The sequence below is a fragment of the Microbacterium sp. 18062 genome (genome assembly GCF_902706225.1).
GTDB lineage: Bacteria > Actinomycetota > Actinomycetes > Actinomycetales > Microbacteriaceae > Microbacterium.
On record NZ_CACSKB010000039.1, the window covers coordinates 1 to 41,191 of the forward strand.

The 41,191-nt window shown below is 70.7% G+C and carries 35 protein-coding genes, 1 tRNA gene and 1 pseudogene; 22 read left to right on the plus strand and 15 right to left on the minus strand.

Annotated elements, in window-relative coordinates; genetic code table 11:
• The first annotated feature begins 50 nt into the window (after nt 1–50).
• The 5 genes from GVL03_RS13840 (at nt 51) to GVL03_RS13860 (ending at nt 5,837) form a co-directional block, all read left to right on the plus strand.
• Complete coding sequence (locus GVL03_RS13840) at nt 51–1,166, plus strand: GuaB3 family IMP dehydrogenase-related protein (RefSeq protein WP_159501625.1); 1,116 nt, start codon at nt 51–53, stop codon at nt 1,164–1,166.
• Between the two features lie 37 nt (nt 1,167–1,203).
• Entirely contained in the window at nt 1,204–2,028 is an 825-nt protein-coding gene (locus GVL03_RS13845; RefSeq protein WP_373683844.1) for an SURF1 family protein, read from the plus strand.
• Nucleotides 2,029–2,214: 186 nt separating this feature from the next.
• Nucleotides 2,215–2,763: a DUF3817 domain-containing protein gene (locus GVL03_RS13850; RefSeq protein ID WP_159501595.1), complete on the plus strand. Its 549-nt coding sequence runs from the start codon at nt 2,215–2,217 to the stop codon at nt 2,761–2,763.
• On the plus strand, nt 2,760–4,340 hold the full coding sequence (gene guaA, locus GVL03_RS13855; RefSeq protein ID WP_159501596.1) for a glutamine-hydrolyzing GMP synthase: 1,581 nt from the start codon (nt 2,760–2,762) through the stop codon (nt 4,338–4,340). The genes GVL03_RS13850 and guaA overlap by 4 nt, the downstream gene beginning before the upstream one ends.
• A gap of 81 nt (nt 4,341–4,421) precedes the next feature.
• Nucleotides 4,422–5,837, plus strand: coding sequence for a glycosyltransferase (locus tag GVL03_RS13860; RefSeq protein WP_159501597.1), 1,416 nt, complete (start codon nt 4,422–4,424; stop codon nt 5,835–5,837).
• A gap of 121 nt (nt 5,838–5,958) precedes the next feature.
• Here the strand turns inward: GVL03_RS13860 and GVL03_RS13865 are convergent, their stop codons facing one another.
• The 8 genes and pseudogenes from GVL03_RS13865 to GVL03_RS13895 form a co-directional block, all read right to left on the minus strand.
• Nucleotides 5,959–8,988, minus strand: coding sequence for a glycoside hydrolase family 38 C-terminal domain-containing protein (locus tag GVL03_RS13865; protein WP_159501598.1), 3,030 nt, complete (start codon nt 8,986–8,988; stop codon nt 5,959–5,961).
• Between the two features lie 63 nt (nt 8,989–9,051).
• A complete protein-coding gene (locus GVL03_RS13870) occupies nt 9,052–9,927 on the minus strand; it encodes a carbohydrate ABC transporter permease (protein WP_159501599.1) in 876 nt (291 codons plus the stop codon).
• A pseudogene (locus GVL03_RS13875) lies at nt 9,924–10,855 on the minus strand (carbohydrate ABC transporter permease). The gene GVL03_RS13870 and the pseudogene GVL03_RS13875 overlap by 4 nt, the downstream one beginning before the upstream one ends.
• A gap of 4 nt (nt 10,856–10,859) precedes the next feature.
• Nucleotides 10,860–12,221 carry an extracellular solute-binding protein gene (locus GVL03_RS13880; RefSeq protein WP_159501600.1) on the minus strand — a complete coding sequence of 454 codons (1,362 nt, stop codon included), beginning with the start codon at nt 12,219–12,221 and terminating at the stop codon, nt 10,860–10,862.
• Between the two features lie 115 nt (nt 12,222–12,336).
• On the minus strand, nt 12,337–13,560 hold the full coding sequence (locus tag GVL03_RS13885) for an ROK family transcriptional regulator (RefSeq protein ID WP_159501601.1): 1,224 nt from the start codon (nt 13,558–13,560) through the stop codon (nt 12,337–12,339).
• A 109-nt stretch (nt 13,561–13,669) separates the two neighbouring features.
• Nucleotides 13,670–14,005 carry an ROK family protein gene (locus tag GVL03_RS22360; protein ID WP_235038174.1) on the minus strand — a complete coding sequence of 112 codons (336 nt, stop codon included), beginning with the start codon at nt 14,003–14,005 and terminating at the stop codon, nt 13,670–13,672.
• Nucleotides 13,938–14,549 (minus strand): ROK family protein, encoded by a 612-nt coding sequence (locus GVL03_RS13890; RefSeq protein ID WP_235038175.1) that lies wholly within the window; start codon nt 14,547–14,549, stop codon nt 13,938–13,940. Before GVL03_RS13890 ends, GVL03_RS22360 begins: the two co-directional genes overlap by 68 nt.
• A 115-nt stretch (nt 14,550–14,664) precedes the next feature.
• Nucleotides 14,665–15,576 (minus strand): Bax inhibitor-1/YccA family protein, encoded by a 912-nt coding sequence (locus GVL03_RS13895; protein WP_159501602.1) that lies wholly within the window; start codon nt 15,574–15,576, stop codon nt 14,665–14,667.
• Between the two features lie 166 nt (nt 15,577–15,742).
• On the opposite strand from GVL03_RS13895, the gene GVL03_RS13900 reads away from it, so the two are divergent.
• The 4 genes from GVL03_RS13900 to GVL03_RS13915 all read left to right on the plus strand — a co-directional run bounded on the left by GVL03_RS13900 (nt 15,743) and on the right by GVL03_RS13915 (nt 19,725).
• The gene (locus GVL03_RS13900; protein ID WP_159501603.1) at nt 15,743–16,729 is read left to right on the plus strand and encodes a glycerophosphodiester phosphodiesterase family protein; all 987 of its coding nucleotides are present in this window, start codon (nt 15,743–15,745) and stop codon (nt 16,727–16,729) included.
• A 69-nt stretch (nt 16,730–16,798) separates the two neighbouring features.
• On the plus strand, nt 16,799–17,854 hold the full coding sequence (locus GVL03_RS13905; RefSeq protein WP_159501604.1) for an ABC transporter ATP-binding protein: 1,056 nt from the start codon (nt 16,799–16,801) through the stop codon (nt 17,852–17,854).
• Complete coding sequence (locus GVL03_RS13910; RefSeq protein ID WP_159501605.1) at nt 17,851–18,891, plus strand: ABC transporter permease; 1,041 nt, start codon at nt 17,851–17,853, stop codon at nt 18,889–18,891. Before GVL03_RS13905 ends, GVL03_RS13910 begins: the two co-directional genes overlap by 4 nt.
• 102 nt (nt 18,892–18,993) lie before the next feature.
• Nucleotides 18,994–19,725, plus strand: a complete 732-nt coding sequence (locus tag GVL03_RS13915; RefSeq protein WP_159501606.1) for a DUF1345 domain-containing protein — start codon at nt 18,994–18,996, stop codon at nt 19,723–19,725.
• Between the two features lie 48 nt (nt 19,726–19,773).
• Here GVL03_RS13915 and GVL03_RS13920 read toward each other — a convergent pair whose 3' ends face one another.
• From GVL03_RS13920 to GVL03_RS13935, 4 genes are read right to left on the minus strand one after another with little or no spacing between them, the layout of a single operon-like run.
• Entirely contained in the window at nt 19,774–20,961 is a 1,188-nt protein-coding gene (locus tag GVL03_RS13920; RefSeq protein WP_159501607.1) for an acyl-CoA dehydrogenase family protein, read from the minus strand.
• Nucleotides 20,958–21,854: an amidohydrolase family protein gene (locus tag GVL03_RS13925; RefSeq protein WP_159501608.1), complete on the minus strand. Its 897-nt coding sequence runs from the start codon at nt 21,852–21,854 to the stop codon at nt 20,958–20,960. Before GVL03_RS13925 ends, GVL03_RS13920 begins: the two co-directional genes overlap by 4 nt.
• On the minus strand, nt 21,851–23,464 hold the full coding sequence (locus GVL03_RS13930) for an AMP-binding protein (RefSeq protein ID WP_159501609.1): 1,614 nt from the start codon (nt 23,462–23,464) through the stop codon (nt 21,851–21,853). The genes GVL03_RS13925 and GVL03_RS13930 overlap by 4 nt, the downstream gene beginning before the upstream one ends.
• Nucleotides 23,461–23,925, minus strand: coding sequence for a MaoC family dehydratase (locus tag GVL03_RS13935; protein ID WP_159501610.1), 465 nt, complete (start codon nt 23,923–23,925; stop codon nt 23,461–23,463). Before GVL03_RS13935 ends, GVL03_RS13930 begins: the two co-directional genes overlap by 4 nt.
• A gap of 168 nt (nt 23,926–24,093) precedes the next feature.
• Here GVL03_RS13935 and GVL03_RS13940 point away from each other — a divergent pair, with 168 nt between their 5' ends.
• The 10 genes from GVL03_RS13940 (at nt 24,094) to GVL03_RS13985 (ending at nt 34,198) form a co-directional block, all read left to right on the plus strand.
• Entirely contained in the window at nt 24,094–25,080 is a 987-nt protein-coding gene (locus GVL03_RS13940) for an ABC transporter substrate-binding protein (RefSeq protein WP_235038176.1), read from the plus strand.
• A 77-nt stretch (nt 25,081–25,157) separates the two neighbouring features.
• A complete protein-coding gene (locus GVL03_RS13945; RefSeq protein ID WP_200847183.1) occupies nt 25,158–25,982 on the plus strand; it encodes an ABC transporter permease in 825 nt (274 codons plus the stop codon).
• Entirely contained in the window at nt 25,982–26,797 is an 816-nt protein-coding gene (locus tag GVL03_RS13950; protein ID WP_159501612.1) for an ABC transporter permease, read from the plus strand. Before GVL03_RS13945 ends, GVL03_RS13950 begins: the two co-directional genes overlap by 1 nt.
• 5 nt (nt 26,798–26,802) lie before the next feature.
• Complete coding sequence (locus GVL03_RS13955) at nt 26,803–27,642, plus strand: ABC transporter ATP-binding protein (protein WP_159501613.1); 840 nt, start codon at nt 26,803–26,805, stop codon at nt 27,640–27,642.
• A complete protein-coding gene (locus GVL03_RS13960) occupies nt 27,639–28,382 on the plus strand; it encodes an alpha/beta fold hydrolase (RefSeq protein ID WP_159501614.1) in 744 nt (247 codons plus the stop codon). Before GVL03_RS13955 ends, GVL03_RS13960 begins: the two co-directional genes overlap by 4 nt.
• Nucleotides 28,383–28,496: 114 nt before the next feature.
• Entirely contained in the window at nt 28,497–30,236 is a 1,740-nt protein-coding gene (locus GVL03_RS13965; protein WP_159501615.1) for a dihydroxy-acid dehydratase, read from the plus strand.
• A complete protein-coding gene (locus tag GVL03_RS13970) occupies nt 30,233–31,624 on the plus strand; it encodes an FAD-dependent oxidoreductase (RefSeq protein WP_159501616.1) in 1,392 nt (463 codons plus the stop codon). The genes GVL03_RS13965 and GVL03_RS13970 overlap by 4 nt, the downstream gene beginning before the upstream one ends.
• A gap of 5 nt (nt 31,625–31,629) precedes the next feature.
• Complete coding sequence (locus GVL03_RS13975; protein WP_159501617.1) at nt 31,630–32,979, plus strand: aconitase X catalytic domain-containing protein; 1,350 nt, start codon at nt 31,630–31,632, stop codon at nt 32,977–32,979.
• Nucleotides 32,976–33,377 (plus strand): aconitase X swivel domain-containing protein, encoded by a 402-nt coding sequence (locus GVL03_RS13980; protein WP_159501618.1) that lies wholly within the window; start codon nt 32,976–32,978, stop codon nt 33,375–33,377. Before GVL03_RS13975 ends, GVL03_RS13980 begins: the two co-directional genes overlap by 4 nt.
• Before the next feature lie 11 nt (nt 33,378–33,388).
• Complete coding sequence (locus tag GVL03_RS13985; RefSeq protein ID WP_159501619.1) at nt 33,389–34,198, plus strand: SDR family NAD(P)-dependent oxidoreductase; 810 nt, start codon at nt 33,389–33,391, stop codon at nt 34,196–34,198.
• Here GVL03_RS13985 and GVL03_RS13990 read toward each other — a convergent pair.
• The 3 genes from GVL03_RS13990 to GVL03_RS14000 all read right to left on the minus strand — a co-directional run bounded on the left by GVL03_RS13990 (nt 34,161) and on the right by GVL03_RS14000 (nt 36,346).
• Nucleotides 34,161–35,036 (minus strand): IclR family transcriptional regulator C-terminal domain-containing protein, encoded by an 876-nt coding sequence (locus tag GVL03_RS13990; RefSeq protein WP_159501620.1) that lies wholly within the window; start codon nt 35,034–35,036, stop codon nt 34,161–34,163. The genes GVL03_RS13985 and GVL03_RS13990 overlap by 38 nt on opposite strands.
• Before the next feature lie 245 nt (nt 35,037–35,281).
• A tRNA-Met gene (locus tag GVL03_RS13995) sits at nt 35,282–35,357 on the minus strand.
• 278 nt (nt 35,358–35,635) lie between these two features.
• On the minus strand, nt 35,636–36,346 hold the full coding sequence (locus GVL03_RS14000; protein WP_159501621.1) for a GNAT family N-acetyltransferase: 711 nt from the start codon (nt 36,344–36,346) through the stop codon (nt 35,636–35,638).
• Nucleotides 36,347–36,500: 154 nt separating this feature from the next.
• On the opposite strand from GVL03_RS14000, the gene GVL03_RS14005 reads away from it, so the two are divergent.
• From GVL03_RS14005 to ligD, 3 genes are all read left to right on the plus strand, one after another.
• Nucleotides 36,501–38,939 (plus strand): ATP-dependent helicase, encoded by a 2,439-nt coding sequence (locus GVL03_RS14005; RefSeq protein WP_159501622.1) that lies wholly within the window; start codon nt 36,501–36,503, stop codon nt 38,937–38,939.
• A 20-nt stretch (nt 38,940–38,959) separates the two neighbouring features.
• Complete coding sequence (locus GVL03_RS14010; protein WP_159501623.1) at nt 38,960–40,135, plus strand: SseB family protein; 1,176 nt, start codon at nt 38,960–38,962, stop codon at nt 40,133–40,135.
• 54 nt (nt 40,136–40,189) lie between these two features.
• Nucleotides 40,190–41,191 (plus strand): non-homologous end-joining DNA ligase (ligD, locus tag GVL03_RS14015; protein WP_159501624.1); only part of this gene is annotated, 1,002 nt, incomplete at its 3' end.

Below are 41,191 nucleotides of genomic sequence, written 5' to 3' on the forward strand. Positions count from 1 at the left end.
GGCGGGGAGACGGCGCGCCGGGGCGTCCCGGCTAGGCTGGGAGGGTGAGCATGGAGATCGAGATCGGCCGCGCCAAGCGTGCCCGCCGCGCGTACACGTTCGACGACATCGCCGTCGTGCCGTCGCGGCGCACGCGCAATCCCGAGGATGTCTCGACCTCATGGTCGATCGACGCCTTCGGCTTCGACATCCCGGTGCTCGGCGCGCCGATGGACTCGGTCGTGAGCCCGCGCACCGCGATCATGCTCGGTCAGCTCGGCGGGCTCGGCGTGCTCGACCTCGAGGGGCTCTGGACCCGCTACGACGACCCCGAGCCGCTGCTGGCCGAGATCGCGGGTCTTCCCGACGTCGACGCCACTCGCCGGATGCAGGAGCTCTACGCCGAGCCGATCAAGCCCGAACTCGTCCGGGACCGCCTGGCCGAGGTCCGCGCCGCCGGCGTCACCGTGGCGGGCTCGCTGACGCCGCAGCGCACGCAGGACCTGTACGAGACGGTGGTCGCCGCCGGCGTCGACCTGTTCGTCATCCGTGGCACCACGGTGTCGGCCGAGCACGTCTCGTCGGTCACCGCCCCGCTGAACCTCAAGAAGTTCATCTACGACCTCGACGTGCCGGTGATCGTCGGGGGAGCGGCCACCTACACGGCGGCGCTCCACCTCATGCGCACGGGCGCCGCCGGCGTGCTGGTCGGCTTCGGCGGCGGCGCGGCGTCCACGACGCGCGCGACCCTGGGCCTGCACGCCCCGATGGCGACCGCGGTCGCCGACGTCGCGGGGGCGCGTCGCGACTACCTCGACGAGTCGGGCGGCCGGTACGTGCACGTCATCGCAGACGGCGGCGTCGGCACCTCGGGCGACATCGTCAAGGCGCTCGCGATGGGCGCCGACGCGGTCATGCTCGGCGTCGCCCTCGCGCGCGCGACCGACGCGCCCGGCCGCGGCTTCCACTGGGGGCCGGAGGCGCACCACACGAAGCTCCCGCGCGGTCGCCGCGTGCGGGTCGACCAGGTCGCCTCGCTCGAGGAGGTCCTGTACGGCCCGGCGCCGGTGGCAGACGGCACCGCGAACCTCATCGGGGCGCTCCGCAAGTCGATGGCCACGACCGGCTACTCGGACCTCAAGGAGTTCCAGCGCGTCGAGGTGGTCGTGGCGCCCTACGGCCGCTGATGCCCATCGTCGTCCGGTGGCACGGGAGGTGACCTCTGTGAGCGAGCAGGATGCCGCGGCATCCGTGCCGGAGCACTTCCCGCCGACGCTGCGAGAGGTCATGGTGCGGCCGCGCTGGATCGCGATGCTGCTGCTGTGCCTCGTGGTGGCGGGTATCTTCGCGTGGCTCGGGCAATGGCAGCTCGCGCGATCGATCGACACCGATCCCCGCGAAGAGGGCGCGACGGAGCAGGTGCTGCCGCTGAGCGATGTGGTCGAGCCCGGCTCGTATCTCACCGACCCGCTCATCGGTCAGAGGATCGCGGTCACCGGTGCGTTCGTGCCGGGCGACTTCATCGTCGTGTCGTCCCGCTTCAACGACCGCGCGGAGGGCTACTGGGTGACCGGTCAGCTCCGGATCGAGGGGGCGACGCCCGCCTCGATCGCGGTGGCGGTCGGCTGGGCCGAGACCCGCGAGGAGGCGGATGCCGCGGCGGCCGAGCTGTCGGCCCGGGCGGACGGCACCGTCCAGGAGATGACCGGGCGGATCATCGCCGACGAGGGCCCGGTCCCGCCGCTGGACGCCGACCCGTGGGATCTCACCCGCATGTCACCCGCCGCCCTCTTGAGCCGCTGGCACGACATCGACGGGCTCGACGTCTACCGCCAGTTCGTCGTCGCCGACGACCCCTCCGGCGGCCTGGTCGACATCCACTCGCCGGCACCCGACGCCGGCTCCGCCGTCAACTGGCTCAACCTCTTCTATGCGGCCGAGTGGGCGATCTTCGCGGGCTTCGCGTTCTACCTCTGGTACCGGCTCGCGAAGGACGCGTGGGAGAGGGAGGTCGAGGAGCTCGAGGAGCTCGCCGACACCGCATCCTGACGCGTCCCGCCGCCCGGCCGCGCCTCGTGGCCCGGCAGGCCTCGGCACCTCGGACCGCGGGACTGCACGTGGGCGCCGAGACAGCGGGGTTGCCCCACGGTCTCGGCGCTCCGGTGCAGTCTCGCGGTCCTTCCGGAGCGGGGGCGGGCGCGGCAGCTGCGGGGACCCGCGGGTAGGATGGAGGGCATGCCCCAGCCGAAGCTCGCCTCGTTCCCGGCGATCCGCGGGGCGCTGCGGTTCTATCAGATCTGCTCGATCATCACCGGCATCGGCCTTCTGCTGCTCGTCACGGAGATGGTCCTGAAGTACACCCCGCTGCACGTCGAGCTGTTCGCGGGCGGATCCGGCGGGTTCCTCTGGTTCGCCCAGGTGATCGCGGGGCCGGAGTGCCAGTGGCACTCGCTGTTCCTCCCCGGCAGCGACGGCTGCGAGATGGTCTCCACAGCGCTCGACGGCTTCAACATCTCCCTCTTCATCCTCGTCGCGCACGGCTGGTTCTACGTCGTGTACCTCTTCGCATGCTTCCGCGTCTGGAGCCTCATGCGCTGGCCGCTCCGGCGCTTCCTGCTGCTGGCCCTCGGCGGCGTCGTGCCGCTGCTGTCGTTCTTCATGGAGGCCCGTGTCGGCCGCGACGTGAATGGCTACCTCGTCCGCCGTGAGGCGGAGGCGGAGACATCCGCAGCACCCCCATCCGTGCCATCCGCCCCCGCCCCCACGACCGAGAGCCCCCGGTGACCGAGCAGACCGAAACCTCCCAGCGCCCCGTCCTGGTCGTCGACTTCGGCGCCCAGTACGCGCAGTTGATCGCCCGCCGCGTCCGTGAGGCGGGGGTGTACAGCGAGATCGTCCCGCACACCGCGACCGCCGAGGAGATCGCGGCCAAGAGCCCGGTCGGCATCATCCTGTCCGGCGGACCCTCCTCGGTCTACGAGCCCGGCGCCCCGCGCCTCGACGAGGGCGTCTTCGACCTCGGCGTGCCGACCCTCGGCATCTGCTACGGCTTCCAGGTGATGGCCAAGAGCCTCGGCGGCGAGGTCGCCAACACGGGGCTGCGCGAGTACGGCGCCACCGACGCGACCATCGTCACCGAGGGGACGCTCCTGCAGGGCCAGCCGCCCGAGCAGAACGTGTGGATGAGCCACGGCGACCAGGTGTCCCGCGCCCCCGAGGGCTTCGACGTGCTCGCCCGCACCGCGGCGACGCCCGTTGCCGCCTTCGCGAACGACGCCCGCGGCCTCTACGGCGTGCAGTGGCACCCGGAGGTCAAGCACTCCGACTACGGCCAGGCCGTGCTCGAGAATTTCCTGCACAAGGCCGCCGGGCTCCCCGCCGACTGGAACAGCGGCAACGTCATCGCCGAGCAGGTCGAGAAGATCCGCGCCCAGGTGGGCAGCGCCCGCGTCATCTCGGCGCTCTCCGGCGGCGTCGACTCCGCCGTCTCCACCGCGCTCGTGCACAAGGCCGTCGGCGACCAGCTGACCGCGATCTTCGTCGACCACGGGCTCCTGCGCAAGGGCGAGCGCGAGCAGGTCGAGAACGACTACGTCGCCTCCACGGGCGTGCGCCTGGTCACGATCGACGCCCGCGAGCAGTTCCTGAACGCGCTCGCGGGCGTCAGCGACCCCGAGCAGAAGCGCAAGATCATCGGCCGGGAGTTCATCCGCTCGTTCGAGGCCGCCGAGCGCGAGCTCGTCGCCGAGGCGGCGGCGGATGGCGAGCCGATCCGCTTCCTCGTGCAGGGCACGCTGTACCCCGACGTCGTCGAGTCCGGCGGCGGCGCCGGCACGGCCAACATCAAGAGCCACCACAACGTCGGCGGCCTCCCGGAGGACCTCCAGTTCGAGCTCGTCGAGCCGCTGCGCACCCTCTTCAAGGACGAGGTGCGCGCGATCGGCCGCGAGCTGGGGCTGCCCGAGGCCATCGTCGCCCGCCAGCCGTTTCCGGGCCCCGGCCTCGGCATCCGGATCGTCGGCGAGGTCACCGCTGACCGCCTCGAGATTCTGCGTGACGCCGACGCCATCGCCCGCGCCGAGCTGACCAGGGCGGGGCTCGACAGCGAGATCTGGCAGTGCCCGGTCGTGCTCCTCGCCGACGTCCGATCGGTCGGCGTGCAGGGCGACGGCCGCACGTACGGGCACCCGATCGTGCTGCGCCCGGTGTCGTCCGAGGACGCCATGACCGCGGACTGGACGCGACTGCCGTACGACGTGCTCTCGAGGATCTCGAACCGCATCACCAACGAGGTGCGCGATGTCAACAGGGTCGTGCTCGATGTCACGTCGAAGCCCCCGGGGACGATCGAGTGGGAGTGAGCCCGGTGGCCTGAGCGCTCCGTGCGGGCGCGGACCTCGGGCGAGCCGGCCCGTGCCTGTGGCGTGGGGGAGGATGGTCGGGTGACCGATGAGCTTCCCGACGCCGACTACCTCCTGCTGGCGAGTCGGCTGGTCCCCGATCGAGACGGCGGGTTCACGATCTCGGTGCTGCGGCGCGCGCGCGACATGGCGGCATCCGGCGCCCGGGTGCGACTGCTGACGGTCGACCCCGGCGAGACGGCCGACCACGACGCAGCTCGGCACGAGTGGGTGGGACGGGGCCTGATCGCCCGTGGGGACGACCTGCGCAACCTGTTCGACGACGTGCGGGCGGATGCGGACTGGCTGCGTGCGGCAGCGCTGCCGCTGCCGGCACCGGCTGCGACCGCTCCGACCCGCGCGATCGCGGCCGCCGACGGTCGAACGGTCCTGGAGCTCCCCGTCATCGCGGGAGACCCGGCATGGCACCTCAGTATCGAGCCCGTCGTCGTATGGGACGTCGACGGCGAGCGGCCGGCGGGCTGGGTGCCGGGCTTCGGCGGGCTGTACCGCGCGTGGATCGACGCCCTCGCGGCGGAGGGTGCGCGGCCGGTCGTCGTGCTGTGCGAGGCGCGCCAGCTGGGCGAGCTCCTGGTCGCCGAGGGGAAGCCGCTGCTGGATCCCTCGGTGCGGGTTCTGCACACGACCCATGCCTGCCACGTCCTGCCGCCCTACAGATGGGACTCGCCGATGGACGACGCGTGGAGCCGATGGCTCGCCGTCGCCGATCGGTTCGACGGAGTGCTCTGGCTCACGCCGAGCCAGAGGGCGGATGTCGAGCGACGGGTGGGCGGGGGCATCCGCTCGTTCGTGGTGCCGCATCCCGCGCCGTCGCTCGCCTCGAACCGTCCCGCACCCGGACGGATCATCGTCATGAGCTCGCTCATCGCGCGCAAACGCGTGGACCATGTGCTCGCCGTGCTCGCGAGCGTGCTCGGGCAGCTGCCGCACGCGAGGCTGCACGTGCACGGGGACGGCCCCGAGCGCGCGCGGCTCGAGGCGCGCGCGGCCGAGCTCGGCGTGGCCGACGCGGTGACATGGCACGGGCACACCGCGGATCCCTCCGACGCGTGGGCAGATGCCGACGTGTTCGTGCTGGCGAGCACGAACGAGGGCCAGGGTCTCGTGCTGGGCGAGGCGCTCGCGCACGGAGTCCCGGCGGTCGCGTACGACGTGCCCTACGGCCCGCGCGACATACTCGCCGGAGGCGGCGGCATCCTGGTTCCCGACGGAGACGTCGATGCGCTCACCGGCGCCGTGACCCGGCTGCTCGGCGACCGTGCGACGCGCGACGCGATGGCGGTCGATGCTCGCGCCGCCGCGGCGGCGATGGACTCCGCGGCGTCGATGCGTGCGCTGGGGCACGCCGTGCGCGTCGCTCTCGACGAGCCCCGGCCGCGTCCCGGCCGCCGGACGGCCTCGGGGGGTTCGGGCACGGGTCGGGAGCCGCGCCGCTGAGTCTTCCGGAGGCGGCGCCGCGGCTCTGGATCCGGAGGCGGCTGCGGTACGTCGTGACGCCGACCGCCTCGAGAGGGCGGAAGGGGTCGCCCGGATGGACGACCCCGACGTTTCCGAACGGTCAGGCCCGCGCGATCCGTACCGTCGCGAGCTGGAACGGGCGCAGCGTGAGCTCGGCGCCGGAGGCATCCGATGTCCCGAGTGCGGCCGGTTCCGTCGCGCGCTCGAGCAGGTCGGTCTCCACGGATCCGGATGCGGCGAAGCCGGGCACGATACGCGTCTCGGTGCGGCGCCCCAATGACTCGTACAGGCGCACGACGACGTCGCCGCTGCCGTCCTCGGCGAGCTTGACCGCCTCGATCACGACGCCGGGGTCCTCGACCGACACGAGGGGAGCGACCTCGGTCGCGGCGGCCTCCTCGACGATCCGGTCGGGGATGTTCGCGCGGTACCCCTCGACGACGGCCCGGTGGACGTCGGCGCCGACGACGATGCCGACCTCGATGTGGTGCTCTCCCCGATCCTGCTGCGGGTCGGGGAAGAGCGCGGCGCGGATGACCGACAGCCGCACGATCGAGAACGTCCCGCCCTCGGCCCGCGCGTGCCGGGTGATGTCGTGGCCGTAGGTCGAGTCGTTCGTCACCGCGACGCCGAAGCCGGGCTCGGCGACGCGCACCCACCGGTGCGCCACGGTCTCGAAGCGGGCCGCATCCCATGACGTGTTGGTGTGCGTCGGGCGTTCGATGTGACCGAACTGGATCTCGGATGCGGCGCGATCGGTGTGCACGTCGACCGGCACCGCGAGCTTCAAGAGCTTCTGGCGCTCGTGCCAGTCGATGTCGATCGCGAGGCGGAGGGTGCGCGAGCCCTCGTCGAGCGTGACCCTCTCGACGAGCTGCGACGAGCCGAACCGGCGGACGACGACGAGCGCCGAGCCGTCGACGGCGATGCTGTCGAGCTCGACGAGGTCGGTCACGTGCCGGTGATAGTGCTCGTCGATGTCCCACGCATCCCACTGGGTCGGGGTGTCGCGGTGCAGCTGGAAGAGGCCGGCCGTCTGCCCGGTGGGCACCGTCTCGCGGCCGGTCCCGAGGTCGATGAGCGACACGATCAGGCCGCGGTCGTCGATCTCCGCACGCACGATGCCGTTGTCGAGCACGAACGATCCGTCCTCGTGCCGCACGGGAGCGGCGACGGGATCCGGCGCCGCGGCGATCGCGAGCGCCGGCACGCCCGACCGGGTGTGCGGCGTCGCGTTGGCGCGCAGGGTCCGCGACCCCGTCCCGGCCAGCGTCCGCAGACTCGTCTCGATGATCCGCGTCAGCTCCTCGGCGATGCGGGCGTAGTTGCGCTCGGCGTCGCGGTGCACCCAGGCGATCGAGGTGCCCGGGAGGATGTCGTGGAACTGCTGCAGCAGCACGAGCCGCCACAGCCGCTTGAGGTCCTGGGTCGGGTAAGGGACTCCGGTGCGCACGGTCGCGGTCGCCGCCCACAGCTCCGCCTCGCGCAGCAGGTGCTCGCTGCGGCGGTTGCCCTGTTTCGTGCGCAGCTGGCTCGTGTAGGTGCCGCGGTGGAACTCGAGGTAGAGCTCGCCCGCCCACACCTCGGGGTCGACGTACTCGCGCTCGGCGGCCTCGAAGAACCGCGCCGGCGTGGAGTGCGTCACGATCGGGGAGCCTTCGAGCGAACCGGTGCGGGCGACGCTCGCGGTCATCTCGCGGGTCGGTCCGCCACCCCCGTCGCCGTAGCCGTAGGGGAGCAGCGACACGCTCGCGCGGCCCTTGTCCGCGAAGTTGCGCTGGGCGTGCGCGAGGTCTTCGGCCGAGACGTCGGAGTTGTACTTGTCGACCGGAGGGAAATGCGTGAAGACCCGGGTGCCGTCGATGCCCTCCCACAGGAAGGTGTGGTGCGGCATGCGGTTCGTCTCGTTCCACGAGATCTTCTGCGTGAGGAACCACTTGGAGCCCGACGCGCGGATGATCTGCGGCAGCGCCGCGGTGTATCCGAACGAGTCGGGCAGCCAGACCTCCGGGGTGTCGATGCCGAACTCCTCGAGGAAGAACCGCTTGCCCTCCAGCAGCTGACGGGCCATCGCCTCGCCGCCGACCATGTTGGTGTCGGATTCGACCCACATCCCTCCGACGGGGATGAAGCGGCCCTCGCGCACGCGTTCGACGAGCTTCTCCCAGAGGGTCGGGTAGAGCTCCTTCACCCAGGCGAACTGCTGGGCGGACGAGCTCGCGAAGACGAAGTCGGGGTCCTCGTCCATGAGCGCGAGCACGTTGGAGAACGTGCGCGACACCTTCCGGGCCGTCTCGCGCACGGGCCAGAGCCAGGCGGAGTCGATGTGGGCGTGCCCCACGGCGTGGAGGGTGTGCGCGCTCGCGTGCGCGGGTCGTCGCAGGAGATCGGCGAGCACGGCGCGGCCCGCCCGGGCGGTGCCCGACACGTCGTCGGGGTCGACGGCGTCGACCATCCGGTCGAGTCCCCGCAGGATCTCCGCACGACGGGGCGCGGAGGCGTCGAGCTGCGCGGCCAGCCCGTGCAGGGCGATCGTGTCGGCGAGCAGCTCGGAGACCTGCACGTCGAGCAGCCCGATCTCGACGGTGCGCAGCACGTAGATCGACGCGTCCCCCGCGGTCGCCGGGTCGCCGAGCGCGGTCGGCTCGAACGTGAAGAGACTGCCGACATCCGGGTTGGATGCGGCCTCGACGAGCACATCCACGCGGCCGTCCCCGTCGACGGCCGCGCGGACGGCCTGGTTGAACGGCGAGACGCCCTTGATGGGCACACCGTTCCGGCCCCAGACGAGCGCTTCGGCCTGGAAGCCGCTCTGACCTGCCGTGAAGCCGAGATCGAGGACCAGCTCGGCGTGCGTGTCCGCGGGCAGCGCGCCCGACGCGTCGCGCCAGGAGGCCGGGACCTCGCCGCGGACCGCGAACCAGGTGGTGCCCCAGGGGCGTCCCCACGGCGTGCCGACGGCGAACGGCGTGTACGCCGCATCCTTCGCCTCCGCGAACGGGACGGGCTCGCCGGGCGCCTCCCAGGCGGAGACCGCCAGCGGCGCGTGCGCACGGTAGACGGCCGGCAGCAGCCGTTCGCGGATGAAGCGGTCGATGCGCATCTCGATCAGGTGGGTGCGGTCGTGCATGGCGAAGAGACCTCTGCTCGGGGGACGGGGACGGGATGGGGGATCGGAGAAGGCGGGGAGCGCTCAGCCCTTGACGCCGCCGGCGAGGGCGAAGGAGCTGCCGGTGACGCGTTGCATGACGAGGTACAGCACCAGGATCGGCACGGAGTAGAGCATCGCGAACGCCGCCAGCTGGCCGTACGCGACGGCGCCGTGGTTGCCGAAGGTGAAGATCGCGACAGCCGCGGGCATCTTCTCGGCGCTGAAGAGCAGGACGAACGGGACGAAGAAGTTTCCCCAGGCCTGCGTGAACACGAAGATGAAGACCACCCCGATGCCGGGACGCATGAGCGGGAGCACGATCTGCCAGAGGGCGCGCATGGCGGACGCGCCGTCGACCCAGGCCGCCTCCTCCAGGGACACGGGCACGGAGTCCATGAAGTTCTTCAGCATCCAGATCGCCATCGGAAGCGAGGTGGCCGCCATGAACAGGATGACGCCGACGATCGAGTCGAGCAGCTTCATCTGCACGAACATCGCGTAGACGGGCACCATGAGCGCCGTGATCGGCAGGCAGGAGCCGAACAGCACGCCGTAGAGGAAGCCGCGCTGGAAGCGCATGTTGAACCGGGACAGCGGGTAGGCCGCCAGCACCGCCACCACGACGGTCAGCAGCGCGGTGCCGAAGGAGATGAGCGCGGAGTTCCACAGCGGTCGGAGCGTCTGCGAGAAGGTGAAGACCTCGGCGAAGTTGTCGAGCGTGAGCCCCGAGGGGATCGAGACCGACACGGTCGCCGCGGGGTCGATCGCGGAGAAGACGATCCACGCGATCGGCACGAGGAAGACGACGCCGACGAGCGCGAGGATGGTGCTGGCGAGCCAGCGCGTGCGTCTCGGCGAGGGCGCGGCGACCGAGAGCGGTCGGCGCGGACGGCGGACGGCGACGGGAGTGGCGGTCATGATTCCACCTCGGGCTTCAGGATCTTGATGTAGATGGCCGCGAACACTGCGCCGAGGACGATCGTCACCGCGGCGATGGCCGTGCCGTAGCCGACCTGCGCGAACCGGAAGGCCTCCCCTGGTAGGCGAGGACGGGCAGCGTCGAGCTGCGGGTGCCGGGACCGCCGCCGGTCATGACCCAGATCAGCCCGAACGTGCCGAGCGTCTGCAGCGTGGTGAGCATGAGGTTCGTCGCGATCGACCGCCGGATGACGGGGAGCGTGATGAGGAAGAACCGCTGCACCGAGTTGGTGCCGTCGATCTGGGCGGCCTCCATGATCTCGGGCGGGACCTCGCCGAGGGCGGCGCCGTACACGAGCATCGAGAAGGCCGTGCCCCGCCAGACGTTGGCGAGGATGACGGCGATCATCGGGTACTCGATGAGCCAGCTGACCGCGCCGAGCCCGACCGAGGTCAGCAGCGAGTTCAGGGTGCCGTCGGAGGAGAAGAAGGCGTACAGGGCGAAGGCGGCGACGATCTCGGGCAGCACCCACGCGACGACGACGAGCGTTCCCACGATCGTCGAGACCGGCTTCGCCGAAGCCCGGATGAGGACGGCGAGGGCGAGCCCGAGCACGTTCTGGCCGACGATCGCCGAGAAGAACACGAACACCAGCGTCAGCAGGACGGAGTTCCAGAAGTCCGCGTCGGAGAAGAGCGCGACGTAGTTGTCGAGACCGATGAACTGGGGGCTCGCCGCGCGATAGCCGGTCAGCGCCGTGTTGGTGAGCGATCCCCACAGCGCGAAGACCATCGGGCCCACGAGGAAGATCACCAGCAGGATGAGCGAGGGGATCAGCGGGGTCGACTGCGAGAGCGCCCGGAGGGTGCGCCGCCTGCCCCCGACCCGGCGAGGGGTCGAGGACAGGCGGGGGGAGGTGGTCGTCATGGACTCAGTCGCCCTGCTGCACCTGGGACGATCCGACGATCTTCGTGAGCGACGAGTCGTAGGCCGCCGTCGCCTCCTCGGCGGTCGCATCGCCGGTGATGACGGACTCGACCGCCTGCTGGAGAGCGCTGGAGATCTGCGAGTAGTCCGGCGTCGCGGGGCGGAAGTGCGTGTACTGCACGAGGTCCGAGAAGAACGCGAAGGTGGGGTTGTACGACAGGTAGTCGTCCGACTCGGCGACGTCCGCCCGCACGGCGATCTGGCTGTTCTCGGTGTCGTACTTGAGCGAGTTCTCCTGGTTCAGTGCCATGGCGATGAAGTCGAAGGACGTCTGCGGATAGTCCGTCTGCGACCCGACGGCCAGGGTCCAACCGCCGGACATCGAGGTGAAGCCGGGCTCGTCGCCATCCTGTGTCGGCATCTTGGCGAGACCGATGGTCTCCTCCCACTCGGGCCACGCGTTGTCGCCCTCGATCCAGGCCCCGGGCAGCCAGGAGCCGTCGACGGCCATGGCGACCTTGCCCTGCGGCAGCAGCTCGGTCGAGACGCGGCTGCCGATCGTGGTGTCGAGTGCGAGGTCCAGCGGCGTGGCCAGGTCCTCGGCGTAGAGGTCCTCGTAGAAGCCGAACGCGTCGGTGAGTCCGGTCGACTCCGTGATCCACTTCTGCGAGTCGGTGTCGTACAGGGTCGAGTCCGTGCCGTAGACGAGCATCTCGACGCCCTGCATCGACGTCTGCTCGCCGGCCGCCTTGCTGCCGTAGATGTTGAGCGGGATGACGTCGGGGTCCGACTCCTGAATCGCGCGGGCGGCGTCCAGGATCTCGTCCCAGCCGGTCGGCTGCCAGTCGGTCGGCAGGCCCGCTGCCGCGAAGATGTCCCTGTTGTAGTAGATCGCGCGGGTGTCGGTGCCCATCGAGACGCCGTAGGTGAGACCGTCGTCGCCGAGGCCGGCCTCCTTCGCCGCATCGTAGAACTGATCCCAGTCCTCCCACTCGGCGACGTGGTCGTCGATCGGCAGGAGGTAGCCGGCAGCCGCGTCCGAGCGGATCTGGAAGGTGTCCTCGTAGATCACGTCGGGCGCGGTGTCGGCCGAGCCGTTCATCAGGGCGAGCTTGGTGAAGTACTCGTCCTCGGACTCGATCGGCTGGAGGTCGACGGTGACCCCGGGATTGGCGGCCTCGAACTCGGGCTTGACCTTCCGGAAGAGGTCGTCGAGCTGGTGGAACGCCGACGTCTTCTGATAGACGACCGTGATCGTGCGCTCTCCGGTCTCGTCTCCCGCCGGTGCGCCGGACGAACCGCATCCGGCGAGAGCAATGCCTGTCGTCGCGACGACGGCGAGGACGCCGAGTCTCCTGTGTCGCATATCCCTGCTCCTTTGCTGGCTGACGGCGCCGTCTCAGCGCCGAACAGGATAAATCTATCAAATGGATTAATCCGGTCAAGTGTCGATTCGGTCACGAGCCGCTCGGGGGTCGGGCCTACTGCGTGATGAGCAGATCGGACGGGCGCGCGGTGAACGCCCCGTCGAGCAGAAGGCATGCGGCGCCGACGGCTGCGGCATCCGCGCCCAGACGCGAGTCGCGCAGGCGCAGCGGATGCAGCGTCCGCACCGCCGTGTCGGAGACGAGACACCGGCGCAGGGGCTCGCGCAGGACCTGCGACAGGCGTGCCCACACGGGGCCGCCGACGACGACCACCCCGACGTCGAGCATGTTGTCGAGCTGGACGAGCCCGCGGGCGAGGCGACGAGCGGTCGTCTCGATGACCGCGAGCGCGCGTTCGTCGCCGTCCTCGGCGAGGCCGCGGAGGATGTCGAGCTCGGGTCGGGGATCGATGGGGAGCGCGTCCGGATCGGGGGGGCCGGTGCGCACGCCCGCCTCGCGCAGCAGGGTGTCGGGCTCGAGCGTCGTGCCGAGGCATCCCGCCATCCCGCACTCGCACCGCGGGCCTTCGGGGTCGACGTTGAGATGGGCGATGTCGCCCGCGTTCGCGGTGACGCCGCGCACCGGCACGCTGCCGATCGCGATCCCCACGCCGATGCCGGCTCCGTAGTACAGGAAGATCGCGTCGCCGACGTCGTAGCCGCGGTCGAGCCACAGCTCGCCGACCGCGGCGGCGGTCACGTCCTTCTCGAGCACGACCGGAAGCCCGATCGTCTTCGCGAGGTCGTCGCGCAGGGCGACGCCGTGCCAGGCGGGCAGCAGAGGGGGATCGATCAGCCGGCCCGCGCCCGCATCGATCGGACCGGGGGCGGCGACCCCGACCCCGAGGATGCGGGTGCGGTCGATGCCGGATCGATCGATGATGTCGAGCACGGCGTCGCCCATCGAGGCGATGAGCCGTCCCGCATCCCTCGACCGGCCCGGCGGATGCTCCGCGTGCGCCACGACGGCACCCGCCATGTCGACCACGACGATCGCGTCGACCGCCGGATCGAGGTGCACCCCGATCGCGAAGCGGGCGTGGGGACGCAGCCGCAGCAGGGTGCGCGGCTTGCCCGGGCCGGAGATGACCTTGCCGCCCTCGGCGATCAGGCCATCCTCGGTCAGCCGGCGCGTGACGTTGCTGAGCGTCTGCGCCGACAGCCCCGTCTGGGTCGCGAGCTCGACGCGGCTGAGCCCCTCGGGGGCGCGGCGGATGAGGTCCAGCACGAGCGTCTGGTTGTAGGTGCCCACGGCGGGCAGGTTCGATCCCGTGCGCACAGCGGCTCCTCTCCGACGACGACGGTCCACCGGTACCGGGTAAAGCGTACGCGCCGACCCGGCCGCGCTCGCGGGGTCGGGCGGTCGTCTGCCGCGCGCGGGCGGCGGCTCAGGCGCGGAGGGCGAGCGCTGCGGCCCCCAGCAACGGGCCGTCGCCGCTGAGCGTCGATCCGCTGATGCGGACGCCTCGCCCGTACGGGTGCGGCGCGGCCGCGTGCGCCGCCGCGGCCACCCGCTCCACGTAGTCGTCGGCGACCTGGGCGAAGCCGCCGGCGATGGCGACGGCGTCCAGGTCGTAGAGGGTCGTCGCGATGGCGATCGCCTCGCCGACGGCCTCCGCCGACCGCGCCACGGCGGCCACGGCGACCGGGTCGGCGTCACGGTACGAGACCGCGAGCTCCTGCCCCGTCGTGCCGGTCCACCCCTGGGCGCGCGCCCAGGCCACCGAGCGGGTCGCGCGTGCGCACCGGCACCTGGCCGAGGTGGCCGGCGTTCCCGGTGCGTCCCCGGACGGGCGCGCCTCCCGCGATGAACCCGGCGCCGATCCCCGTCGAGACGACGAGCGCGAGGGCGTCGTCCGCGCCGACGAGGGCGCCGAGCCAGTGCTCGGCGAGGGCGATGCAGGTGCCGTCCAGGGCGAGCGTGATCGGCGCGCCGGGCAGGAGGTCGCCGAGCAGGTCGTCGATGCCGAGTCCCCGCGCCGAGGGGAGGTTGAGCGGCGAGATCGTCCGCGTGGGGAGGTCGATCGGACCGGCGCTGCCCACGCCGATCGCGGCGATCCGCGCCGAGAGCGGCGCCGCGGCGAGCGCTGTCCGCGCGGCATCCCGGATGCTCGCCGCGATCGCGGCACGGTCGGACTGCGACCCGGTCGGGCGGCGGGTGAGGGTCTCGCGCAGCAGGGCGCCGGTCGCGGAGACGACCGCGGCGTCGACCTTCGTGCCGCCGATGTCGACGGCGAGGACGAACGCGGGAGGGGTGCTTTCAGACATGGCCGTGGCTTTCTTGTCGAGCGGACGGTCACCGATCCTAGGGCGCTCGCCGTCCGCCCGCACGAACGACGAAGGGGCCGCCCGACCGGACGACCCCTTCGTGCGAACCCTGCGACTAGTTGTTGCCGCGGAGGATCGCGAGGATGCGGAGGATCTCGAGGTACAGCCAGACGACCGTGACCATGATGCCGAAGCCGCCCATCCAGCCGTACTGGCGGGGAGCGCCGTTGCGCACGCCCTGCTGGATCGAGTCGAAGTCGAGCACGAGCGAGTAGGCCGCCATGATGACGACGAGCACGCCGATGATGAGGCCGAGCGGGATGCCGAAGATCGTCGCGCTGCGCAGCCCGAACATCTGGTCGGCGGGGAAGACGTTGAACAGCATCAGGCCGACGTTCAGCAGGCTGAAGACGAGGTAGCCGATCATCGCGATCATGAAGACCTTGGTGGCCTTCTTCGACGCGCGCACCTTGCCGCTGGCGAAGAGCGCCAGGGTCACGCCGACGACGGCCAGGGTCGCCAGCGTCGCCTGGACGACGATGCCGGGCCACATGAACTCGAAGAACGCGGAGATCCCGCCGACGAACAGACCCTCGAACGCCGCATACACGAAGATCAGCGCGGGGCGGACCTTCTTGCGGGAGCCGAAGATGACGACCATCGAGAGCACGAAGCCGACGAGCGCACCGATGAGCATGGGGGCGACCGACGGGTTCGGGTTGGCCGTCGTGACGCCCGCCATCGTCCAGATCCACCCGGCGACGGCGCCGACGACGAGAACGGCGAACAGGGCGAGGGTCTTGTGGACGGTGTCCTCGACGGTCATGCGACCGGTCTCGACCGCGCCGGCGGGCGGGCCGGCGTACGCGCCCTCGAGGCGGGCCTCGGTGCCCACGTCCACCTTCTGCGAGGCGGGCGGGGGCGGAGTCAGGCCGATCCCCGCGGCGTTCGATCCGCCGGGGTAGGACTTCACGGCGCGCGGGTCTTGGAAGGCCGGATTGTTGAACGCGGGGTTGGACGAAGCCATCGGCTTGATCACACTCCAGGTATCGGGTGACGGCACGGTGCCGTCAACCCACGATATCCGAGTAATTCCGCGGGTGCGAAGCCGGCGGCTGTGAGTGAGCTTTGAGGCGCGGATGCGGTCGCCGCAGCGTGCGCCCGAGATGGTCCGCGCGGATACGCTGGGCGCGATGCCTCCCCTCGTGATCGGCCACCGCGGCGCTCCCGGCCACCTCCCCGAGCACACCCGCTCCTCGTACGACCTCGCGATCGCGAGCGGCGCGGATGCGGTGGAGCCCGACGTCGTGCCGACGAGGGACGGCGTGCTCGTCGTCCGGCACGAGAACGAGATCTCCGGGACGACCGATGTCGCGGATCGCCCGGAGTTCGCCCATCTGCGCCGGACCAAGCAGTTCGCCGGTCGCACGCAGACCGGGTGGTTCACCGAGGACTTCACCTGGGCGGAGCTCGCCACCCTCCGGTGCCGCGAGCGGCTGCCGCAGATCCGCGCGGCGAGCGCGGCGCACGACGGCGAGGAGCCGGTGCTCCGCCTCGTCGACCTGCTCAGGATCCTGGATGCGGCGCCCCGCCGCGTGGGGCTCGTGCTCGAGGTCAAGCACGCCGCGTACTTCGCCGCGATCGGCCTCGATCCCGTGCCGCTCATCGAGCGCGACCTCGTCGCGTCCGGATGGGCGGATGCGGCGGCGCCGCTGGTCGTCGAGTCGTTCGAGCCGACGGTGCTCGCCCGGCTGCGGGAGCGAGGGCTGCCGGGAACGTACATCCAGCTGGTGGAGGCGGACGGCGCCCCGGTCGATCTGCTGCTGAGCCGTGGCGCCGATGCGCCCACCTATCGTGAGATCGTGTCGCCGGCGGGCCTGGACCGTCTGGTCGGGCAGGTCGACGGCATCAGCCTGGACAAGAAGCTGATCCTCGCGCCGAACAAGCTCGGCCGGGTCACGGGACCGGCGCCCGTGGTCGCCGACGCGCGGTCGCGCGGCCTGCGGGTGTACACGTGGACCTGCCGGCCCGAGAACCGGTTCCTCGCCCGGCAGTTCCGCGCCGGGGGCGAGCCGGCGGCCTTCGGCGACTGGCAGGCGGAATGGGCGATCCTCCGCGACGCCGCCCTCGACGGCGTGTTCGTCGATCACCCCGACCTCGGGGTCGCGTTCTTCCGCTGAGCGGCGACGTGCGCTCCCCTCGCGGGCGGGTGCTTCCCCTCGCGGGTGTGCAGTGCATAGGGTGACCGAGTGACCTCACCCGGAATCGATGTCGTCGACGTGCGCCGTTCCTTCGGCTCGGTGGATGCGGTCCGGGGCATCACCCTGACGGCGCAGCCCGGCCGCGTGACCGGGCTGATCGGCCCGAACGGCGCAGGCAAGACGACGCTGCTGCTCATGCTCGCCTCGCTGCTGAGCCCGGATGCGGGCAGCATCCGGATCGCGGGCGTCGACCCGGTGTCCGACCCGGCGGGCGCGCGCCGCCTGCTCGGCTGGATGCCGGACGCGCTCGGCGCCTGGCCTGCGCTCACCGCCCGCGAGACCATCGCGGTGTCGGCGCGGCTGTACGGCATGACGAAGGCGGATGCGGCGGCCCGCGCCTCGGCTCTGCTGGCCCACGTGGGCCTCGCCGAGCTCGCCGACGCCCCGGCGCGGGTGCTCTCGCGCGGGCAGAAGCAACGGCTGGGGCTGGCCCGCGCGCTCGTGCACGACCCGCAGGTGCTGCTGCTCGACGAGCCCGCCTCGGGCCTCGACCCGCAGGCGCGGATCGACCTGCGCCGGCTGCTGCGCGGTTTCGCGGCCGCCGGGCGCACGGTGCTCGTCTCGAGTCACGTCCTGGCGGAGCTGGAGGAGCTCGTCGACGACGCGGTGTTCGTGGTCGCCGGACGCTCGGTGAGCGATCCGGGGGCGGCCGGCTCGTCGCAGCGTGCGCGACCCTGGCGCGTGCGCACGGCGGGGGAGCCCGCATCCGTCGTCACGATCGCGGGAGCGCTGGGACTGCGCCCCGACGACATCGCCCGTGACCGGGAGGCGTTCGTCGTCGCGTTCACGGGGGAGGACGCCGCGGCCCTCGGCCTGCGGGCGCTGATCGAGGCGGGGCTCCCGGTCGTCGAGTTCGCCCCCGCGGTGGGGCGCCTCGAGCAGGCGTTCCTCGACCTCGGCGGCTCGCCGGTGCCCGATCCCGTTCCGGACGTCGGGCGGACGGCTCCCGATCCCGCCCCTCCCGTGCCGGAGCCAAACCCTCCCGCGCCGGATCCCGGCGCCCCCGCCGACGGCGACCGCACACCCCCGGAGGGACGGGCATGAACCTCGCGCGGCTGTGGACGATCGTCACGCTCGAGCTGACCCAGCGGGTCCGCTCGGTCGCCTGGTACGTGCTGCTGGGGGTGTTCGCGGCGATCCTGCTGGGCGTGACCGCCCTGTCGTTCCTGGCGTTCTCGTGGATGGGCGGATCCGGACCGGGCGCCGGCGGCGCGATCTACTCGGTCATCGTCTACGTCGTGCTGCTGCTCGTCGTGCTCGTCTCGCCGACGGTCGCCGGGAACGCCGTGAACGGCGACCGCGACCAGGCGACGCTCGCCCCCGTGCAGGTGACGCTCGCGACCACGGGCGAGATCGTGCTGGGCAAGCTCGTCGCCGCCTGGGTCTCGGGGCTCGCGTTCCTCGCCGTCGCCGTGCCCTTCCTCGCCGTCGCGACGATCGCCGGGGGGCTTTCGCCGGCCGCGCTCGCCGTGTCGCTGCTCGTCCTCGTGATCGAGATCGGCGTCTTCGCGGCGATCGGGGTGGGGCTCAGCGCCCTGCTGGCCCGCCCGCTCTTCTCGATCGCGTCGACCTACCTCGTGGTCGCCGCCTTCGTGATCGGCACGCTCATCGTCTTCGGGCTCGGCGGCGCCGCGGTCCGCACCGAGGTCGAGTCCCATTCCCGGTACATCACCTACGAGGGAAGCGGCACCGACTACGCGTGCAGCGGATGGGAGACCTACACCTATGAGGTGCCGCGCTTCGACCGGGTCTGGTGGGTGCTCGCGGCCAACCCGTTCGTGATCATCGCCGATGCGACGCCGACCGCGTACGACGCCTACGGCAACCCGACGGACCTGTTCGGGCAGATCGCGTCGGGCGTGCGGATGGCGCAGGTCGTGCCCGAGACCGAGACCTGGTCCGACGGGTGCGCCGACGCCCAGGACTATCCGAGTGTGCGTGAGCAGACCGACGGGCTCCTGCCGAGCTGGTTCGTGGGGCTCGGGGTGCAGCTCGTCGTCGCGGGCCTGCTCCTGTGGGGCGGGTGGGCGCGCACCCGCACACCGGCCCGCAGGCTTCCGCCCGGCACCCGCGTGGCCTGAGACCCGGAGGCGGCGCACCGTGACCCCGCGGCATCCGTCACTCCGCGGCGGCCGTCTCCTCGGAAGCGCGACGATGAGCCCGTTCGATGGCAAGGTGGGCTCGTGAGCGAACCGACCTCGCCCTCTCCGCCGCCGACCGCGGACGGCCGCGTCCCCCGCTTCGCGTCCGACGTGGTGCGCCTGGGGCTGGCAACGACGGCCGGGACGGTGACGGCGTTCATCACCGCCGTCGTCATCCTGATCGCCCGCGACGGCGTCGTGCGGGTCGACATGGGCATCACCTGCATCTTCGCGTTCTCCGCCGCCTCGTCGATCGCCTACCTCGTGCACACCCTGCGCGTCTTCGGCCGGCTCGACGGCGACCGGCTGCGCGTCGTGCTCAACGGCTCGACCCCGCGCGGGCGATTCGGCAGGCTGGGGGCGATCGTCTCGGGCACCGGGCCCACGATCGCGGTGCAGTGGTCGATGATCGCCATCGCGGCCGTGCTCGTCTTCACGCTGTGGCCGGGCCTGCTGAAGGAGCCGGTCACCGTCTGGTTCAGCATCCTCGTCGTCGGAGCCTCGTGGACCGTGACGATCGTCGCGTACGCGGTGCACTACGCCCGCCTGGACGCGGCCCTGGGCGGACTCGACTTCCCCGACTCGGACACCCCTCGGGTCTTCGCGGACTACGTGTACCTCGCGGTGCAGGTCCAGACGACGTTCTCGACCTCCGACGTCTCGCTCGAGACCACGACGGCGCGCCGGCTCGTCACCGGTCACACCCTGGTGTCGTTCGCGTTCAACACCGTCATCATCGCCATGCTGATCACGGTGCTCTTCCTCGGCGGGTGAACCGGGCGCGGCTGCGTCGGCTCGTGCCTCGAGGCGCGCAGGACCCGTTCACCGGGTGAAGGCGCTGAGCCCGGTCAGCGCGCGGCCCACGATGAGCGTGTTCATCTCCCGGGTGCCCTCGAAGGTGTAGACCGCCTCGGCGTCCGCGAAGAACCGGATCACCCGATGGGGGAGCAGCAGCCCGTTGCCGCCCACGATCTCGCGCGCGAGCGCGACCGATTCGCGGAGCCGATCGGCGGCGATCAGCTTGAGCATGCTCGGTGAGACGTCGTCCGCGACCGGATGCGTGGTGGTCCTGACGGCCAGGGCGAGCGTCTGGGCGATGTTGGCGACCATCCGCACGAGCTTGTCCTGGACGAGCTGGAACCCGGCGATGGGCCGCCCGAACTGCTGCCGGACGGAGGCGTACTCGATCGCCGCCTCGTATGCGCCGAGCTGCATGCCGGCGGAGTTCCACACGATGTCCGGGCGCAGGGTGCGGAACGCCCGGTTGATGTCGTCGAACGACTCGATCCTCGCGAGGCGTCGCTCCTCGGCGACCTCGACGTCGACGAGCCGGATGTCGGCGTTGTGCACCGCCCGCAGCGCGGCCTTGTGCTCGATGACGGTCATCGAGATGCCCGCCGATGCCGACGGGACGACGAAGGCGAGGACGCGATCCGCCCCCTCCTCCCGCGCGACGACGAGGAGGTTGTCCGAGATGGTGGCGTTGCCGATCCATCGCTTGTGCCCGTTCAGCACCCAGCCCGACTCGGTGCGGCGCGCGGCGGTCGCGATGCCCCGTGCGATGTCCGATCCGTGATCCGGCTCGGTCAGGGCGAAACAGCCCGTCATGCGGAAGGCGACGATGTCGTCGTCCCAGGCGGCGACCTGCTCGGGCGACCCGCCCTCCCTCACGACGGTCCGGAACATCCCCACCTGACCGCCGTAGAGGATGGAGACCGCCAGGTCGGTGCGGGCGAGCTCCAGCGTCCGGAACCCCTCGTAGATCGCCCGGCATCGGCCGCTCCCGTCGATCACGGACGGGTCGTCGACGAGCCGCAGCTCCGCAAGCGGCGCGCGGATGTGAGCGGGCGTCTGGGCACTCTCCCACGCGTCCACGAGGATCGGCGCGACATGCCGGTCGAGGTGCGCGCGCAGGAGCGTCAGCTTGGCGCGCTCGGCCGCGGTGAGGTCGTCCGCGAAGCGCAGCAGATCCCCCGGATACTCGAGGGCACGCGGGTCGCCGGCGGTCATGCGGGCACCTCCTCGACGAGATCGAGGACTCCGAGCGCGTTCTCCTTGAGCACTCGCCGCTCGACGTCGTCGCCCAGCTCCAGCGCGGCGAAGTCGCGAAGCCAGCGGTCGGGGGCGATCACCGGGAAGTCGGAGCCGAAGAGCATCTTGTGGCGGAGATAGGTCCGCGTGGCCCGCACGAGGCTCTCGCTGAAGTACTTCGGCGACCATCCCGACAGATCGATGTAGACGTTGCTCTTGTGCGTCGCGATCGAGAGCGCCTCGTCCTGCCAGGGCACGCTCGGGTGGGCGAGGATGACGGTGAGATGCGGATGGCGCGCCGCCACGGTGTCGAGGAGGAGGGGGTTGGACAGACCGAGCCGCAGGCCGGAGCCGCCCGGCGTGCCGGCCCCCACGCCCGTCTGGCCGGTGTGGACGATGATCGGCAGGCCGCGCTCCTCGATCGCGGAGAAGAGCGGCACGTGCCGATCGTCGGAGGGGTCGAAGCTCTGCACCGTCGGGTGGAACTTGAAGCCGCGCACCCCGAGATCCTCGGCCTGTCTGTGCATCTCGTCTATCGCGGCTTCGCCCTGCAGCGGATCGACCGATCCGAAGGCGATGAGTGCATCGGGGTGGCGCCTGGCCCCCGCGACGATGTCGTCGATCCGGCTCGGCCCGTGGCCGAAGGCGGTCGTCGCGTCGACGGTGAAGACGACGGCCATCAGGTTGCGTTCCCGGTAGTACGCCGCGGTCTCGTCGACGGTGAGCGCGGTCTCCGACTTTCCGAAGTACGCGTCCATCGCGTCCAGCAGCTCGTCGGGCAGCGCTCGCCGCCCGCTGTCGTCGACCTCGATGTGCACGTGCGTGTCGATCCCGCGCAGACCCGCGGGAATGGTGATGGTCGGCATGGTCATGCTGTCTCCTTCGGGGCGCTCGACCCGGCCTGGACGTCGGCGCGCAACCGCACGAGGTCGATCTTTCCGTGCGGCGTCCGGTTCAGGCTCGGCCGGAGCGCGATGGTCCGCGGCTTCTTGTAGCCGGCGATGAGCGGATCGATGTGGGCGATGAGGTCCTCGACCGCCAAGCCGGGCTCGGGGGTGGCGACGACCGCTGCCACGATCTCGCCGAATCTCCGATCGGAGATCCCGAAGACGACCGCGTCGTCGACGAGGGGGTGGGACAGCAGCGCCTCCTCGACCTCCAGGGGATAGACCTTCTCGCCTCCCGTGTTGACGACCGAGCTTCCCCTCCCGAGCAGCTCGATGTGCAGGTCCTCCTCGACCCGCACCCAGTCGCCGGGGACGACGTGACGCCGCCCGCGGATGGTGGGGAACGTCTCCCGGGTCTTCGCCGTATCCCCGCGATACCCCTTCGGCATGGCGCCGCGCAGCGCGAGCAGCCCCCGGGCTCCGACCTCGTGCCGGACCTCCTCCAGATCCTCGTCGAGCACGGTCGCGTGCGGGAGCAGTCGCGGACGCCCCGGCAGGTCGCCCGGGCCGGTCGTCGTCGTGACGGCGAACGCGCCCGCCTCCGTGGAGGCGAGCATGTCGAAGATCTGAACGTCGGCGATCGCGTGCAGGCGCCGTTTGACGTCGGGGCTGAAACGCATTCCGGAGCTCAGGACGGAGGTCACTGTGCGAAGTCTCGTCGCCGTCCGCTCGGCGGCCTCCACGAGCGGGATCGTGACGGCGTCGCCGGCCACGATGAGCCTGGTGGCTCCCCACCGGTTCGCCAGCTCGACCGCCGCGTCCGCATCCAGCCGCGCGGAGGAGGTCGTGAGCACCGTCCCGCCCAGTGCGAGGGCGTTCATCGAGGCGAAGAGCGCGGTGCCGTGCATGAAGGGCGCGAGAGGGAGCGTGACCATGAACCGCTCGCTCGTGGCCGCCGCGATCCGGACGGCGTCGTCGAGATCTACGGGCTCGTCGAGGTCGCTGAGCCCGTAGATCGAGTACTTCTGCGCCTCGAACATGTCCCGCGCATCCCACATGGCCGCCTTCGGACGTCCGGTCGTGCCGCCCGTGTAGAGCCACAGCTCGCCATCGGGCGCGGTGGGCGGCAGCGGTGTCGCGCCCTCGACCGCGTCTTGCCACCGTGTGCCCGCCACGGGTGCTGCGGCGGCGTCGTCGACGGCGATGGCCTCGGGCTCGTCGCGAGCGAGGTCCATCGCCTCGGCGACGACGGCGTTCAGCGATGTCGGATGCACGATGGCACGTGCCCCGGAGTCGTCCAACAGGTCTGCGATCTCGGCGGCGCGGAATCGATAGTTGAAAGGCACCGGGACGAATCCGCCGGCGAGACAGGCGAAGAGCGTGATGATGAACTCCGGCCGGTTGTGGAGAAGGATCGCGACCGGATCGCCGACGGTCAGGCCGCGGGAGCGCAGGGTGCGAGCGAGCGAACCCGACTGCTGTGCGAGTCGCGCGTAGCTCCACTCCTCACCGCCCGCATCCCGGATGGCGATCCGTTCGGGGAGGGCGAGGGAGATCGCATGCCACACGTCGCTGTGCCGGCCGTGGAAGGTCATCGGTAGAGCCTCAGGACGAACTCCGCGACGCACGCCGGCTTCTCCGAGCCCTCCACGTCGAAGGTGACGGGCACCTCGAGCTGATAGCCGCCGTCGATCTCGACGACGGACGAGACGGTGCCTCGGATGCGGATGCGCGCGCCGACCGGCACGGGGGCGGGGAAGCGCACGCGGTTGAGACCGTAGTTGATCCCCATGCCCGCCCCGGTGACTTCGAAGACCTCGTCCAGCTGCGGGACGACGAGGCTCAGCGTCAGCAGGCCGTGCACGATGCGCTGCCCGAACGGTGTGCCCGCGGCGAAGTCCGCGTCCAGATGGATCGGGTTCGGATCCCCCGTGACGCGGGCGAACAGGTTCACCTCCTCCTGGGTCACGGTCCGCCAGGAGGAGGGGCCGAAGTCCGCGCCGTGCAGACCGGCCACCTCTGAGATCGGGACGGAGACCTTCTCGGAAACGTTCATGCCACTCCTTTGTGCTGATTCGTCGAGCGATCGAGCGTTCGCTTGGTCACCCATGATTACAGATATGCACGTATTGTGGCCAGATGTACGCCTGATGTACACTCGCCGAAGTCGGGTTCCAGAGCAGGTGTCCGATCCGGAGCTATTCAAGGAGGAGTAGTGAAACTCATGCACCGCCGCTGGGGAACGACCCTCGGGCTTGCGACCGCTGCACTCGTCGCCCTCACCGCATGCGCCCAGCCCGCCGCCGAGGCAGGCGACGATCCCGCCGAGGAGACGGTCACCCTCGAGGTGGGTGTCGTCCCCGTCGTGGACATCGCCGTTCTGTACCTGGGCATCGAGCAGGGCTACTTCGAGGACGAGGGCATCGAGCTCAACATCAACACCGGCAACAGCGGGGCGGAGATCATCGCCGCCGTCGCCTCGGGGCAGTACGACTTCGCGTTCACGGCGGTCCCGCTGGCCCTGCAGTTCCGCGAGAAGGGCCAGCCGGTGACGATCATCGCGCCCGGCACCGCGTCGACGGGCATCCCGGGCAAGGACGTGCACCACATCCAGGTGCGCGACGGCATCGAGCGTCCGAAGGACCTCGAGGGCAAGAAGGTGACGCTGAACGCGCGTGGCGGCCTCGCCGAGATGCTCGGCTCGCTCGCCGTCAGCGACGACGGAGGCGATCCGTCCCTCGTCGAATGGGTCGAGCTTCCGTTCGCACAGGGCTACACCGCCCTTCAGAACGGCGACGTCGACGCGATGGTCGGTCCCGAGCCGTTCTCGACCGCGCTCCAGGAGGAGGGGTTCGCGAGCATCTCCAGCCCGTACCAGATCCTCGCCCCCGAGCACTCGCTCGTGACGAGTGTCTGGTACACGATGCAGACGCAGATCGATGAGCGTCCGGAGCTCTTCGAGCGACTCCAGCACGCTCTGACGAGGTCCCTCGAGTATGCGGGAGCGAACCCGGAGGAGGTGCGTCGGATCACGCCCTCGTTCTCCGGCCTCAGCGAGGAGCAGGTCGCGAACATCGTGCTCCCGAACATCAAGCCGGACTTCCCGGTCGGCGACATCGACGACATCTGGTCGCCGGCGCTGGTCGAGTTCGGGCTGCTCGAGACGCCCATCGCCTACGACGAGGTCGTCTGGGATCAGGTCCCGCGTTGACGCCCTGACCGACCGATCGTCATGGTGCGCCCCGGACCCGAAGCCCGGGGCGCACCACCCCCCAGAGAGGAGCGCATGTGGCCGTTCTCGCCGCATCAGCACCCACGGTCCAGAGCCGCTCGTCCGTCCGCGCGACGCTGTGGCGGCTGAACTCGCTCACCGGAATCGCCGTCTTCGTCGCCGTATGGGAGATCCTGCCGCGGCTCGGAGCGATGAACCCGAGCCAGGTGCCCCCGTTCTCCGACGTGGTCGCCCGCCTCGGGCGGCTGCTGACCGAGGGGCAGTTCTGGTCGCTTCTCGGCTCGACGATGAGCACCTGGGCGATAGGCCTGGCCTACGCCGTCGTCCTCGGATTCGTCCTCGGGTTCCTGATCGGGGTCACCCCCGGCGCCCGCGACCTCACGCACACGACGATCGAGTTCCTCCGGCCCATCCCGTCGGTCGCGTTGATCCCGGTCGTCACGCTCATCTTCGGCCTCAAGGCGGAGGCGGGCATCGCGCTGATCACCTGGGCCGCGATGTGGCCGATCCTGCTGCAGACCCAGTACGGTCTGGACGACATCGACGTCGTCGCGAGGGACACCGCGCGCAGCTACCGGTTCGGTCCCCGGATGACGCTCGGCGAGCTGATCATCCCGACCCTGCTTCCGTACCTGTTCACCGGCCTGCGGCTCTCCGCAGCCATCGCCCTGGTCCTCGGCGTCACGGCGGAGATGGTCCTCGGCGTCAAAGGACTGGGCAACGAGATCATGCTCGCCCAGGGCGCCCTCGACACCCCCAAGCTGTACGCGCTCGTGCTCGTGATCGGCGTCATCGGAGTCCTCATCAACATCGCGACGCGCGGGGCGGAGAGACGCACGCTCCATTGGCACGCCTCCGTCCGGAACCTGGAGGCGATGTGATGACGACCACGACGCCCACCTCGACGACGCGGACCCGTCCCGCGGGGCAGACGACCCGACGTCTGTTCAACGCCGTCGCGCTGCCGCTGCTCCTGCTCACGATCTGGTGGTTCGCGAGCGCCGGATCCACGAGCCTCAACTTCCCCCCGCTCTCGGCGATCTTCGACGCGTTCGCGAAGATGTGGATCGGGCCCGGCTTCGTCGCGAACATCGTTCCGACCGTTGCGCGCATCGTCGGCGGCTTCCTCGTCGCCGTGGTGCTCGGGGTCGCTCTCGGCGTGGTGCTCGGGCTGAATGCGCGCATCCGGCAGGCCGTGGAGCCGCTCCTGGAGTTCTTCCGGGCGCTGCCGCCGCCGGTGCTCGTGCCGATCTTCATCATCTTCCTCGGGCTCGGCGACGACATGCGGATCGTGGTGATCGCCGTGGGGGCGATCTGGCCCATCCTGCTCAACACGGTCGAGGGCGTGAAGGGCTACGACCGGGTCCTGAGCGACACGTGCGCCTCCTTCGGCGTGCGCGGATGGCGCCGGATGACAGAGCTCATCCTGCCCTCGGCGCTTCCCCAGATCGTCGCGGGAATGCGGACGGCGCTGTCCATCGCGATCATCATGGCGATCATCAGCGAGATGTTCGGCGGCACCAATGGGGTGGGCCAGGCGATCATCTACGCCCAGCGACGCTTCGACACACCGGAGATGTGGAGCGGGGTGCTCGTCCTCGGCCTGATCGGCTCCGGGCTGGCACTGCTGTTCCGGATCTTCGAGCGCAGAGTCCTTTCCTGGTACGAGGGCCTCAAGGGCCTGGAGAAGAGGTAGATCCGATGTCCGAGAAGATCGTCGAGGTGGTCCACCTCACCAAGACCTACGAGTCGCGCGGTCGTCGCGTGGAAGCCATCGGTGATCTGGACTTCACCATCGAGCGGGGCGACTTCACCTGCATCGTCGGTCCGTCCGGGGCCGGCAAGACGACCCTGCTGAAGTGCCTGGCGGGGCTGCTCGCGCCGACGAGCGGATCGGTGGAGGTCCACGGCAAGCGGGTCACGGGGCCACCGGCGTCCATGGCCGTCGTCTTCCAGGAGTACGGTCGCAGCCTCTTTCCCTGGCGCACCGTGCGCGGCAACGTCGAGCTGCCGCTCAAGGCCAAAGGCCTCCCCGCGCGCGAACGGGCGGAGAAGGTCCAGCGGGCCCTCGAGTCCGTCGGGCTCGGCGATGTGGGCGACGCGTACCCGTGGCAGCTGTCGGGCGGGATGCAGCAGCGCGTGGCGATCGCGCGGGCCGTCGCATACGAGCCCGAGGTGCTCCTGATGGACGAGCCGTTCGCGGCCGTGGACGCGCAGACGCGAGCGGATCTCGAGGATCTCCTCCGTTCGCTGTGGCGGACGCTCGGCCTCACCGTGATCTTCGTCACCCACGACATCGAGGAGGCGGTGTACCTCGGCACGCGCGTGCTCGTGCTCTCCTCGTCGCCGACGTTCGTCCTCGACGACGTGCCGGTCACGATCGGTGCCGAGCGCAGCCAGGGCGAGACGCGCGTGACCGCGCAGTTCGGCGAGCTCCGCACGCGGGTCTACGACGGCATCCAGCAGGCGAAGGCGCACGCGAACCCGGCCGCGAAGGCGGAGCCGGGGTCGCTGTCCCGCAGCGCGGTGAGCCAGCGATGACCCTGCCGTACGAGTGGAGCGGGACCGAGGGGCGCCCGGTCCTGGTCCTCGTCAACTCGCTCGGCACCTCGCGTGCCATGTGGAGCTCTGCGATCGCAGAGCTCCAGGACGACTACCGCATCCTCTCGTCCGAGCTGCCGGGACACATCGGTGCGAGTCGGCCGTTCTCCTTCGGCTCCGTCGTGGACCGGACGCTCGAGCTGCTGGAGGAGACGGGCGTGTCCGCGGCGACGATGGCGGGGGTGTCCCTGGGCGGATCCATCGCCGTCGTCGTCGGCGCCCGCCGTCCCGACCTCGTGGGGCGCGTCGTCGCCGTCAACGCGCCCATCCGACAGGAGTCGCCCGAGTTCTGGCTCGCGCGCGCCGACCGGGTGCTCTCGCAGGGGATGGGCGCGATCGCCGAGGGCGCGTGGGAACGGTGGTTCCCCGAGCGCACGGCGTCCGCGCAGGCGGTGGTCGACACGCTCGCGTCGCTCGATCCGACCGGCTACGCGGAGGCGTGCCGGGCGATCGCCGACCTCGACATCGCCGACGAGGCGCGCGTGCTCGACGTGCCGGCGCTGATCGTGGCTGCGGACGACGACGCCTCGGTCCCACCGAGCAACTCGGTCGCCCTGGCCGCCGCGATCGACGATTCGACGCTCTGGCGCGTCGGAGTGGGCGGGCACCTGCTGCCCGTCCGTCGTCCGCGTCTGTTCGCGCAGCTCGTCGACGCATTCGTCCGCTCGCGGGAGATCTGACGCCGTGGCCGGGAGTGCGACGGACGGGTCTACGGGCTCGCGGTGCGCCGGAGCGCGTGCGGATGCCGCGTCCGCACGCCGCGCGGCCGTGACGACGAGGGGAACGGATGCCGAATGAATGAGCGAGCAGCGCTGCGGAGCAACTTCCCGCCCGACTCGATGAGGGGCCTCACGCGCCGCGCGGAGTGGGCGTCGCTGGGCATACCGGCCTCGGAGCTCTCCAAGCCGAAGGTCGCGATCGTCAACGCCTCGAACGACCTCGCCGCGTGCTACGCGCACCTCGACGACATCGTGCCGGTGCTCAAGGAGCATCTTCGCGAGGCCGGTGCGCTGCCGTTCGAGATCCGCACGTCGGTGGCCTCGGACTTCATCACCTCCGTCGGCAAGGCGGGACGCTACATCCTGCCCACTCGAGACCTGATGGTGCAGGACATCGAGGTCGTGGTCGAAGGCGCACAGCTGGACGCCATGATCTGTCTCAGCTCGTGCGACAAGACCACCCCCGCACACCTCATGGCGGCGGGTCGGCTGAACGTCCCGACGATCATCGTGCCGTGCGGCTACCAGCACAGCGGACTCGCCGACCACGGCGGCGCCGACATCGAGGACGTCTTCCTCAACTCCTCCTTCCACGCGTACTCGGGCACCTCGCAGAGCGAGATGGAGAGGATGGCGGACGAGGCGATCCTCGGTCCCGGCGTCTGCTCGGGCCTCGCCACGGCGAACTCCATGCACATCGTCGCCGAGGTCCTGGGCATGGCCGTCGCGGGCGCCGCGCCGGTCCGCGCGACCAGCGACCGCATGTGGGACTCCGTGCGACGCTCCGCGTACGCCCTGGTGGAGGCGATCCACCGGGACATCCGCCCGCGCGACGTGATCACCGGATCGTCGATCCGCAACGCCGTCGTGACGATGCTGGCCATCGGCGGCTCGATCAACACGATCAAGCACCTCCAGGCGATCGCCATCGAAGCCGGTGTCGAGGTCGACGTGTGGGAGCTCTATCGCAGCCTCGGCCGCGAGATCCCGCTGATCGCCTCGGTGCGTCCCAACGGGCCGGCACTGATCGAGGAGTTCGAGGACGCGGGCGGCGCCGCGACGATCCAGCGCGAGCTGCTCCCGTATCTCGACGCGGATGCGCCGACCGTGACCGGGGACACGATCGGCGAGCGGGCCGCCACGGCGCCGACGGCCGACGGCACCGTGATCCGCTCCGTCGCCGACCCGTTCGCCACCACGCCGTCGATCGTCGTCGTGAAGGGGACCCTGGCCGAGGAGGGCGCCGTGGTCAAGCGGCCGATCCCCGATCCGGGGCCGTACGTCTTCACCGGCCCGGCCAAGATCTTCCACACTCGGGAAGAGGGCATCGAGGCCATCGCGAACGGAACGATCCGCGAGGGAGACGTGATCGTGCTGCGGGGCGTCGGGCTCGTCGGCGGGCCGGGAATGGGCTTCGTGTCCGCCCTGATCTTCGCCATCACCGCCGCCGGCCTCGCCGGCAAGGTCGCGATGGTCACGGACGGCCAGTTCAGCGGCCTCGCCAACACGGGGATCGTCGTCGGCGAAGTGTCGCCCGAGGCCGCCACGGGAGGCACGATCGGGCTGCTCGAGGACGACGATCGGATCCGGATCGACCTGGCCGAGGGGCGGGTGGACGTGCTCGTCGATCCGGAGACGCTCGCGGCGCGCCCGCCCTTCGTCCCGGTCGCCGGCGCGGAGATCGGCGGCTATCTCGACGTCTACCGCGCCGCCGTGCAGCCCCTGGCCTGCGGTGCGGTGCTCTGCGACCGAAAAGGGACCCCACTGTGTTCTCGACGCGACGAGGACGCACACGTGAAAGGAGCTGCTCGATGAGCAGTAGTCGGAAGATCATCGAACCGAGCCGCACCACGCCCGTCGTCGGCGAGTACGACGTCGTCGTCGTCGGAGGGGGGCCCGCGGGTCTCATGTCGGCGATCGCCGCCGCGAGCGGGGGCCTGTCCACCCTGCTCGTCGAGCGCTACGGGTTTCTCGGCGGCGCCGGAACGATGGGCGGGCTGAGCACGTTCTGCGGTCTCCACGCACGAGTCCACGGCGACGACAGGCGCGTCGTACGCGGCTTCACGGACGAGCTGCTGGACCGGCTCGACACCGCGGGCGGACTCAGCGCCCCGCATCTCACGATCGAGGATCGGATCCTCGCGCAGGCCTTCGACATCTCGGTCTACAAGAAGATCGCCGACGAGATCGTGCTCGACCACGGCGGCACCATCCTCTTCCATGCGACCGCGGTCGGCGTCTCGATGGCCGCGGACGACCGCATCGACGCGGTGATCGTCGAGTCCAAGTCCGGGCGCCAGGCGATCCGCGGACGCATCTTCATCGACGGCTCCGGGGACGCCGATCTCGCAGCCTGGTCGGGAGCGCCGTACGAGGTCTCGGAGAGCCTGCTCTACCCGTCGCTGATGTTCCGTATCAACAACGTCGATCCCGTACGGGCCGGGCAGGCCTGGAAGAGCATCGCGCGGCTCATGGACGAGGCCGAGGCGGCGGGAACGCACCGTTTCCCCCGCAAGAAGCCGCTCGTGCGTCCGCAGCGCAACCCCATCGAGTGGCGCTCCAACATCACCCAGCTCAGCAACGAGGACGGCGCGCCGATCGACGGCACGAACGTGCTCGAGCTCACCCACGGCGAGATCGAGGGGCGCCGACAGTCGTTCGACGCCTTCGATTTCATCCGACGCAACCAGGTCGGATTCGAGGACGCCTACATCGTGGATCTCGCGCCGCAGATCGGCGTGCGCGAGACGCGGCGCATCGTCGGCCCCTACCAGCTCACCGAGGACGACATCCTCGACTGCGTCGACTTCGAGGACACCATCGGCGTCAACGGCTGGCCGGTCGAGGCGCACGTCGAAGGGGACGTCGTGTTCCGGTTCCCCCACCTCGCGGACACCCGCGGATTCAACCAGATGCCGTTTCGCACGATCGTGCCCCAGCGGATCGCCAACCTCTACGTCGTCGGCCGCTGCGCCTCGATGACGCAGTGGGGACAGTCATCCGCCCGTGTCACCGGCGGGTGCTTCGTGATGGGCCAGGCCGCCGGCACCGCGGCGGCCATCGCCCTTCACGACGACGTCGCCGTCGGGGACATCGACGTCGCGGAGCTCCAGCGCCGTCTCGACGCCGACGGTGCGTATCTGGGCACCGACCTCGCGCCGGACGTCGTGCGCGCGTCCGCCGCCATATCCACAGGAGCGTGAATCGAATGACGACCATCCAACGACCGAGCACCTCTCCGGACCTGACTCTGCGTCGACACCGACCGCGGACCCGACCGGCGGGAACGGTTCTGCTCACCGACGAGGAGCTGTCGATGACCGAGGGCGACCAGGGGCCGGCGGTCGCCGGCGCGATGGATCTGCTCATCCGGTACGGAGACATCCTCGGCGCAGAACGCCTCGTCGAGACCAACAACGTATGTGGCGCGAGCATCTACGGTCCCCGCCACAGTCGTGTCCTCGGCACGACCGATCCGGACACGCTGTTCTCGGAGTTCTCGCTCGACCTCCGCAGTCCCGTGCCGATCACGCCGGCCGCGGCCCACTCCTGTCAGCTGATCGGCCCGCGCGACCACGAGAACTGGGAACTGCAGGGTCTCAGCGCGCAGACGAACGACGAGATCACCCGGAGCGAGCGGTATCTCGCCTCGATCGGGGTCTCGATCCTCAACACCTGCACGCCCTACCAGGTGGGGAACGTCCCCGGCCGGGGCGAGCACTGCGCATGGATGGAGTCCTCCGCGGTGCCGTACATCAACTCGCTCCTCGGCGCCCGCACCAACACGGAGGGCCGCGAGTCGACCGCCGCGGCGATGCTCACCGCGCGCATCCCCTACGCCGGCCTCCATCTCACCGAGAACCGCTACGCGACCCATCTGGTGCGCACCGCGGTGCCGATCTCGACGATGTTCGAGTGGAGCGTCTTCGGGTACTGGATGGGATGGCACCTCCGCGACCAGATCCCGGTCATCGAGGGGATCACCGGACCCGTCGACCCCATCGCTCTCAAGCAGTTCGGTGCCGCGATGAACTCGTCCGGCGACGTGGAGCTCTATCACATGCCCGGCGTCACCGCGGAGGCGACGAGCGTCGATCACGCCCTGAACGGGATAAGACCCGAGGACGCCCTCGTCTTCGAGGCCCGCGATTTCGACGCGGTCGTCGAGCACCTCAACTCGACCGCGACCGGCGACGACATCGACTTCGTGATGATCGGCTGCCCGCACGCGAACCTCGACCAGGTACGCGAGGTCGCCCGGCTGCTGGACGGTCGGCGGATCAAGGACGGGGTGACGTTCTGGATCTTCACACCGAGCGCCCTTCGCGAGGTCGCGCGCCGCAGCGGGTGGGTCGACGTCATCGAGAGGGCGGGGGGACGCGTCATGGCCGACACCTGCCCCGCGATCGGTCAGTTCGTCCCTCCCGGAGCGAAGCGATTCGCGACCGACTCGGCCAAGCAGGTGCACTACCTGCCGCAGATCATGGGCACGGAGGGTCGCTTCGGGACGACCGAGGCGTGCGTCGAGGCGGCGCTCACCGGCAGGTGGGTCGCGTGAGCGTCACGTTCCGCGGGCGGGCGCTGATCGACGGAGAGGCCAGGGGAGAGGTGCTCCGCTGCACCAGCGAGATCCCCGGGTGGGGCGGCGTCGATCCCAAGACGGGCGCCATCGTGGAGAAGGGGCATCCGCAGTTCGGCCAGAGCATGGCCGGCCGGATCCTCGTCATCCCCGGCGCGAAGGGAGCATCCGGATGGTCGGGTCAGTTCCACATCGCGAAGCTCAACGGCATGGCCCCGCTCGCCGTCATCACCGAGAGCATCAACACGAAGCTCGCGCTCGGCCTGACCGTTCTCGGTGTCCCGGCACTGATCGATCTGCCGGATGCCGCCCTGACCGCGTTGCAGACCGGTCGGACCGCGGCGATCGCCGGTAACGTCCTGACCGTCGAGGAATGAGGGAGAACCCCATGGAGAAGCTGCTGACGGGGAGGCGTGTCCTCGTGACCGGAGCCGCGAGCGGAATCGGTCTCGCGTATGCGCGGTCGTCCGCCCGCGAGGGGGCGGACCTCGTGCTCGTCGACCGCGACGACGTCCGGCTCGAGGAGCAGGCCGTCGCGCTGCGGGAGCACGGAGCGACGGTCGAGACCTTCGTGTGCGACATCGCGGACGCCGAACAGGTCGACCGGGTGTGGGCGGAGATCGACGAGGGCGGGGCCGTCGACGGGGCGTTCCTGAACGCGGGCGTCAACGGGACCGCCCCGATCCGGACGGTGGAGGGGGAGCTCGACCACGCCTCGCGAGAGCTGTGGCACCGTGTCATCGGCATCAACCTCGACGGCTTCTTCTTCACGCTCCAGCGCACCGCGGCCCTGATGAAACCCCGTGGACGCGGGCAGATCGTGGTCACGGGGTCGACGTCCGGCATCCGCGCCGAACCGCTGATCGGATACGCGTACGTGGCGTCGAAGGCGGCGGTGCACGCGGTCGCCAGGCAGGCCTCGCTCGAGCTGGCGAAGTACGGGATCCGCATCAACGTGATCGCACCGGGCTCGTTCCGCACGAACATCGCGGGTCCCGCCCCGGCGCCCCCGGAGAAGGCGGCGGTCTGGAACGCCGGGATCCCGCTGGGCCGTCACGGAGAGCCGCCCGAGCTCGAGGCCCTGGCGGCCCTTCTCATCTCCGATCGATCGTCGTTCATGACCGGCGGCGTCTACGTCGTGGACGGAGGGGCCTCGGTGCTCACGCAGGTGACGATGGAAGGAATGCAGGTCTCGTAGACCACGTGGGCCCCCCGCCCACGCGACTCAGTCCCTCGTGCACGCCGCGCGGGAGCCGCCCGTACGGATTGCCGAGCTGATAGACCCTCGCGACCTCGTCGGCCGCGGTCCGGAGGACGGAGACGATCGCCACGAGGTCGTCCTGCGTCTTGCGCGCGGTCGATGACGTCATCCCCATCGCCGCGAACGTCGCCGTCTCGATCTGGATGGGCACCGCGAGGGAGATGACCCCGGCCTCCAGCTCCTCGACGCTGAGCGCGTACCCGCGCTCCCGGGCCTCGATCGCGCGGTCTCGGATACGCGCCGGGTCGGTCATCGTCTGCGGAGTGATGGACGAGAAGCCGCCCGCATCGAGGTAGTCGTCGAGCTCCGCGTCGCTCAGCGCTCCGAGCAGCACCGTGCCCAGGGCCGTCGCATAGGCGGGCAGACGCGTCCCGACGCGGATCGTGTCGGGCACGATCCGATGGACCTCGGCCCGTGCGACCTGGACGACATCCCCCCGGTCGAAGACGCTGACGGTGCAGGTCTCCGCGATGGAGTCGGCGAGCTCGTGGAGGAACGGCTGGCTGATCTCGGGAAGGGACGACTCGATGAAATAGCCCGAGCCGATCTCGAGGACCCTTGGCGTCAGCGTCCAGGTCGAGCCGGTCTGGGTGGTGTACCCGAGGTACTCGAGGGTCAGGAGCATGCGGCGGACGGTCGGACGCGACAGCTCGACCGACTCCGCGATCTCGGCGACGCTCAGCGGACGGCGCTCGCGTGAGAACGCGCGGAGCACCAGCAGACCACGCTCAAGGCTCTGGACGACGTCACGGCCTGAGTGCCACGTTGAAGCCACGAGCCACCTCGAATTACCTAGTTCGGGCACATGCCCACCCGGTGAAACTTTAGCGGAAGATCCCCTCCGCGATCCTGGGCCAGGGCACGCGGTGTCGCATCGGGTCACACGCGGGGAGGACGCGGAGAGCGCGGGGGCTCGATGACGGTGCACTCGGCGAGCCGGTCGAGCGCGGGCGTCTCGCGGCTGCGTCGGCGGCCGACCCGTCGGCTGTTGCGAACGCGGAGGACCCGGCCCTTCGGAAGTGGACGCGACGGCGGGAGTCGAACCCGCAACGCTTCCGGGTATGAACCGGAGCCCGGGACCACCCGGATCGCCGCGATGCATCGACGGTAACCCGCATCCAGGACGGCGTCGAGCGCGGTGTCAGTACGTTGCCGGGTGTGAACGGATGTGACGCCGAGCGGGGACGAAGGCGGGCGCGGACGGCGTGAGCCGCCGGCTCTGTCCGTGCTGTCCCCTCGGTCGTCGGACCCGTGGGGCCCATGTTGCCTGCGGCACCCCGATGCGGCACCGAACCCGTATTCCGCCCGACGACTGAGGGCGCTGTCTCGTGTCTGGTCGCCGCGCGTCCCGCTCCGGGCCGGGGCTGCGGATCGTCAGCCTTCCGGCGTGCGCAGCGACAGGAAGCTCCGCCGGCGCCAGAGGACGAAGCCGAGCTTCTCGTACGCGCGGATGGCGTTCACGTTGTCGGCCGCCGCGTGCAGGAGCGCGCGGTCGCCGCGCTCCTGGATGTGGAAGGCGACGTCCAGGACCAGACGCGACGCGATGCCCTGGCGGCGGTACTCGGGGTCGGTCGACACGGCGCTGATCTCGGTCCAGCCGCTCGGACGCAGCCGCTCGCCGGCCATCGCGATCAGGCGTCCGTCCCGGCGGATCCCGACGTACCGGCCGAGCTCGTGGGTGCGCGGCAAGAACGGGCCGGGCTTGTTGCGCTCCACGAGCGCCAGCATCTCCGGCACGTCGTCGGCGCCGAGCACGACCGCCTCGGGGTCGGGCGTCGGGCGCAGCAGGTCGGTCTCCACGAGCTGGACGCCGCTGCCGCGCCAGAGCGCATCCCAGCCGGGCGGCAGCTCCGGGTCCGCGCCCGAGACCACGAGCTCGGCGTTCGGTCCGACGACCGACAGGATCGAGTCCCACACGCTCGGCTCGTCCCAGGAGCGCACCGCGATGAACGGGGCGACGTCGGGCTGATAGCGGCGCACGTGGTCGTCGCCGATCGCGAACCGCGCGTGCGGGCCGTCGAGGGCGTGCCACGGGGCGTTGTCGAGGAGGTCGATGTCGTGTGAGGAGAGGACGGGCTGGCTCATGATGGTGTCCCGGCGGTCGCGTGATGGATGCTCCGATCCTTCTGCCTCGCGGCGGCAGACGGATGCAGGATGAACTCCTGTTACTTCATGGCTCGTCCCGTCGGCGCGACGCGCCCGCCCGGATGTCGGCGGTCCTGCCTAGACTTGACGGGCAATGACCGACGCATCCACACCCCTCATCGTCGGCGGCGATCGCGGACCCGGCGCGGCCTCGGCCGCACGACCCGACGAAGACCTCCTCGACGGACTCAACCCGCCCCAGCGCGAGGCCGTGACCTATCGCGGTCCGGCGCTGCTCATCGTCGCGGGCGCGGGGTCGGGCAAGACCCGGGTGCTCACCCACCGCATCGCCTCTCTCCTGCGCGGACGCGAGGCCTGGCCGAGCCAGATCCTCGCGATCACGTTCACGAACAAGGCCGCGGGCGAGATGCGCGAGCGCGTCACACAGCTCGTCGGCGAGAGCGCGCGAGGGATGTGGATCTCCACCTTCCACTCGGCGTGCGTGCGGATCCTCCGGCGCGAGGCACAGCAGTTCGGTTTCACGAGCTCCTTCACGATCTACGACTCGGGCGACTCCCGCGCGCTCATCAAACGACTGGTGAAAGAGCACGAGGCGGATGCCTTCGGCCTCACCCCGGCAGCCGTTCAGGGCCGGATCTCGAAGCTCAAGAACGAGCTGGCCGACGCCGAGTCCTACGCGCGGCAGGCGAACCTGAGCGACCCGGCCGAGCGGATCTTCGTCGAGATCTTCGGCGACTACCAGCGCGCGCTGCAGCGCGCGAACGCCTTCGACTTCGACGACCTGATCGGCCAGACGGTCTACCTGTTCCGAGCGTTCCCGCAGGTCGCCGACGTGTACCGCCGTCGGTTCCGGCACATCCTCGTCGACGAGTATCAGGACACGAACCACGCTCAGTACGCGCTGATCCACGAGCTCACCCGGCCCGTCACGGGGGCGGCATCCGAACCGTATTCCGCCGGCGGCATGATGATCTTCGAACCCGAGCAGGCGCCCGAGCTCGAGGGGGCGTCGCTCACCGTCGTCGGCGACTCCGACCAGTCGATCTACGCGTTCCGCGGCGCCGACATCCGCAACATCAGCGAGTTCGAACGCGACTTCCCCGGCGCGCGGGTCGTGCTGCTCGAGCAGAACTACCGCTCCACCCAGAACATCCTCTCCGCCGCGAACGCGGTCATCAGCAACAACTTCGACCGCCAGGACAAGAAGCTCTGGACCGACGTCGGCGCGGGCGATCCGATCGTCGGGTTCACCGGCTACTCGCAGCACGACGAGGCGCAGTTCGTCGCCGACGAGATCGAGAAGCTGCGCGGCAGCGGCGTCGCCTACTCCGACGTCGCGGTGTTCTACCGCACCAACTCGCAGTCCCGCGCGCTGGAGGAGATCTTCATCCGCTCGGCGCTGCCCTACAAGATCATGGGCGGCACGAAGTTCTACGAGCGCGCCGAGATCAAGGACGCCCTCGCCTACCTCGTCGCCGTGGCGAACCCCGCCGACGAGATGGCGGTGCGCCGCATCCTGAACAAGCCCAAGCGCGGGATCGGCGACGTCACCGCGACCGCCATCGCCCGCTTCGCCGAGGACAACGAGATCAGCTTCCGCGAGGCGCTCGGGGAATCCGCCACGCTCGGCCTCGGCCCCAAGGTGCAGGCCGCGATCGCGCAGCTCGACCGCGTCCTCGTCGAGGCGACCGCGATCATGCTGCCCGCGTCGGGCGAGCTCGCCCCGCCCACCGCCGTCGCCGAAGGACTCACGCTGCTGCTGCAGAGGAGTGGGTACCTCGACGCCCTGCGAGCGAGTCGCGACCCGCAGGACGAGGCGCGACTGGAGAACCTCGACGAGCTCGTCGCCGTCGCGCGGGAGTTCGCGCGCAACAACCCCGAGGGCACGATCATCGACTTCCTCACCGAGGTCGCGCTCGTCGCCGACGCCGACGACCTCGACGACGCGTCCGGCTCGGTGTCGCTCATGACCATGCACACCGCGAAGGGTCTCGAGTTCGACTCGGTGTTCCTCACCGGCGTCGAAGAGGATCTCATCCCGCATCGCATCTCGGCGGGCGAGCCCGGCGGGCCGTCCGAGGAGCGACGGCTGTTCTACGTCGGCGTGACCCGTGCGCGCAGGCACCTGTACCTGACCCTCGCGATGACCCGCGCGCAGTTCGGCGAGGTGACCGTCGCGATGCCGAGCAGGTTCCTGCAGGAGATCCCCGCCGAGCTCATCGACTGGCGCCAGTCGCCGGGCGACGTCAACTCGCGCGGCGGCACCGGCTCGCGCGCGCTCAACGCGCGACGGCCCGGCGGGGGATGGGGCGGCGCGCGCCGCGACGACCCGCCCGCGCTCGCACCTCGCTCGACCTCGCTCGACCGGTTCCCGAACAAGATCCCGGCGAAGGTCCGTGACAACAGCGGTCTCGAGCTCGCAGCCGGCGACCGCATCCGTCATGACGATTTCGGGGAGGGACGCATCGACGCCGTCACCGGCGAGGGCGCGAAACGGATCGCGCACGTGCGCTTCGACTCCGCGGGGGCGAAGAAGCTGCTCATCAAGATCGCTCCGATCGAGAAGCTCTGACCGCCGCGTAGGCTGGCACGATGGCCCTGTTCTCGCGCCGCCCGAAGAAGTCCGACGACGATGCCGCCGCCGACGAGGCGCTGCGCGACACGACCTTGCCCTCGAGCGGGACGACGGATGCCGCAGCCCTCGCGCCGGAGGCCGCCGACGAACCGGTCCCGCACGTCTCGATCTCGATGTCGACCTACGGCAAGCCCGGCTCGGGCGCGCCCGCAGGCGTCGCCGATCCGGACGGCGAGGCCCCGGGCGCCCCTGCGGCGCCAGCCGCGGGCGCTGCGTCGGCGGATGCCGCGTCCGGTGCGGGTGCCGCAGTCGCGGGTGCCGCATCCGCATCCGGTACCGCCCCGGCATCCGGTACCGCGCCCGCCCGCCCGGCGCACCTCGCGTCTCCCGCCGCCGAGGCGTCGACCCGTGTCGAGACAGTCCCGGGTCTTCGCGACAACGTGCTGCTGCGCGACGCGCTCGCGGCGCTGCCGACGCAGGCGCAGCCGATCGAGATGATCAACGTCGCCCGCCAGCTGCTGCAGGGTCACGTCTTCATCCGGGTACAGGGCGACGCCCGTGAGCTGCTCGCGCAGGGCAAGAGCCTGCCGACCTCCATGGTGACCTTCAAGGACGAGAAGTACATGCTCGTGTACTCGGGCGGGAAGGGGCTGCAGGATGCCGTCCGCGCCGACGGCGACACCGGCACCTCCGCCCTCGCGCAGCCCGTCGTCGGGCTGCTGCGCCAGGTCGCCGCAGGTCCGATGGGCGGTGTCGCCGTCGATCACGCCTCGCGGCCGGGCTCCGCCCTCCTCCCCAAGCAGCTCATCGAGAAGGCGCTGTCCGACCTCGATCCCGAGCTCCGGATCAAGACGCTCCTGGCCGCACCCCGTACTCCCGAGGTCGCGGGGCAGATCGCCGAGGCGCTCACGGTCGTGCCGTTGTGGATCGCGGCGCGCCGCACCGACGAGGGGCAGGTGGGCATCGCCGAGCTGCGCACCGCCGACGGCACACGGCTGCTCGAGATCTTCTCCCACCCGCTCGAGCTCCTCGCGCTCGGACGCGGCGACCAGCCGGTCAGGGTCGACGCCGCGCAGCTCGCGAAGGCGCTGCGCGGCGACACCGGTCTGTCCGGCGTCGTGGTCGACCCGGCAGGACCCTGGATCCGCCTCACCCGCGACCAGCTGCATCCGCTGCTCATCGTCGGCACCTGAGCCGGCGCCGCCGACGGGCTATCGGATGCAGCGGCCCCGCCCTAGGGTCGGACCATGGCGTCCGAGCGCATCATGATGACGGTCCCCGGCCCCCACGGCGACCGAGAGGTCGCGCTCTCGAGCCCGGGCCGCGAGGTGTGGCCGGAGGCCGGCATCACGAAGCACGAGCTCGCCGAGTACGTGCTGGCCGTCGCGGAGCCGTTCCTGCGGGCGAACGGCGACCGGCCCGTCTCGCTCGAGCGATTCCGGGACGGCGTCGACGGCGAGAGCTTCTTCTCGAAGAACCCGCCCAAAGGCGCGCCCGACTTCGTCGACGCCGTCACCGTGACCTACAACAGCGGGCGCCGTCATCCGCAGGTCGTGCTCACCGAGCCCGCGGCGATCCTCTGGGCCGTGCAGATGAACACGGTCGTGTTCCATCCGTGGGCCTCGCTCGCCGCCGATCCCGACCGTCCGGTCGAGCTGCGGATCGACCTCGACCCGCAGCCGGGCACGGACTTCGCGGACGCGGCGGCGATCGCCCCGCTCATGCGCGACGTGCTGAGCGAGGCGGGGCTCGACTCATGGATCAAGACCAGCGGCAACCGCGGCATCCACCTGTTCTGCCCGATCGAGCCGACGCACGAGTTCCTCGACGTGCGGCACGCCGTGATCGCGGCCGGACGCGAGCTCGCGCGACGCGAGCCGCAGCGGGTGACGATGGACTGGTGGAAGGAGGAGCGCGGCGAGCGCGTCTTCATCGACTTCAACCAGGCCAATCGCGACCGCACGATGGCGGGCGCCTACAGCCCGCGGTCGTTGCCGGCCGCGACCGTGTCGACCCCGATCGCGTGGGACGAGCTGCCGGACGTCGACCCGGCGGCGTTCACCGTGCGCAGCATCCCCGAGCGTCTGCGCACGGTCGACGATCCATGGACGGACTTCGCCGCGAGGCCGGGGCGGATCGACACGCTGCTCGAGTGGTGGGAGCGCGATCTCGCCGACGGGCTCGGCGAGCTGCCCTTCCCTCCGGACTTCCCCAAGATGCCCGGCGAGCCCCCGCGCGCTGTCCCTTAT

Bases quoted from the DNA above. Each gene is read 5' to 3' on its own strand.
- GVL03_RS13840 (WP_159501625.1), top strand. From the start codon at position 51: ATGGAGATCGAGATCGGCCGCGCCAAGCGTGCCCGCCGCGCGTACACG.
- GVL03_RS13850 (WP_159501595.1), top strand. From the start codon at position 2,215: ATGCCCCAGCCGAAGCTCGCCTCGTTCCCGGCGATCCGCGGGGCGCTG.
- GVL03_RS13865 (WP_159501598.1), bottom strand. From the start codon at position 8,988: ATGCACGACCGCACCCACCTGATCGAGATGCGCATCGACCGCTTCATC.
- GVL03_RS13870 (WP_159501599.1), bottom strand. From the start codon at position 9,927: ATGACCGCCACTCCCGTCGCCGTCCGCCGTCCGCGCCGACCGCTCTCG.
- GVL03_RS13880 (WP_159501600.1), bottom strand. From the start codon at position 12,221: ATGCGACACAGGAGACTCGGCGTCCTCGCCGTCGTCGCGACGACAGGC.
- GVL03_RS13890 (WP_235038175.1), bottom strand. From the start codon at position 14,549: ATGTCTGAAAGCACCCCTCCCGCGTTCGTCCTCGCCGTCGACATCGGC.
- GVL03_RS13895 (WP_159501602.1), bottom strand. From the start codon at position 15,576: ATGGCTTCGTCCAACCCCGCGTTCAACAATCCGGCCTTCCAAGACCCG.
- GVL03_RS13900 (WP_159501603.1), top strand. From the start codon at position 15,743: ATGCCTCCCCTCGTGATCGGCCACCGCGGCGCTCCCGGCCACCTCCCC.
- GVL03_RS13910 (WP_159501605.1), top strand. From the start codon at position 17,851: ATGAACCTCGCGCGGCTGTGGACGATCGTCACGCTCGAGCTGACCCAG.
- GVL03_RS13920 (WP_159501607.1), bottom strand. From the start codon at position 20,961: ATGACCGCCGGCGACCCGCGTGCCCTCGAGTATCCGGGGGATCTGCTG.
- GVL03_RS13925 (WP_159501608.1), bottom strand. From the start codon at position 21,854: ATGACCATGCCGACCATCACCATTCCCGCGGGTCTGCGCGGGATCGAC.
- GVL03_RS13930 (WP_159501609.1), bottom strand. From the start codon at position 23,464: ATGACCTTCCACGGCCGGCACAGCGACGTGTGGCATGCGATCTCCCTC.
- GVL03_RS13935 (WP_159501610.1), bottom strand. From the start codon at position 23,925: ATGAACGTTTCCGAGAAGGTCTCCGTCCCGATCTCAGAGGTGGCCGGT.
- GVL03_RS13940 (WP_235038176.1), top strand. From the start codon at position 24,094: ATGCACCGCCGCTGGGGAACGACCCTCGGGCTTGCGACCGCTGCACTC.
- GVL03_RS13950 (WP_159501612.1), top strand. From the start codon at position 25,982: ATGACGACCACGACGCCCACCTCGACGACGCGGACCCGTCCCGCGGGG.
- GVL03_RS13955 (WP_159501613.1), top strand. From the start codon at position 26,803: ATGTCCGAGAAGATCGTCGAGGTGGTCCACCTCACCAAGACCTACGAG.
- GVL03_RS13960 (WP_159501614.1), top strand. From the start codon at position 27,639: ATGACCCTGCCGTACGAGTGGAGCGGGACCGAGGGGCGCCCGGTCCTG.
- GVL03_RS13965 (WP_159501615.1), top strand. From the start codon at position 28,497: ATGAATGAGCGAGCAGCGCTGCGGAGCAACTTCCCGCCCGACTCGATG.
- GVL03_RS13970 (WP_159501616.1), top strand. From the start codon at position 30,233: ATGAGCAGTAGTCGGAAGATCATCGAACCGAGCCGCACCACGCCCGTC.
- GVL03_RS13975 (WP_159501617.1), top strand. From the start codon at position 31,630: ATGACGACCATCCAACGACCGAGCACCTCTCCGGACCTGACTCTGCGT.
- GVL03_RS13985 (WP_159501619.1), top strand. From the start codon at position 33,389: ATGGAGAAGCTGCTGACGGGGAGGCGTGTCCTCGTGACCGGAGCCGCG.
- GVL03_RS14000 (WP_159501621.1), bottom strand. From the start codon at position 36,346: ATGAGCCAGCCCGTCCTCTCCTCACACGACATCGACCTCCTCGACAAC.
- GVL03_RS14005 (WP_159501622.1), top strand. From the start codon at position 36,501: ATGACCGACGCATCCACACCCCTCATCGTCGGCGGCGATCGCGGACCC.
- GVL03_RS14010 (WP_159501623.1), top strand. From the start codon at position 38,960: ATGGCCCTGTTCTCGCGCCGCCCGAAGAAGTCCGACGACGATGCCGCC.